Raw genomic sequence first — 53,363 nt, 5'->3', positions numbered from 1 at the left:
TACCATCGAGTGTCAGGGTTTCCTGCCCGGCAATCTTTTTGGAATAGCCTTCGGTATTCACGTTCGAAATGTTCGAAGACGTGATGGCAATGCGTGCCTGGGCCGTGTTGAGGCCGGAAATCGCAGTATTGAGTGCCTGGGTCAGTGACATGATACGCGCCTTTACACTTAGAGCGTTTCATTGACGCTGTATGCGCCGCCGGATTTGTTTAACGTACGCCCGTAACCGCCAAGCGATGCCTTACTGGTTTTCGCCGACCGGTTATAGGTGGTGCAGTCTTCCTTGGCCTTGTCATTTACAGCGCGGACAATGGCCTGAACGACACGTTCATTGGTCGCCTTGGCTGCCTGGAGTGCCGTCATGTTGCGACGGGCGGCTTCCTGGAACTCGGCCTGGAGTTCACGCAGTTCAGCGCGGTCTTCTTCGGGCATGGCACGAAGTTCTTCACCGCGGCCGCGCAATTTCACGACCAGCTGCTCATACTGCATCGACAGGGCAGATTTTTCCGACAGGAACTGCTCATATTCGCCGCGTGACAGCGTCCGCAGCCCCGTGGTTTCACGTTCCAGCAGGGACATGAGGTCATAAGTGACGCTTTTCAGTTCTGTAACCAACTCTTGAGTGGTCATTTTTTACCCCTCCTGGATTTTGAGGATCTCGCGTGTGACAGCATCTGCAATTCCGATGCCACCTGCGCGGGTCATTTCTTTGGCATATTCGTCAACCAGCATGGAGCGCATCATCGTTTCGCCGTGACCACCACCAAACATTTCGTTGGTTTCGATCCCGGAAAACATGTGGCTCAGCATCTGGCCGAGGAACATGGATTCAAATTCTTCGCCGGCTTTGCGGGCTTCGGCTTCGGTCTTGATGTGACCATCCGTAAGCGAATTCATCCGCGCGGCCATATTGTTCTGGGTGCCGTATTGTGCGCTGGCCTGGGCCTGCGCCATCAGGGCAGTTGCGCCGTCGGTCATCATCACATCACCTCGATTTCGGCCTGAAGGGCACCCGACGTCTTGATCGCCTGCAAGATGGTGATCATGTCGCGCGGCCCGACGCCAAGGCTGTTAAGGCCATTGACCAGTTCCTGAAGGCTGACACCGCCATCCATGATGCCAAGCTGATTGTCTTCGCCTTCGTCAACCGCAACATTGGTGCGATCAACCGTCTGGGTGGTGCCGGTCTGCGAGAAGGGCGACGGCTGGGAAACCTGCTGGGTTTCGGTGACCCGGATGGTCAGATTGCCCTGGGCAATGGCAACGCGGTTTATCCGGACATTTTCGCCCATGACAATGGTGCCGGTATTTTCGTCAATCACCACCCGGGCAATCTGGTCAGGTTCAACACGCAGCTGTTCGATATCGGTCAGCAGCGAAACCACATTCTGATTATAGCGTTCCGGGATGCTCAGTCGCACGGTGCCCGGATCGCTCGGGCGGGCGGCGACTTCGCCCAGATAGGCATTAATTGCATCCGATACGCGGCGCGCAGTGGTAAAATCAGGGTTGCGCAAGACAACAGACATGTCCTGCATGGAATTCAGGTTGAAATCGATTTCGCGTTCAACAATACCGCCATTGGCAATGCGGGCCGAGGTCGGAACACCTTTGACAACCGTTTCGGCATTGCCGCCGGCCGAAAAGCCGCCAACCGCCAGATTGCCCTGGGCAACGGCGTAAACTTCGCCGTCTGCGCCAACCATCGGTGTCACAAGAAGTGTACCGCCCTGAAGGCTTTCAGCCGTACCGATTGCGCTGATATTGACGTCGATGCGCGAACCCTGACGGGAAAATGGCGGCAGGGTCGAGGTCACCATAACAGCTGCGATATTGTCTGAATCAAGGTCGTCGATCTGATCGCGCACATTGATGCCAAGACGTTCAAGCATGGCCACAAGGCTCTGACGGGTGAAGTCGGCATCGCCAAGATCATCACCGGTGCCGTTCAGGCCAACCACAAGACCGTAACCAACCAGCATGTTATCACGTACGCCTTCGAAATCGGCGATATCCTTGATACGTGACTGGGCCTGCGCCGGTGCAGTGCCAAGCTGCAAGACGGCGAACAAGCCAAGTGCGACGACCATTGTCGCTTTGCGTGCTGTTTTGCCAAGACCTGTGATCATATTCTCAATTCCGCTTTGACGTGGGATGCAACTGCATCCGGCAAATGGTGCGATTGAAGATGTGAACCGCGTTTGTCAGCTGTTTTGCGAAAATCATGCCAAGTGAGGCTTTCCGCGCGCTATCGGACGAAGCCCGCAGAAAATGGCGGCAAAACATGTCCATATGCAGATATGGGCCTGCGCCGGGGCGATTGTTTCGTCCAACCCGGCATTTTTTTCCCGTTGCGCGCTTCCCGCGATTGAGGGAGACTCCACTTTTCCAGTGAACTGAACGGTAAACGGTTATGTTCAGTCTGGCGAACAGGGCGGGCAATGCCGACACGGCAGAAACCGGGTGCCTGTTTGCGATAATGAATATGATCTTACCACAACGAGACGGATACGGGTCATGAAGGTTAGCGGATCCAAAGCAACCGGGACGAGCGGAACATCACGCAAAAAGGCATCAGGGTCATCTGGCGGCAGCGGTTTTGCCGATACCATGCGTTCGCTTGACTCGTCGGGCGATGCCGGTGGTTCTGTCGGTGTCCACAGTACGGGCAGTGTCAGTGCCCTTGATGCCCTGCTTGCGCTTCAGCAAAGCGGGGATGCATTGGACTCCCCGCGCAAGGCCGCTGTGCTGCGTGCCAAAAGTCTGCTGGAGCAGCTTGAAGCTGTTCGGGACGGTTTGCTAAGCGGGGCGCTTTCTGGTCCGCGTCTCAAGCAACTTGTCGGTCTGATGGATCAACAGCGCGAAATGATTGATGATCCTGAACTTTCCGCGGTTCTCGACGAGATTGACCTGCGGGCACGGGTCGAACTTGCAAAACTTGAGGTTTCAGGCCTGATCTGACTGTTTAATTTACAGTATTTTTCAGCTGAAAATCGCAGTTTTCTGCCCGTTTGGTGGCAATTTACGATTTATTTGTTCAATCGGCTTGCACCACCCGCTGGCTCCCTCTATATTGCCGCGCGATCGATGAGTCCTGTATAGAGGGCATACATGACTATCACACTACCACCTGACTATCGTCCTGCTGAGGACGAAGAGTTCATGAACCCGCGCCAGCGGGAATATTTCCGGCAGAAACTTCTGACCTGGCGGGCAGAACTTCTGCACGAATCTTCGGAAACATTAGCGAACCTGCAAGATGGCGGGCTGCAAGAACCTGACCTGACCGACCGTGCGTCGGCTGAAACGGACAGGGCGCTTGAGCTTCGCACTCGTGACAGGGCGCGCAAGCTTATTTCAAAAATTGATGCTGCTTTGCGTCGAATTGAAGACGGGTCATATGGTTACTGCGAAGAAACCGACGAGCCGATCAGCTTGAAAAGACTTGAAGCTCGTCCAATTGCAACCCTGAGCATTGAAGCCCAGGAACGCCACGAACGGATGGAGCGCACGCGTCGCGACGACTGATCGCGCCGGGTGACCAAAAGATCAGGAGCCGCAAAGTCGGCCCTTACCATGTAACATCATGGTCTTGTGGGAGATTACTGGTTAGGGATAACCAAATTCAAAAGCCCGGCCCTTTGGCCGGGCTTTTCCCGTTTTTGGACCGGACGCAAAAAAAAAGACCGCCGGCAAAGGGCGGTCTTTTCGGATGTCGTGGTCGTCTTATATATCCTGCCTGACAGGAACCCGGGAATGCGGATCAGACAGGGATCATAGACGCTGCCTTAGAACGGCAGAATGATATCAAGCACTTCGCTGCCATAGCGCGGCTGCTGGACATCGGAAATGGTGCCGCGTCCGCCGTATGAAATGCGGGCTTCGGCGATCTTGTCATAATTGACTTCGTTGGCCGAACTGATATCGGCAGCGCGGATGACCCCGGCAATCTGGACTTCACGGACTTCGCTGTTTACCCGGATTTCCTGACGCCCGTGGATGACATAGTTTCCGTTGGGCAGGATCTGGATCACGATGGCCGCAACGCGAAGATCGATGGCTTCGGTTCGGTCAAGCGATCCGGTACCACGGTTGGACGTGTTGCTATCCATATTGAACATGTTGCTCGGATCGATCGTCTCGGGCAGAACTTTGGTGAATTCGGACTCAAGCCCGAACAGGTTCGGCACTGCCAGGTCTTCGCTGTTGGTGCGCGACCGGGTTGTGGTGTTGGCCAGTGCCGCACTGTCAGACATGTCGACAACAACGGTCAGGATGTCGCCAACCTGATTGGCGCGCTGATCCTTGAAGAATGACCGTGCCCCGGCCCGCCATAGCGAGTTCGGGTTGCTTTCGGCAAGTTGCGGTGCTGGCATCGGCAGGCTGACCGGACGATAGCTTTCCGACTGGGTCGGATTGTCGATCGAGGACAGTTTCGGCGGTTCGCCGACTTCCGAAAGACGTTTCATCGCATTGCAGCCCGAAAGCAGCGCTGTTGCGCCGATCAGGCCGGTGACAAGCGCAAGGCGCCGCCAAGAATTCTGTGTGGTTTTACTAGGCATGAGGTCCTCCTGGGTTCCTGCGCCTATTTACGCAAGGATCATGCCAGTTCGCATGCCCTGATCTGGGAAAAGCTTGCCGGGTGGTGCAGGGACAACGGGGCAGGAGACGACGGTACGGGGAGTGCGGAGCAGGTGCGCCCTATTGCGACATGGCGGGCAGGGCGCGGACTTCGTTTTCGGCAACAACTTCAACCTGGATGGTTTTGTTGCTTGATTGATTGACCACGCGGATCACGTCCCCTTTTGACCCGTTTTCAAGCGCCTTGCCGCGGGCGGTCAGTGACATGTTTGCCGTGACCAGCCGGATGGTGACCAATGCACCGCGACGCACCAGGATCGGATTGGTCAGATCGCGGAACAAAAGCGGCTCGTTGGGTGTGCCGGCCCGCACAACTTCCTTGCCGATCACATCATTGATATCGCGGATCGCCCCGGACGGAACGCGTTCGGATCGGAAATCACGATATTCGACCTGGTCAGGGCGAATGATCTGGCCGCGTGACACCGGTTCGACCAGAACCGGCACGGATGACAGCGGGTAATATTTGCCGCTGATGCGATATGTGCGTTGCTGTGCGGTTTGTGCGGCCGCCGTGACGCTGGCAACAAAACGCTGGGTGCGCGAATTGACCTCAAGTGCGGTCACATCAACATTGTTCAGCGCATCAACCGGCAGATGGATCTGGAAATTCTCGCTCGACAGGTCAACCGTGAACGGGCGCTGGATGCCATGGTCAACCAGGGCGATTTCAACCGCATCGCGGATTTCATCAATGGTGATGATCTGGCTTGCGCGTGTTACCAGAACCTGATCGGCGGTGGTGCGCGGACGCCAGTTGATATTGTGGCGCTGGGCGATGCCATAAAGCCAGCGGTAATCAAGAACAACCTGCTTGCCCGGTTGCGGCGCATGGGCAACGGCGATATCGGCCTGTTGCGGATCAATGCCGGTAAACAAATCCCCCAGCGTCACATACTGTCCTTCGACCAGCGCATCTGGTTTCAGAAGGATGTTGGCTTCGAGTTGCTGGCTGTTATTGCGCGAATTGCCACCGTTCGAGGATTGCGCAAAGGCCGTCCCGACCGGAACAATAAGCGACATAATCGCGAGCGAGAGGATTATTTTCTTTATTTTCATGCGCCTAGGGTCAGGGCCTGTTTGTTTTCGTGTGACAGTCAATCAGGTTTGCGCTGACTTAAAAAGCAAAACCGCAAAAAAGATATGATCTTTCGGGATCTTGCGACCAGTCAACCCGTACCGATCCGACCGGCTTTGCAGACAGCCATTATGTTTGAAAACCCGGTTTTGTGCCGTATTCGGGGCGTTGCCGGGCAACGTACCCGGGGCTTGCAAACATAACGGTTGCCATTGCATCGGATGGCATCGGATCGGGCCACTATAGCATGGAACAGTATACGTGGCGTAAATACAGTTTGCGCAAGTACGCGATGGATCAGACCGCGACTTGCGCACACAAACTGCATTACCGATATCGCGAAATTAACGCAGGTTACTGACTGCGCTCATCATTTCGTCGGTAGTGGAGATGGATTTGGAATTCATTTCATAGGCACGCTGTGCCTTGATCAGGTTGGTGATTTCCTGAACCACATTGACGTTCGATGATTCAAGATATCCCTGCTGGACCGTGCCATAACCGACATCACCCGGTGCGCCGGTATTGGCCTGACCCGATGCCTCGGTTTCAAGGAAAAGGTTGTCACCCAGCGCATCAAGACCGGCCGGGTTGATAAAGGTTGCAAGCTGGATCTGGCCCAGATTGGAAAGCGCGACCTGACCATCGATCTCGGCATAGACTTCGCCGTTGGTGTTGATGGTCACGGATGTTGCGTTGCTGGGCACGGTAATGCCGGGCTGAACCGCATAGCCATCCTTGGTGACCAGCGCGCCATTGGCATCAAGTTTCAGCGTACCGTCACGGGTATAGGCGGTTTCACCACTTGGCAGGTCGATCTGAAGATATCCGCGGCCCTGAATGGCGATATCAAGTTCGTTTTCCGTCAGGGTCAAAGTACCCTGACCCATATAACGGCCGATTGCCGCGGTCTTGACACCCAGACCGACCTGGACGCCGGTGGGCACAATGGTGCCGGTATCAGATGACGGCGAACCGGCACGGCGCAGGTCCTGATACAGCAAGTCCTGGAATTCGGCGCGCTGGCGTTTATAGCCGGTGGTGGTCATGTTGGCGATGTTGTGCGATGTGACGTCCACGTTGGTGGACTGGGCCTGCATCCCCAAAGCACCGATATCAAGTGACCGCATCTGTCTTCTCCTTGGCTTGCGCTGTTTGTGCGCTTAATTTCCGTAAAAGGGGTTCTGCGACCGGATCAGGCGCGAACATCCCCGAGTTTGCTGATCATGTTACGCATGCGCTCGTTCTCGCTTTCAAGAGAGCGGGTAACAGACTGATAGGTCCGCAAAACGTCGATCATCTGCGTCATGGCGCTGATCGGATTGACGTTTGATTTTTCAAGTGCGCCCTGAACAATGCCGGCATTGTCGACCTGTTCGATGGTGACTTCCTGGTCATCGCCAGCCTGCAGGCTGGGGGCGCGATAAAGGGTGTTTCCGGTAACCACCATGCGCTGGACATTATCAACCGATACGACCTGCAATTTGCCGATCTGGCCGATATCGGTCGAAACGGTGCCATCGCCCTTGATTTCAATCTGGCCATCCGCCTGATTGAAGAAAAGCGGCTGACCGGCATCGCTCAGAACAGGATAGCCGTCATTGGTGATCAGCTGCCCGCCCGGATCCAGCGTGAAATTGCCGTTGCGCGTGTATTGAACGCCCGACGGGGTTTCGACGGCAAAGAACATGTCCGGCTGGCTGAGTGCGACGTCAAGCGGGCGGTTGGTATGTTCAATATTGCCGACCGTTGTATTGCGATATTGGGAAATGTCCTGAACAAGGGAAATTTCACGTTCGCCGCGGAACGGAGCGTCTTTGTTTTTCGCAATCCAGTCGGTGAACATCATGCGCTCTTCTTTGTACCCGGTCGTGTTCATGTTCGCCAGGTTCTGCGAGATGTTGTTCATCATGCTGCGAAGTGTCTTCTGACGAGACAGCGCGATATATGAAACGTTTTCCATAGTCAGTATCCCATTTGGGGGCAGTGATTTGCCCAACATAAATGCGAAAGCCGTGCCAGAGTTATTAAGTATATGAAAATAAACAATTAAATTTGAATTCGGCATTTGTTGCCGGGGTGGATTTCACCATGTCTGGCAGAAACTGCCGTGATCAGGACGACAAGCAGGGACAAAGTTTTCCGGGTGGCCGCGCGGCAGTTCTTTCCTGTTAACCGACACTTATTCTTAGAGTGAGGCGGGATAAGGTGGGATGATACGGGACCAAGTGGGACAAGGCACGGTTTGCGGGGCCTTCGGGCCAAAACTGCGCTTCGGTGGTGTAAGTGCGCTTGGTTTTGGAGTTGGCTGGTGAATGGTCGTGTTCGCCATTTGATGTTGGAGGTGATGACGTTCAGTTCAGTCAGCTCTCAGTTTAGTCTCGAACCTCTCTTAGCCAGCTCTTAATTCTGGTCAATCGAGGCTGTGACGATCTTGCAGTCCTCTTGAGTGATCACTGCGCTGGCCGAGCCAATCGTCATGCCGCCAAAGCCGTTGCGGGCTCGAAATTGCATTGAGACATTGTGAGTTCCGATGTCAGACACTGGTGAAATCAAGGTTTCGATATGCTCGTAGCTGTCTGGATCAACTAGGCGATCTTCTACGTAACGTTCCAGATCAGGGTAAGAACCGTCCCATGCGCTTAGGCAATGGAAGCCTTTGCGTTTGTCTTCTTCGCGCTCCGCTTTGGCCTGTGCAATGTCAGCATTGCTCTCAGAAGAATCCGAGAGTGCGACCGCTCCAAGCCCGAGTGCTGCGCCAATTACTAGGTATATGAGGCCGGTTTTGCGGGTCAATTTTTTTGGGGGTTTGATCACAACAACTAAGCCAGCAAACAGAAAAAGAGCGCCAACGAATATAAGAAAATCAAGCATAGTTCCTCCTGTGATCTAGCCGCAACTGACAGGCGATGACTCTTCTTATCGCTGCGCCAATGAAGCTGCAAACTGTCGCAGGCGTCTGCAGGTTTATACATAGGTTTCTGACAATTGCTGATTTTTTTATTTTGTCAGAGGCAGCTGAGATCATGGCCTGGAGCAAAAGCACGATAGTACGATACAGAGAGTTTTTTTCGAAATTCGAGCAGCTTTGTGCGAAGTTTACTTTTAGGAAAGTACACTTTTCACAGTTTTTTTTTGATCCAGGCAGAGCAATTGAGAGCTCAAGGTTTTCAATATTTATGGTACCGCCATAAATATTGATTCCAGTTGCTTCGGTCGAGGTGTTGTTATCATTCTCACCGAGCGATTCTCTCATGGCGTTCTGGAAAGATAGTCGCGCCTTGTCGATCTGGGTGCGTTTGTCCATGAAACCTCTAAGATGCTGCTTGCATCAGGTAGCGCATCATTTCTGGCCCTACCTGGTTACCTTTTTCACGTTCTGCGAGCATCATAGCGTAACCTAATGTAATTAGGCGAGATTTTTGTTTGTTGTCCCACTTGAGGTTATGCTGAGAGCGAAAATTCTCCAGCTCCTCAATGATCATCATCAGCAGATCCTGATCTAGAGGGGCTGGTGGTCCCTGGTCCTTAAAGTTCATCGCGTCCAGAGTGTTTTGGTCCGGGGAACCTTGTGACTGCCGAATATCCTTTGGTCCTTCGCCGGTTACGAGCCAGTGAAGTGAAACATTGGCGGTGTCAGCAATTTTCAACAATGTAAAGGCACGAGGTTCTGATTCCCCGGTGGCTATCTTATTGAATGTGCTCTGTGGGATGTCCGCCCGCTGCGCAAATGAGCGAGCTGTTTCCCCATTCAGAACATCCCTTAATCGGCTAATGAGGCCTTTACGGTATTCTGAGCTAACCGAAAACGGAGGTTTACTGTTCATTTCGGACTTTTCACTTCCGCAAAACATCAATAATTACAAAATGTTAGCAATAAATCATTCGAAAGAAGTTGCTTGTTGAACCGTAAACGAATTTTATCGCTTGACTGTTAGTCGAAAAAGGCTCAGATTTTCCTCGTTCACGGAATTTTACATTCCAAATCTACCGGCCTGGCAGGGCCGGGAAGTTCGAGGAGATGCCAATGGTGCGCAGGCACGACAGAAGCCCTCAGGAGATCCGGTTCGATTTGAACCAGAAAGGGCTCACCTTTGCTGATGTAGACCGTGCTTCCGGTTTTCGCGTCGGTACGACACGCGATGCAACTCGTCATCCCCATGCAGAGGGTGAGCAAGCGATCGCAGAAGCACTTGGTCTACGGGCAAAGGATATCTGGCCGTCGCGCTACGACGCCAAAGGAAATCGCCTCAAACCTCAACCTTCCCAGAACTATACGGATCGGCCACGGCTTCGTCACTGTCTAAAAGAGGAAGCCGCGTGAACAATTCCCCGGATACGAACTCCCGGTATTCTCTGTTGATCGGTTTGTTTGGTCGCTTTCGATCACAGGGAACCATGGCGGCGGCGTGAAACCCTCTCTCAACCCCCGCGCCGCCGCCACCTTCTCAATTCATCTCTTATGGTTCTTATGAGGCTCTGAATGGCTGAAATGGTTGATATCGAGTTGATCGCGATTGGTGAACGTCTCCGTGCTGTTGACCAGGACCATGTTGCAGTGATTGCTGACAGCATTCGTCAATGTGGACGTGTTCTGCAGCCAATTACGATCTCTCGGACATTTGCCACAAGTGACGCGCTGCGCCCAGAGTTGACCCTTGTTGCTGGTGCACATCGGTTGGCCGCTGCGAAACTAGCAGGTCTTGATGTGATCCCTGCTGAAATTGTCGACGATATCAAACCACTTCAAGCCAAACTAATTGAGATTGATGAGAACCTTCTGAGACATGAATTAAACCCGCTGGATAGGGCGGTGTTTCTTGCAGAGCGCAAACGCATTTATGAAGAGTTGCACCCGGAGACGAAGCACGGAGCACAAGGCCACAATAAGGGCAAGAACGAAAACGACACGATGTCGTTTTCCAAAGATGCAGCAAATCGCCTGGGCTTTAACCCACGCACGATCGAGCGATCAGTAAAGATCGCCACCAGCTTGTCACCGGAAGTTCGCAAGAACCTTGTCGGCACGGAACTTTCCAAAAATCAGAGTGAGTTGTTGCTGCTGGCCAAACAGGAGCCGGACGCGCAGATCAAGATTGTTGAACTGATCCTTGATCAGAAGCACGGGGTTAAATCGGTCAAAGCCGCGCTTGAGCGAACCAGTGGCAAGCCGAAGGTGGTTGCGGATACTACTCAAGCCGAAATCAAAAAACTGATGGATGCTTGGCGCCATTCAGGCCTTACCGCGCGACGAACGTTCGTCCGAGAGCTGTCAGCCGGGGATCGTCTTCTTCTCCAAGATTTGCTCGATATGGCAACTCCTGACGCCGAGGAGGCTGCTTGATGGTCCGGCAACGTTCAGATCGCAAGACACTGGACCTGCTGAGCTGGCATCCCTCCAGCCCGAAGGTCGAAAGGTTCGAAGAGCAGATGGTTCGAGCAGCGACCATCAGCGGCAAGATCGCACTGGCGGTGTCTCGCATTCTTGCAGATGTGAAGGTCCGCGAAAAGGAACCGCTGGAACGCGAGGACGTAGCACGCCGCATGGGAGAATTTCTTGGTGAAGAAGTCTCCAAAAACATGCTCGACGCCTATGCTAGCCAATCCCGAGAAGATCACAAAATCAGCGTGCCGCGTGCTGTTGCTCTCATGCACGCGACAGATGATTACAGGCTTTTGACCCTGCTGGCCGAGGAGCTTGGCCTGACCGTAATTCCACGGAAATACGAAGGCACGGTTCGCGAAGCAATCCTTGCTGAAAAAATCGAAGAGCTTAACGGGGAGCTTCATTCGCTCCGGCGCGGGAGGAAGTCGTAATGCAAGAGTGGTTTTCACCCGCTGAAATCGCCGAATTGAGGCTGCCAGGTACACCGGGCACCAAGATGGGTGTCAATGCGCTGGCAGATCGCAACAACTGGCGCGATGCATCCACCCATAACAATGACCCGCTTGCAAGGAAACGCAAAGGGCGCGGCGGCGGTTGGGAATATCATTGGTCATTGCTGCCAATACCGGCCCAAACAGAGCTGCAGAAGCGGGAAATCGCCCGCAAGAAAGCCGAAGCACCGCAATCAAATGGACGGGGTTCGACTGCTGCCCGCGTAGACTGGGAGTGGTTTGAGGCTCTGCCCGAAGCGCGGAAGAAAAAGGCGCATGACCGGTTTGCTGTTCTTGATGCGATTTGCACTCTGCAACGTGGTGCACTTTCCAAGGATCAAGCCGTATGCAGCGTTTCTGCGCAACAGAACATCGGTGCATCCACGATCTACAACTGGTTCAAGCTGGTTGAAGGTTTGGATCGCAAAGACTGGTTGCCTGCACTGTGCCCGCGTCATGCAGGCCGCACGAAGAAAGTGCCTTGTGATCCTCTCGCCTGGGAATGTCTGAAGGCTGATTTCCTGCGCCTTGAAAAGCCGCCATTTGCCGCCTGTTATCTTCGACTTGAGACAGCGGCGCAGGAGAATGGTTGGACGATACCAGCTGCACGCACACTTGAGCGGCGGTTGGAAAGCGAAATACCGGCTCCGGTTCGTGTCTTGCTGCGCGAAGGCAGTGAAAAACTCAAGATGATGTATCCGCCCCAGGTGCGCGACAGATCAGAATTCCACGCAATGGAAGCGGTCAACGTTGACGGTCACAAATGGGACGTATGGGTTGAGTTCCCGGATGGCGAGATTTGCCGCCCGATCATGATTGCGATTCAGGATCTGTATTCCAACAAATGTGTCGCCTGGCGCGTAGATAAATCCGAGAACTCTGACCTTGTTCGACTGGCCTTTGGTGATTTGTTCCGTGAATACGGTATCCCGGACCATGCATGGCTTGATAACGGTCGCGGATTTGCCGCCAAGTGCATTTCGGGCGGCACCCCCAACCGTTTCCGGTTCAAGGTGAAGCCTGAAGAACCAAGCGGCATCCTCACCGCACTGGGTATCAACATCCACTGGACCACACCGTATTCCGGGCAATCAAAGCCAATCGAACGCATGTTCCGGGATTTCTGCAACCACATCGCGAAACATCCGAAATTCGCCGGTGCCTACACCGGCAACAAGCCGGATGCCAAGCCGGAAAACTACCGCAGTAAAGCGATCCCGCTTGATGAATTTTTGAAGGTCGTTGGCGAGGGCATTCGCGTCCACAACGCACGTCCGAAGCGCAATACGCGGGTGTGCGGTCGGGTTCGGTCCTTTGACCAGGCATTCGATGCCAGCTACGCAGATTCCGTCATCCGCAAAGCTGCCCCCGAGCAATTGCGCATGTGCTTGCTAGCCGCCGAACAGATCCGCACGGATCAGCGCAGTGGCCGGATCGAGCTTATGGGGAACTTCTATTGGGATGAATGCCTGCATGATCACATGGGCAAGTCGATCATGGTGCGGTTTGACCCGGACTTCCTCCATGACAGCGTTTACGCCTATCGCCTTGATGGCAGTTTCATCGGCGAAGTTGGCCTTTGGGAGGCCAGTGGGTTCGCTGATCGCAACGCGGCGCGCGAACATGGCCGCAAGCGTCGGGCATTCATCAACCTGACCAAGAAAGCCGCCGAGATCGAGCGCACACTTTCACTTGAAGAATACATGGATCTGCTTCCGGACAGCGATGACGCCGACGCGGCACCGCAGCCCGCTGCTGTTCGCCTGGTTACAGGCAACCTTGCACGCCAAGCCGAGGCATTACCAACACCTGATGACGAAGAAGATTTTTCACGGAATTTCCGGGCTGGTCTGCAGATCCTGCAGGGCGGACGGGATGAGTGAGGGCGCGCCGCCGCCAAGCATTGCGCACCCTCTTTGATCAAGACGACCAATAAAGGATTTTAGCATGAACAATATCGTTGCGACAGACAGCACTTTTACAGACGAAGAGATTCAGGAAATCCGCAGCCGTGTCCAAGAGGTCATGGACGCAGAGGGCTACAGCCAAGCCGATGTGGCAAAGCTGACCGGTGTAAAATACGGCACGTTCACTGGCTGGTTCAAAGGCACTTATGCCGGCAACAATTCCCGCGTGGCGGGCGAGGTTCAAATCTGGCTGTCAGGTTTGGGCGAGAAAAAGCAGACGGCAAAGCGGGTGCCGCGCATCCCTGACTATGTTGAAACCCCGTCAACGATCGAGTTCATGAGCGCGTTGCAATATGCCCACGTGCTGCCGGAAATCGCCATTATCGCCGGTGGTGCCGGTATCAGTAAGACGACAGCGTGCGAACAATATGCCCGTACCAATCGCAATGTCTGGGTGGCGACCATGGAGCCGAGCACCAAGGGCACGCACGGCATGTTGCTTGAATTGGCAGAAGTGCTTGGCATTACCGAGAAGTCACCAACCAAGCTGTCAAAGGCAATCGTAAACCGCGTTGATGGCACCAACGGCTTGATCATCATCGACGAAGCCCAGCATTTGACAACTGAGGCGCTTGATCAGGCGCGGTCCATTTATGACAAGGCACGCGGAACTGTCGGGCTGGTGTTTGTTGGGAATGAAACGGTTTACGCCCGACTGGAAGGCAACGGACGCAAACCCGGTTTTGCGCAGCTTTTTTCACGGGTTGGCGTGCGCTGTACACAAAACCAACCGAAAGCAGCCGACATGTGTGCGTTGATCGCTGCCTGGGATGTCACTGAAAAAGAAGAAATCCGATACCTCAAGGCGATTGCGCGCAAGCCAGGCGCACTGCGCGGGATGACCAAATGCTTGCAGTTGGCAACCCTTCTGGCGAATGGCGCAGGTGTTCCTCGCACAATCGAACACATCAAGATGGCGTGGGAAAAACATTCCTCGTCAGCAGTGTGAGGAGGTTTGTGATGATCAGCCAAAAACTGTCCAACATCACAGCGGCGTTGCGGAAAATGGCCAACCACAGTTCCGGAAGCCTGAAACTCGATCATGCAACCACAGACATCTTGCTGACCAACCTGCAGGAGCTTTCCGACAGTCTTGGCTCATACGAGCATAGCGCCGGACCGATCCCTGTTGGTGAGACCAGCCTGCACGCGATCGAGCGCGCCGTTGCCCGAGGTCAGGTCATCAATCTGGCAGACCGACGCACGGCAGAAATACTGCGCCGCGATCTGCCACCGGACGGCGGGGGATCAGTCGCATGAAACGTTCCCGCATTCCCTTCATTCGCTTTTGGCTTCAACAGATCCGCTACTGGCGGACCCTTCAAAGGAAACCGCTATGACGACGATGGCAGAGATCGAACAACTGGCACAGGGCTTTGCTGCCGCCCGGATCGAGCTGCAGGAAGGTGTGACTGCCCTGCACGAGGATCTGGAAAAGATCAAGGCCCGATACATGGGCATGATCCGCAAACAGGTCGAAACCGTGCGTGAGCATGAGACAGCACTCAAGAACGCGATTGAGGGTGCACCTGATCTGTTCACCAAACCGAAGTCTCGCACATTTGCAGGGATAAAGGTCGGGTTTGGAAAGCAGCCAGGACGGCTTGAATGTCCCGAAGATGTCCTTCTGGTCGCGCGCATTCGCAACATGCTTCCTGACCAGTTTTCAACCCTTGTGAAGGTTACTGAAAAGCCGGTGAAAACGGCTCTTTCCAACCTTCCGGGCAAAGACCTTAAGCGTCTTGGTATCTCGGTTGTTGACGCTACCGACGCTGTCATTGTCAAGCCGCAGGACAGTGACATCGACAAGCTGGTTGCGGCGCTGATCGAGGAGGAATGAGCAATGTCATTCGTAACAATCGAGCCGCCCGTCAAGAATGTCAAACCGGCTATCAAGCCTGACGAAGTTCTGCTGACCACGCGCAAGGTTCATAAGTGCAACATGGTCGTTTTGCGATTTGGTGATGAGGCCGTCAAACGGCTCAAGCTCAGTGTAGGCAAGCAGTACATGGTGCGCTGGGGTGTTGACGAGCATGCCGGAAAACTCCGGCTGAGTGAGGTTTCCAAAGGCTGGGAGCTCAAAGTGCCGAAGCGCGGCAATACAGCCCAGATCACGCTCTCGCGCCTTCCGGAACAGTATCTGGGGCGGGCATTTCAGGCCAAGAAGATCACTGGCGAACATATCGACGGTGTACTGGGCCGCAGTGACCCGTTCGTCCAGCTCATCCTTCCATCTGACTTCTTTGCCGAGCCGGAGGACAGCGATGAGCAAGCGTAAGCCAACTGTCCTGTACTCGGTGCTGCTGACAGATCGCCGCAACGTCTATGTTCTGGCACGTCACGCCAAGGGAGCATTGAGCGTTGCCATATCGCATGGCTACACACCGGATCGTAGTCCCGGTGTCAGGCCGCGCCGTGTCGATGATGTGCTCAAGGATCGGGCAATCAACTTCAAATCCGCTGAGGGGGAGGCAGCCTGATGTTTGCTTATTGCTACGAGGGTGGAGACATCCAGTTCGGCGAGCAGTTGCCTGTGAATGCGATCAAGCTCGCGAGCGGTCCTGAAGCCATTCTTCGTCGCCGTATCGGTTCAAACCGTCGCGTGCCAGGCATCCCGGCCGAGGACGCAATTGGTGACCGGCAGGCAATCGAACAATACAGACGATTTCTGATGGCACCACGCAGACGTGTGCGTGGTGGCTGATGAGCCGACCGGGGCCGACCCGAACCTGTTGCAAGTGCTTTTGGTTCGGTCCCGGTACCGCTTCAGCAACGAGCAGTCCACGGACTGCTGATTGGTGCAGCGGTGTGGAAGCCAGGGGCGGCTATCTGCCTCAGAGACACACTCAGGATAACCGAGGCTGCAAGGTCCGCCTGATGATGAAGGTGCCTCATATCATCGAATTAACCGGGGTAGCGTCCGGTCTGCACCATTATTTTTTTGTCAAAAACACCTGTTTCGAGGGGCTAAACCAATGACAACTGTTCGCTGCAAGTTCACCTGTGATTCAAAATCCGAGACCGTAGATGGGATTACAGTCTGTTTTACCCCGGTTACCTCCGGTAGCTCTGAAAATAAAGAGTTCTTCAAATACACCCCTTGGGGCGAGCTGAAGATAGGAACTTTGAATAAAGATGCTGCTGCACGTTTTGAGGTCGGGAAAGAGTATTTTCTCGATCTGTTGCCAGCAACCGCCTGATCAGAGTTGAGAGCGGCAACAAGCAATGACCTTGCCAAACGCACATAACCCGGATGCACGCGCTGCGCTTGCCGATTTGGCAACCGTTGCTGCCGGGTTTGTGCGTGCGGGTCGTCCACGCGGGCCAAAAGCTCGGACTTACCTGTTGCAAGCTATCCACAATGCAAACGAAGCGTTGAGGGCCGGTGTGCCGGTTGCAGATCATTCTGTGACGATTACTGACCCTGAACAGTTGGTTCGCGCTTACATCGAGGCCGGTGGTAACTGGCAGGCCCTGGTCGCGGCCGTCAGCCGTCATTCACTTGAGGGGGCAACGCGGCGTCATGATTAAGAAGTTCGCCAAAGAATTCATGGAAGTTCGCCCGGCTGGTGGTTTTCGCGTCATACTGGCTGACGCGGCATGGCCGTTTGCCAATTACTCACCCAAGGGCGAAGGCAAAGGACCATCGGCTCACTATGACTGCATGTCAGTGGATGAGATTGCAGCCATGCCGGTTGAGCTTCTGGCAGCGGATGACTGCGCATTATTCATGTGGGTCACTTGGCCGCTGATGCCCGAATGGAACCGTGTTCTGAAAGCATGGGGTTTCGAGTTCAAAGGGCTTGCCTGGGAGTGGCGCAAATTCAATCCGGACACTGGAAAATATGCGTTCGGTACCGGCTACGGCACACGAAAGAACCTTGAGCCGTGCCTGTTGGCGACACGCGGAAATCCGCCGCTTAGATCCGAGCTGCCTGATGATCTGTTTGGTGTCGGGAGCGTGCCTCAAGGGGTGCGTTCTGTCCGCGACTGGATGGAGTGGTGGCCTGATGACGAGATCCTTGCCAAAGCGCGTGGGCACTCCCGGAAACCTGACGAACAATATGACCGGATCGAAACGATGTTTGACGGTCCATATATCGAGCTGTTTGCGCGTCAGTGCCGAAAAGGCTGGTCGGTATGGGGCAACCAGGTCGACAAGTTTGGAGACGCGGCATGAACCATATCGCGTCAAACAGCACCAAGCCAGCCGGATCAATCTTTGCCAGAACGCCGCGCAAGAAAAAGTGTGACCAACGCACGATCAGGATTGATCAGCTCAAAACGCGGTCCTTTGACTCGTTGCGCCTGCTTTACACCGGCGGGTGGATTCTTGCCGGGCCAAAGGATGTGGTTGCTGTCTCCTCAAGCGTAGCGGTTTTGCTGTTGGCCATATCGGGGCATCGGCTTGCGACAGATGAAATCCTGATGGAAGCGCTTTGGCCGCATCCGGATGACATGCCCGACTATTGGGCGGATCAAATCCGTGTTCGGGTTTGCAAGCTCAGAAGGCTCATCAAACGTGTCGGCGGAACTGAGCAGATCGTGGTCGAGCATGGTCGCGGTTACTGGCTTAGGAGGCATGCGAAATGAATGCGTCCTGGTACGAAACCGCTCGCAAGATCATAGCCGAGTTGGACCGAGGTTTGCCCGCTGACCTGTCGCTGAAAGAACGGCGGAAGGCTGTTCGCGAGGCTTACCCGTGGGGTGAGCGCAGCATGTGGCCATACAGGGCATGGTGCAAGGCGCAGCGCGAATATCTTTCCCGGTTCGAGACACCAGAAGAGAGGCTGCGCAGCCTTCCCCTTACACCGCTTGAGCGTCTGGTTGCCAAGTCAAAACGCGGAGATCAATCATGAGTGCTGTTCGCAAACCCAAAAAGCAGATCGATCCGTTCCGTCGCAGCCTTTATGCAAAGATCGAAATCGCCAAGAAAGAACTCGGCCTCGATGACGACGCTTATCGCGATATCATCGCGCAGCGTTTTGACGGCAAAACAAGCCGGACCCAGCTTGGCACAGCGCAACTGGGCGAGCTGATTGATCATTTCAAAACACTTGGCTTCAAGCCAAAGCGGAAAGCACCCAAACGTGCTGGCAGGGCGAGGCTTGCGGACAGTGACACTGCGCGCAAAATCCGTGCGCTATGGATCTCTTTGTATCATCTCGGAGTTATCTCAGACCCTTCTGAGAGCGCCTTGGGGGCATTCATCAAACGGCAAGCCAAGGTCGATGACGCTGCTTTTTTGGTGCCGGAACAAGCCTACAAAGTGATTGAAGCTCTCAAGAGCTGGGCTGAGCGCGGAGCCAAGGTCAACTGGTCGCCCTATCCGATCGGGTTCCGCGACAAAATCGAACGACCGCGTTGCCGCATTCTCGAAGCGCAATGGAAGATCCTGCATCCCGGAAAGTTTGACATCCTCGATCTCTGCCGGTGGGTTGAGCGGTTTGTGAAGAGCCCGCGCCAGATTTCGCATGTTCACCTGACGGATGATCAGGCCGACCAGGCAATAGAGGCCCTTGGTGCGCGTGTACGTGCGCTGAAAGGCGGTGCCAAGTGAACCTTGATGCACTGATCGCGCACCGCACTCATTGTTTTCTGCGCGTGCTGAAACGGGCGCGCGCCAGACACATCGATCTTTCACCCGCAGCAATCGAGAGCCTGCAGGATGCGATTGAACGCCTTGAGCGTGCCTTTGTTCGCGATGGTCAGGCCAGATATCGTCTGACGGTTCGTCATGCTGGCCAGTGGCTGGTTGTGACCTATGACGCTCGTTTGCACTGCCTGGTCACTGTCTGGCCTGACAAGAAAAGGGTGCGGTGATGGCTGATAGCGAATGCCGGGCATGTGAAGGCACGGGGTGGCTTTGGATTTGGCCTTGCACCGAATGCACCAAGAGCAATGGTCAGAAAGAAGGGACCAAGGATTATGAACGTAGACCTGAAGAAAATTCGGGAGAAGATCAGAAACCTGCGGAATAAAACCGTAGCAAACGGTTGTACGGAAGCAGAAGCCAACTCTGCAATGGCTATGGCATTTCGCTTGATGTCTGAATACGGGCTGGACGACGGTGATTTGGAATTTGAGCAGCTTCGCGCCGATAGCTATGGGGCACGCAGAACTGTCGTCGATGGTCTATGGGCTGTCGTTGGCAAAGTTTGTGCGTGCCACGTCTATTATGAAAAGTCTGACCGGACGCGCATTGTCTATACCGGGCGACCAGTTGATGTGGCTGTTGCTGAATACCTTCATGATCTTCTCAGCAGTGCGGTCAAATTTGCGACGGGTGAGTTTCGCAAGCATCCAGAATACACCAAGCGACGCAAGGCCAAGACGCGCAACGCAGCGGTAAAGGCGTTTCAACTGGCCCTTGTTGCGCGTTTGGCAAAGCGCCTTGGAGATCTTTGGTGGATCCGTGCAGAGGCAACGGGAGATGCGGAAAAGTTCTATCTTGATCACACATCGCATATCGAACGCATTTCAGCCGATATTGCACGACGCGGGGTCGAGTTTGTCAATCGTCCAAGCCTGAAGCTACCGGATCGTCGCTTTGATGGTGCGCGCGTCGTTGGATATCGTGCAGGTGACAAGGTAACGATTGATCCGGGTGTGAACGGCGCATCGCGTGACCCACTGCTTTTGCAAGGTGGTGGTAATGGTTGAAGACATCCGCTCTTGGCCTGTCGGGTTGCGCAGGTTGGCCGAAGTCATCGGTCCGGCCGCAGCCGTGCGTCTTGCAGAAGCATTTGGTGGAACCGAGGACATTTATATTCCGATCACGGCTAACCCTTCTCACTCATTCACCGATATCATCGGGCTTGACCGGCTTGAGGCTTTGTGTGCTGAATTCGGCGGACGCAAGATCGAAATTCCGCGCGGCACCTTCCGCGACCTCAAGAAAACCCGCATTATGGACGCTGATGGGACCAATCGAACCGTTGCCTTGACGCTTGGTTGTTCACAGCGATATGTCCGCAAAGTCCGCTCTGAAGTGCGTCAACAGACCCAGCCGGACCTTTTTTCCGAAAAAGAGTGATAGCCGGAACAGTTCCGGCCACGCGCGATAAGATCAAGATCGCGCATCTTGCTACCAACACAGTTGGAGCAAGTCATGTTTCCCCCGAAGCTATTTCTCGGCACCGTCATTCGACCGGTGCTTTCAAGCCTCAGTTCAGTTGACCCACGTCTGAATAGTGTGGCAGCCGAGCAATTGCTGCTGGGCACCGCCTTGGCGGAAAGCGGGCTTGCGGCTGTTTCTCAACGCGGCGGCGGTCCCGCACGTGGATTTTTCCAGATCGAACCGGCAACGGCAAATGACGTTTTCGAACGCTGGCTTAAGGTCCAGCGCAAACGCGCCCTGGAAGATATTGTTCATCGCCTTCGCGTCCTGCCGGGGCGGGAAAAGGCAATTGATGAGCTGTATGGCAACCCGTTCTTTGGCTGCGCTTTGGCACGGCTCAAATACTGGATGTCTCCCGATCCGCTGCCATCCGCAGGTGATTGGCCCGATATCGCCGCCTATTGGAAACAGCATTACAACACGCCTGCAGGTGCAGGAACGCATCAGCATTTCCTGCGCGCGATCGAGGATGTGCGGGGTCTTTGGGACATGAACGAGGAGACGGAAAATGTCGACGCCTGAAATCGCCACCAAACAATGGTGGCAGTCCAAAACCATTATCGGTGCTCTCGTATCGTTGATCTCGACGCTTTGCGCGAGCCTCGGCGTCACAATCGCACCTGAAATGCAGACTGAAATCGTCACGGCCCTGGTTGCCTTTGGCGGTGTGGTCGGTACCGGTCTTTCGATCTATGGCCGGATCAAGGCCAGCCATACCATCGGCAAGGTGGATAAGAATGCCATCCGGTCGATTGCCATTGCGCTGCTTATCTTTGGTGGCATCGGGCTTGGCGGGCCGGTGGCTTGTGCCTCCTACACCGCCTATCAGACCGAGGACGCGACACCCGCACAGACGGTTTTCGCCCTTCAGTCTGATTACAACACAGCCTTGGTCGCGGCGACCGAGTTTGTCCGAAGTCCGCAGACCGATCCCGCAACGGCCGATATCGTCAAGCGGCTGGAAATTGCTGCACATGACGCCTTGAAGGAGGCGCAGGGAGCCGTTCGGGCCGGGGATAGTCCAGCCATTCCGGTGGCGATCTCGGCAGCGCGATCAGCCCTGGCCGAATTCGGGGCATATCTTTCGAAGAAAGGAGCCCTACCGTGAGCATCGCACAACTGATCCTGCTTGGTATCCAGATCGGCAATGCCGTTTCGGCCGGTGTGCCGATGGCCATCAAGGCAAAGGAAGCGATTGACAGGATGATCGCCGAAAACCGAGATCCAACCGACGCAGAATGGGCCGAGCTTAATGCCCTGACCGATGCTTTGCGCAACGAGCTGCATCAAGGCGGCATAGATGCCTGATATGATCGACGCCGCACAGGCGAACGAGGAAATGTGGCGGGACCAGGCAAAGGCCAAGTCCCGCCGCAACCAAAAAGGGGCCGGGCGCGCCGAATGTATCGATTGCAGCGAACCGATCAAGGAAGCGCGACGGAAAGCAAATCCACATGCAGTTCGCTGCGTGCGTTGCCAGAGCGATTTTGAGCGGGGGAAATAGGTCGTGACGCTTGAACTATTGACAAAATACGGTTGGCTCATCGCCTTGGTTCTTCAGGGCTTCATTGCTTGGATTGGCTGGTCGATCAAGGAACGCTTTGTCACTCGCAAAGACTATGAGGAAGACAAAAAGCAACTCGATGGGTTGGTGAGCCGGGTCAAAAGGGTTGAGGAGATGCTCGAGGATCTGCCCGACCAGTCCGAGATCCACGACCTGAGCATGGCGCTTGAGAAGCTGTCCGGAAAAATGGGCGGGCTGATGGAACGTGTCGAGGCTGCGTACCGAAATCAGGACCGATACGAACGTGTTCTTAATCGCATCGAAGATTTCCTGCTGACCAACAAAGGGGCATAACCGTGAGCTATCCTGATTTTGTCGCGGAAAAACGCCGTTTGACCATTCTGCGATATCTGAAAGAGGAAAACGGATACTCGGCTAACGACAGCGTGATGCATTCGGTTGTCGATCATTTCGGGTTCAGTTGTTCGCGCGATATGGTGCGGGGCGACTATGCCTGGTTGCGCGATATGGGCTTGGTAACGGTCGAGGAACTTTCGGCCTCCGTCCACACTGCAACCATCACCCAGCGCGGTATTGACGTGGCTTCTGGCAATGTACGTGTTGCCGGTGTTGCTCGCCCCGGACCGGGGGCCTGAAATGGCGACGAAACCCAAGATCGAAACAGAACTCTCCGAAGAGGATCTGAAAGCTTTCCGGCACCTGATGGCGACGGGACGTTGCTCTATTGATGATCTTGTTGGTTGGCTTGGAAAGCGGGGTTACGAAATCTCCCGCTCGTCCGTCGGTCGATATAGCCAGAACTTTGAGCGTGTGGCGGCGCGTCTTAGGGAATCCCGGCAGATCACGGAAGCAATCACCACCGAACTTGGTGATGCGGCTGTGCAAGGTAAGCAGGGCCGTCTTTTGGTCGAGATGACCAGGACGCTTGTATTCGACATGCTGATGAAGTTTCAGGAAGAGGATGCTGAGCTCGATACCAAAGATGTGATGATGTTGGGCAAGGGGCTGGCTGAGTTGGGTAAAGCGCTGCGTCTCGATCAAGACTTTGAAACCAAGCTCAGAGAACAGATCCGGGATGCTGTCGATCGCAAGCTTGAAACAGTCGAGAGCGAACTGGGTGACACAGAAACATCCGATCCGAAAGCTGTACTGAAGCGCATCCGTGAAGAAGTTTACGGGATCATCGTCGAATGACCAAAACCCAGCCTGCCGTTCCATTGTTCAAATATCAGCGTGACTGGTTTCTTGACCGGTCGCGTTTCAAAATCGGCATGTTCGCCCGCCAAACAGGCAAGACGTTTACGACGGGCCTTGAGATCGTTGATGATTGTTTCGATGCGTGGGTCAACGGCAAACGCGCCCGGTGGGTCATTCTCTCCCGTGGCGAACGGCAAGCCAAAGAAGCAATGGATGAAGGCATCAAGCTTCATGCCAAAGCCTATCAGATGGGCTTCGAAGAGTTGGAGTATGAGGTCTCCGGTGCAGATGACAGCCGTTACAAAGCGCTCGAGGTCGTTCTTCCGGGGGGATCGCGCATCACTGCATTGCCGGCCAACCCTGATACAGCTCGCGGCTTCTCTGCCAATGTTTTCCTTGATGAATTCGCTTTCCATCGGGACTCTCGCGAAATTTGGAAAGCCCTGTTCCCGGTGATCAGTGCTGGTCACAAACTTCGCGTAACAAGCACGCCAAACGGCAAGGGTAACAAATTCTATGAGCTGATGACGGCCGGGGATAGCACCTGGTCGCGTCACGAGGTTGATATCTATCGTGCGGTGAGCGATGGGCTGCCCCGAAGCATTGAAGAACTGAAACAGGGCATCGCAGATCAGGATGCCTGGGAACAGGAATATGAGCTCAAATGGGCCGATGAGGCAACAGCCTGGCTAACCTACGAACTGATCATGCCGTGTGAAGCAGAGGATTCTGGTGATCCGTCAAAGTTCACAGGTGGCAAAACCTTTATCGGCAACGACATTGCACGACGTAACAACCTCTGGGTTGCTTGGGTTTTGGAAGAGGTCGGGGACGTTCTGGTCACGAGGGAAATCCGTGCCGAGAAAAATATCTCTTTCTCCCGGCAGGACGAAATCATGGACGAGTTGTTTTACCGCTACAACCCGGTGCGCATCGCAATGGACCAAGGCGGTATGGGCGAGAAGCCCGTTGAAGATGCCAAGAAGCGCTATGGCGAGTTGAGGGTGGATGGCGTTTTGCTTCAAGGGGCAACGCGCCTGAATATCGCGACGATGGGAAAGCAGAAATTCGAGGATCGAAAAATCCGCATTCCTGCCGGCGATCCTGCATTGCGCGCCGACCTTCACAAGGTTCGCAAGGTTACGGGTGTCACCGGGGGTATTCGGCTGGTTGCTGATGATGACGCAGAGGGACACGCTGACCGGTTCTGGGCGGGAATGCTGGCTATTGCGGCGGCCAGCGAGGCCGCGCTGCCGGCTGCGGGTGCAACCGTAGACCACGATCCAGAAATCTATGACGTTCGGAGCATGCCGGGCCGGGATGCTAACCGTCTTTTGCAACGGCCGGTATCGCCTTTTGACGGGAGAAAACGCACATGGGCTTGAAACATTTTCTGTCGTTTGGCGGTTTGTTTTCGAAGGAGGAGACGACTGTAAGAGAAGCGGCCGGAAAGACGATCGATAATGACGAGGAAGGTTGGCGTCGACTGACTGGCGATGCACGCCGGGATCTGTCATCGATCACACAGACCCGCATGCAGGAACTTGGCGTCTATATGTGGCGGACCAATCCGCTGGCCAATCGTCTTATCGAGCTCCCGGTGGCGTTTCTGCTGGCCGAAGGTGTCACGCTTCAGGTCAAGGATGAAGAGGCCCAGAAATGGCTTCGCAAATTCTGGAATGACCCGATCAACAATATGGATATCAAGCTGCCTAAGAAGGTCCGTGAACTGGCCCTTTATGGGGAGCAATGCTATCCGGCCTTCGTCAACGAAATGAACGGCCATGTCCGTTTGGGCTATCTCGATCCTGGACTGATCGAAACGGTTGTCACCGATCCGGACAATATCGAACAGCCGATCGGGGTGGTGACCAAGAAAGACCGCAAAGGTATTGCGCGGCGCTATCGCATCATCGTGAATGGTCCTGAAGATGCATTTTCAAAACGGACACGCGATATCCGTGAAACTTTCACCGATGGCGATTGCTTCTATTTCACGGTCAACGATCTGTCGAACGCGACCCGTGGACACTCCGACCTGTTGCCCCAGATCGACTGGCTGGATGGTTACGACCATTCACTGTTTGGCGAACTCGAGCGCTGGGACTTTCTGCGCGCATTTGTTTGGGATGTGACCCTGAAGGGGGCAACGCCCGAGGAAGTCAACCAGCGTGCCCGCGAGATTGCACCGCCGCGACCGGGCAGCGTGCGCGTCCATAACGACAGCGAAACATGGAACGCCGTCGTTCCGGAACTTAACGGAGCCGATAACAATGAAACGGCGCGTTTGTTCCGCAACCATATTCTTGGTGGCCGTTCGATCCCCGAGCACTGGTTTGGTGGCGGCGGCGATGTCAACCGCGCAACAGCGGGCGAGATGGGCGAGCCGACCTTCAAGGATCTGTCCATGCGTCAGCGCTATATCAAGCATATGCTTGAAGAGATCGGCACCTTTGTTATTCGTCAAAAGACTTTGGTCCTTTATGGCTCGGAACCCGATCAGAGCAATGAGCCGGAGGACTACGAGGTCTCAGCCGTGTTCGCAGAAATGATTGCAAGCGACACCTCGAAATACGCTACCGCCCTGGTCAGTGTTGTGACGGCGGTTGCAGCCGCTGTTGATCGTCATTTGTTGAGCCAGACATCTGCGGTCGCTCTTATTGCCCTGGTTGCCGGTCGCATGGGCCTTGAAGTCGATCCTGACGCAGAACTCGAGCAGGCTTTGAAAGATAAGGGCAAGCAGCAGGAAGAAGACAGTTTTCCGGGCTTCGAAGAGGATGAGGCCGCATGACCACCGACCCGCGGGATAAAGCCTTTCGGAAAGAGCGCAAACGCCAAGTGAAGCTTTACACTGAAGAAATGCACACCGCCCTCAGAGACGTTGTCCAGATCCTCAAGGTCGGTCGGCAACGCATTGCTGCCGAACTGGTGATGGGCGCGAGTGAGTTTCAGGCATGGCAATTGCCCAACATCCAGCAATCGATCGACAAGGTTCTTAAAGAGATCGGCGAAGAGATGGCCAGTTCGGGTAGTGAACATCTGGCCGCAGCGCATTCGCTTGGCATTGATCTTATCGAGAAGCCTTTGGCCGCTGGTGGGGTGCGAATTGCCGGACTACTGCCTGATGTGGATCGCCGCCAACTGATGGCGATCCGGTCATTCCTTACCGATCGCCTGAAGAATGTCAGCGCCGACGTTGCCAGCAAGGTGAAGGGCCAGATCGGCCTTGTCATGATCGGTGGTCAGACACCGGCCGATGCAGCCACGTCTGTTTCCATGCTGATCGAGAGCGAAAGAAGCCGGGCTCTTACGATTGTTCGTACCGAGATGGGGCGTGCTTTTTCCGTCGCGTCGCAGGAACGTCAGAAACAGGCGGCCGAAATGTTGCCTGGTCTGCAAAAACAGTGGCGGCGATCAGGAAAGGTTCACAGCCGTACAAGTCACGACCTGGCCGATGGACAGATTGTTGAAGTCGACAAGCCGTTCATTGTTGGGGGCGTAGAGTTGATGTATCCGCGAGATCCAAATGCACCGGCACAGGAGACGATAAATTGCGGCTGCGTTTCCCTTCCTCACATGGAGCACTGGGAGGTCAAGAATGCCGAACGTATGCCGTTCAGCGACGATGAAATTTATCGCAATCCACGCAAACGAGATCTGGCGCGCGAGTTGAATTGAAGGATTGGAACCGGCAAAATCGTTCATTCGATTTATTTTGCCATACAAGCGCAGTTGGCTCTATAGATGGGGCGTTGCTGCTCCCAATGGCCTCTTAGGCCTCTCACAGCCTCTTAAAGCCTCTTAAAACCGAATGTTTCAGTGTTTGGGGAGCCGGATTGCACATCAGTCCGGAGGAGAAGCTGTGGACCGGAACTGTTCCGGACACGTCATTAAGCAATCACACCGATAGATTGGCACCAAAGCGGCCTGACGATCAAGGCCGTTTGTGTTTCATCCGACAAGGTGTGAGAGCAATGTCCAGTTCGAAAGCTGCAGAACCTTCGACCGCTTCCACGGAAATTAATTCCGAAGCCGACAAGGACAAGGATGCAACGGCCGGTGCAAACCAGCCGTCAACCGAGCCTGCCAAAAAGGCGGCACCCGCGAAAAAGGCGGCGACTTCCAAAAAGGCAGATGATGCAGAACCTGATCTCGATGCCGAGGCTGTTGCAAAGCAGCTCGACGTTAAGGTTCTTGTCGTCAAATCGGTCGACAAGAAGCGCGGGCCGGTCACCGACGAAGTGCCCGTCAAGGCCGAACACATACTGTCATGGGTTGTCCGTGACAAAGCTCTGACGGCTGTCACGATTGATGGCCAGAAGCACCAGGCGGAGCTGAAGTAATGGCCCGTAGCAAACTGTTTCTCGCATCAGCGGGCATTGCCGCACTGGTCGCTTCGGCAACATCCGCAAAAGTATTCATTACCGATTTCCGGGAAGCACAGGGAATTCCGGCATTGGGGTTGATCGGTCCTGATGCGGTCCGCGAAGCTTTTGAGGGCGATCTTCGCCAGTTGCAGGATCTTCTGCAGGGGGCAATCAAGAAAGCGCTTGAACTTTCCGGCGAAGAAGATTGGTGGCCCTATATCCACGGCCTGTTCGACGACTTCATTGTTGTCGAGAACAAGGATGGCAAGTTGCTCCGGTATCCCTACGAAGTCGACGGGACAAAGGTGTCTCTTGGAAATCCGCAGGAAGTCATCAAGACTTTCGAACCTGTCACTGACGGCGGTATGCGCGAGGCTGTCGGGCCTTTCATCGAAGCGGATAGCAAAGCCACACAGTATCGCATTCGCGTAATTCGCCAAGGCGTTTCAGGAAACCGGAACTTTTACCCAGCAGATGTTCTCCGCGAGGCCGTGCCACTGTTCGATGGCGTGCGTGTCTTCGTTAAGTCTGACGAGGAACACCTTAAAGGCCAGGGCAAGGATGTCCGCAACCTGATCGGTGTTCTGCGCAATCCTGCCTTTGTCGAGGCCGAAGGTGAAATTCACGCCGATCTCCTGCTGATCGAGCCTGAAGGCGATATCGCAGTCAAAATTCGGGAAGCATGGAAGCAGCAGTTAACTGACCTGTTTGGCTTCTCGATTGATGCACGGGCCAAAGCCCGTGTGATCAACAAGGATGGTCAGCGCGTCCGCGAGGCTGTCTCTTTTCTCAAAGTAAGTTCCGTCGATCTGATCGTAGAGCCAGGCGCAGGCGGCGGCATTATCAACCTTCTTGAAGCACAAGGAACCGCAGTCATGGGACGCGACGAAATCATCGCTCTGCTTGAAGCCAAAGGGCTTCTCAAAGACAAGGATACAGAACAGCTGTCTGATGATCAGCTGATCGCCATGCTGACCGAAGCCGTAAATCCCGAAACCGATGAAGGTGCGGACGATCTTCGCGAAGCTGAAGATGAAAACTCCCCGGTCACGCGGGCAGAACTTCGTATGGTCGAAGCGCGTGCAAGTGCTCGCGTTTTGATCGATGCCAGCCAACTGCCGGATAAGGCAAAGCTGCGCCTGAAGGCGAAGTTTGATGCGATGGACAGTTTCACTGATGCAAATGTTCGTGAAGCCATTTCCGACGAAGCAGACTACATCGCGACCTTCACTGAAAGTGGTTCTGTCCGTGGGCTGGGTACCGTCGGGTCGCGTATTCAGATTGGTGAAGACCGGTTCGAAAAAACCTCGCAGATGTTCGAAGCGTTCTTTGATCCGGACCACAAGGATCATCGCCACGCGCGCTCTTTCAAGGAATGCTATGTGCAGGTAACTGGCGACAAGTATGTCACTGGTTCCATTCGCAACTGCGACCAGTCGCTGATGCGTGAAGCTCTGGCATCAGGAACCTTTGGCGACGTGCTGGGTGATTCCATTACCCGCCGTATGATCGCCGACTACAACGTGCCGACCCGCTATGACGTCTGGCGTCAGTTGGCCAACATCGTGAATGTTGCCGACTTCCGTTCGCAGGAACGCACCCGCTTTGGCGGTTATGGCGATCTTCCGGCTGTCGCCCAGGGTGCAGACTATGCAGCTCTTGCTTCGCCGACGGACGAAAAGGCGACCTATGCTGTCGCGAAAAAAGGCGGTACCGAAAGCATCACGCTTGAAATGATCAAGAACGATGATGTTGGTGTCATTCGTCAGATCCCGATCAAGATGTCTCGTTCTGCCAAGCGTACCCTCGGCAAGTTCGTTCTCGACTTTATCAAGGACAACCCGGTCATTTACGACGGCGTAACCCTGTTCCATGCCACGCACGGTAACCTGGGTGCTGCGGCGCTCGACAAAGCCTCTTTCGCTGCCGGCCGTCTTGCGATGCTTGAGCAGACCGAAAAGGACAGTGGCGAGAAGATGGGTATTCCGCCGACCTTCCTGTGGGTTCCCGATACCCTCGAAGAAACGGCAGTCGATCTCTTCCGTCGTAATACCGAAAACGACAAGAACTTTATCCAGGCACAGAACGTCCAGGTGGTCCCTGTCTGGTATTGGACCGATGCAAACGACTGGGCGTTGTCGGCCGACAAAAACGACATTCCGAGCATCGAGATCGGCTTCCTCGATGGCAATGAAGAGCCGGAATTGTTTGTCCAGGACAACCCGACAAATGGCTCGATGTTCGCCAGCGACAAGCTGACCTACAAGATCCGTCACATTTATGGCGGCACCCCGGTCGACTTCCGTGGCCTCTACAAAGGCGTGGTTGCCTAGTACGGCGCTTTGAACCTTGGCTGAGAGGTCTGTCAAAGGCCTCTCAGCGACATACCCGATTTAGGGGTGACTGCCGGGAAAGATCGGCTTTCCTGTTTATTGGTGAGAGCAATGGCGTTCGTAGATTTTCAGACACTGGTTGATGGACTGGTTCGCGACGAAAGCGGCGCGGTATCGGAAAATGAACGTGACCAGGCTATCAATCTGGCCGTCGTCCGCTATTCGACCGATCGGCCTCGATCGGCAATCGAAGCCATTATCGGTACCGGTAACCTTCTCGACCTTCCGGAAGACTGGGCACTGAACTTCAGTTCTCTTCAGGCGATTTGGCTTCCCAGCGACAGTGGGCGCGTTCCACTTGAAGGGAGACTTGAAAACACATTGGCGGGGCTGCGAATTCGGCTCGCTGAGAATCTCGCAGCCGGGACAGAAGTGCATGTTGAGTATTCCATTCTGCACGAGGTAGCAGACCTCGTGGATACAGTCCCGATGCGAGATCGTGAGGCCGTCGCAAGCTGGGCAGCACAGTTGCTGCTTGAACAGCTATCCAGTCTTTATTCCGGTCATCGCGAGCCCACTATTCAGGGCGACACAACCGATTGGCAATCCAAAGGCCGGGACTATGCGGCACGCGCCAAACGCTTGCGCGAGAACTATCTCAATCACCTTGGAATCGATCCGAAACGCACGGTGCCATGTGGAGCTATTGTGAATTTCGATCTGCGTGATCAGCTCGGTGGCGATCGTATCGTTCATAAGCAGCGGAGACGTTGAGCAATGGCTTTCGACGTCCGCATTGATATCCGTGAAGCCGCAGCTCTGGCTGATGCCTTCGACAAGTCACCGAAGATCGTCACGGAAGAGCTTACTGCCGCGACGTGGGAAGCGAGCCTTTTGCTGGAGCGTGAGGTCAAGGAAAACACGCCGACCGGTGTTGGAGGTGGTGGCGGTCTCAAAGGGTCGATCAGCGCGCGGGAGCCTCAAGTCCTGTCTGACAACGTGATCGGCATGGTGGGGACGCCGCTTGCACATGCGGTTCCGGTCGAACTTGGAACCCGCCCGCACTTTCCTCCAGTGCAGCCGCTTGCGGACTGGGCCGAGCACAAACTTGGACTTTCGCCCGCCGAAGCGCAGGGGGCTGCATTTGCGATTGCCCGCAAGATCAGCCGCACCGGTACCAAGGGAGCGCATATGTTCGAGCGGGCCTTTGAGGACAACGATCTTCAGGTGCAGCGGATCTTCGACCGAGCACATGCCCGGATTGCCGATCGCATGGGAGGCCGGGCATGAGCCTTACTGAGATCAGAAACGCAATCGCTGCAAAAATCGCGACGGTGCCGGGGGCTGGGAAAGTCCATCGCTACGAGCGTTATGCCGTGGCTCAGAAGGATTTTCGCAACCTTTATGTATCGGAAAACAAGGTGTGCGGATGGTTCGTGCGCCGGGTGCGGACGGTCGAGCAGGAAGACTCAACGAATGCGAACCGCGAAATCCATTCCTGGCGCATAGAAGGGGTTATGAGCTTCGATGATGCCAATCAGAGCGAGATCGTATTCGACGATCTGATTGAGCAAATTCGAGCAGCTTTCCGCCATGACGAGACAATCGGTGGTGTTGTCGAGACGACGCTGGTTGACGGCCTTGCCGGTGTCCAGCTCGAAGACAGCGGGCCTGTCATGTTTGCCGGAACTCTCTGCCATCGTGCGCGCCTTTCCCTTCAAACGCGGGGCTTTGTCGACGTCGGGGAAATCGCGATCGACAGTTTCAATACTGGTGTCCCCGAGTGGGATCTCGCGGCACCTGACGGCACGACGGATGCCAAAGACACGATCACACTGGAGCAAGACCAATGACCAACAAAGTCAATGTTGTGCCTGGAAAGGATGGCTTGAAGGTGCGTACCGAAAATGGTGCCCGCCATATCCGCCCTAAAGGCGAGAGCGTTTCGCTCACTTCCTATTACCGCCGTCGGATCGCTGCAGGTGATCTCAAACAGGTTAAAGATTTGCCTGAAGAGACACATGAGCCCGACACACCAGTGGTCGCAGAGGAGGTCACTCTCGGCTCGCTTCTCAAGGCGCTTGATTATAGCGACCAGGCGCAGGCGACCGAAGATGGGAAACCGTCTCTCACCTATCTCTCAGACATTCTTAATCGCCGTGTGACGCGCAAGGAAGTTGACGCGGCCCTGAAGGAAATGGAGGCCTGAAATGTCGATCAGCTTCGATAGTATTCCGACGAACTTGCGAGTTCCGTTCGTCTATGCCGAGTTCGACAACACGAACGCGGTATCCGGTCCGGCATTGATGCCTTATCGCAATCTGGTCATTGGCCAGCGCATTGCGAGTGGTCAGCCCGTTGCTGCTCTGACACCGATCCGGGTCACCAGCCCTGCTCAGGCAAAGAACTATTTCGGTGCTGGTTCGATGCTTGCCCAGATGCTTGAACGCCAGCTGCAGAACAATAGCGTTACCGAGACCTGGGCAATTGCACTTGATGATGATGCTGCCGCACAGGCCGCAACCGGCGCTTTGACAGTGGGCGGGACGGTTTCGGCCGGCGTCATCTATCTTTACATCGGTGGTCGTCGTGTAAAGGTTGGTGTGTCTGGCGATGATGCGCTGAGCGATATCGCCAGCAACATTGTTGATGCGATAACGGCCAACACAGATCTGTCGGTCTCTGCTGCTGTTGACGGCGTTACGGCCGAGAAGGTCAACCTGACGGCACGTAACAAGGGCGTTGCGGGGAACGATCTGGATATCCGCGTCAACTACTACGATGGCGAGAGCCTGCCTGAAGGCTTGACGCTGACGATTACAGCCATGTCTGGTGGGCAGGCAAACCCGGATATCGAAGACGTGTGGGCTGCAATCGGTGATGAACACTACAACGTCATCACCAACCCCTACACCGATGCTGCTAACCTCACAGCGCTCGAGACCGAACTGGTCGATCGTTGGGGACCGCTGCGCATGATTGAGGCGATGGCCTTCAGCGCAGCCACGGGAACACATTCTGCATTGGGCACACTTGGCGACAGCCGCAACAGCCCGCATGTCTCTATCATGAACGGTGCAGGCAGCCCGTCTCCTACCTGGGAAATTGCGGCCGCTGTTGCAGGCAAGGTTTCGTACTACGCCAACATTGATCCGGCCCGTCCGTTCCAGACGCTGACGCTGGATGGCATCCTGCCACCGAAGACGCAGGATCGGTTCACGCTGCAGGAAAACAACCTGCTGCTGTTCGATGGCATTTCGACCTTCATGGTTGATGACGGTGGGTTGGTTCGTATTCAGCGTCTCATCACAACCTACAAGACCAATCCGCAGGGTGCGGAAGACATCAGCTATCTCGATGTCAATACGCCGCTGACCCTTGGCTATCTGCGCTACGATTTCCGCAATTACATCCTGCGCAAATATCCCCGCCATAAACTTGGCAATGACAGCACGAACTACGGTGCCGGTCAGGCAATCATGACGCCTAAGCTCGGCAAGGCCGAGGCGATTGCACGTTTCCGCGTATGGGAAGAACAGGGTCTGGTCGAGAACATCGATCAGTTCAAAAACGATCTGATTTGCGAGCGCAATGAAAGCGATCCGAACCGGCTCGACTGGTATCTGCCACCGGATCTTATGAACCAGTTCCGTGTTGGCGGGGCCAAGATCGGCTTCATTCTCTAACCGCTTTCCGTGAGGAGACAAGGATATGTCTAATAACCCAAATCGCCGCGCCGGGCGGATCTACTTCAAGGTCGATGGCACTCAATACGATGCCAAGGGCAGCTTCAGTTACAACCTGGGCGCAGATAAGCGCGACGGCATTGTCGGGGCGGACGGTGTGCACGGTTACAAAGCCATGCCGCAGGTTCCGTTCATCGAAGGTGCTGTGACAGATCGTCCGGACATGGACCTAAAGTCCGTCCTGGAACTTGACGGTGTGACAGTCACCCTTGAGCTGGCCAACAGCAAAACCATCGTCCTTCGCAACGCCTGGTGGGCCGGTGAAGGAACCGGCAGCTCAGAAGAGGCCGAAATTCCGGTCCGTTTCGAAGGTATTAGCGCCGAGGAGATGAAGTAATGAAGCCGATCAAAGCACCGCTTAAAACGCCGATCGAAGCACATGGCGAGAAAGTCAGCGAGCTCACGCTCAACGAACCGGACCTCGGTGGCCTTGATGGCGTCGATCTCACGGTCAGCATGGAAGGTACGGTCAAGATCAATCTTGGTGACCTTCACAAGATCATCGCGTCGATGGCCGGTATCCCGCCGTCAGCCGCCAAGCAGATCAAGATCTCGGACCTGAAGAACATTGCGCCAGCGGTGATGGATTTTTTGGGAGAGTTCCTCCCAACTGGCGCGAGCTGATGGAGGAAGTGGCTTACACCTTTCATTTCCAGCCATCCGAGCTGGAGCGCATGAAGGTGAGCCAACTTCTCAAATGGCACAACGGTGCCCGCAATATTCACAAGAAATTGCATGGATAGCGACCCGAGATGGCAAACCGCGAACTCACATTGAAGATGATCGTCCAGGCGATAGACCGGGTAACAAAACCGGCACGCCAGATGGGCAACGCGATGGGCGATATGGCCCGTCGCGCCCGTCTCGATCATCTGCAAGCCAAATTGCTGGCAGCGCGTGAGCGTTTGTCATCGATGGGCACTGCTGCGCGGGATTTGGGTAAGCGGTTTCAGGATTTTGGTACTGGCGCTCTTACGAAGGTGACAGCGCCACTGGCATTGGCAGGCGGGTTTGCTTTTAACGCTTATGGCAAGATCGAGCAACTGACCACATCCTTCAAGTCGATGCTTGGCGGCGGAGAAGCCGCACGCCAGATGATGGAAAAGCTGACAACATTCGCGGCCAGCACGCCTTTCCAGCTCGAAGGTATTGGTCAGGCTACAAAGCAGTTGCTGTCCTTTGGCGTTTTGCCGGCAAAGATCATCGAAAATTTGCGGATGCTGGGCGATATTGGTGCCGGCGCCAACGTGCCGCTTAATGAAATGGCGGCAATCTTCGGGAAGGTCAAAGCCAAGGGCAAGGCAATGACCGAAGAACTGTTGCAGCTTTCCGATCGCGGCATTCCGATCATTGATGTTCTGGCCAAGGGACTTGGCAAGTCCAAGGATCAGATTTTCGAATTGGCATCTCAGGGGCGGATCAGCTTCGATATTCTGAAACGTGCAATGCAAGCCATGACAGCCGAGGGCGGTATCTTCTTCAAGCAGATGGAAGAGCAGTCCAAAACGCTGTTTGGCAAGCTTTCAACGTTGAAAGATAACTTGTTCCTGCTATTCGCGGATCTTGGCGAGAAGCTTGATGAGATGTTTGGTGTTAAAGATGGCATCGACTTCTTGATCGGAAAGGTACAGGTTCTTCGCACAACATTTGCTGCATTTGCTGAAACTAATCCTCAGCTTGCCAAAGCAGTTGCATTCATCGGAATTTTGGCGGCCGCAGTTGGGCCGCTGGCGATTGGTGTCGGCTTGGCCGCTTCGGCATTTGGCGTGCTGGCTACTGGATTAGGTTTGATTTTTTCCCCGATCGGTCTGGTTGTTGCCGCCTTTGCCGGCGCAGCATTTCTCATCATCAAACACTGGGATGAAGTTGAAGCGTTCCTCGCAAAGACCGCGATTGCAATAGTGCGCGCCTGGGCTCCTATCGGAAATTTCTTCTCCGGCCTATGGGCAGAAATCAAATCAGCCTTTGACCAGGGCTTCATCCAAGGCGTGCTGAAGGTTCTTGAAGTCTTCAACCCGACGATCTGGATCGCCAAGGGTGTCAATGCACTCATCGAGTACCTGTTTGGCATCGATCTGGCCAAGGTTGGCAGAGAGTGGATTGGCGGCCTTTGGGACGGGATGCAAGCCAAGTGGGCGGAGCTGGTCGACTGGTTGAGTTCCGCCGTGACGTCACTGATGGACTGGATGCCAGACTGGGTTAAAGAACGCCTCGGACTGGATGCAGGTGGCCTTGGCCAGATGCCTGGGGGCGCGGCCGGCAATGTCGCATCGGCAGTTGCGCCTGCAATCGGTCCGCAGAATGGCCAAGGACAGGGTCGCTTTGCCGGTGAGGTCAAGGTTTCCTTTGATAACGCGCCGTCAAACATGCGGGTCAAGGAAGTCAAGTCCGACAATCCCGATTTCGTGCCGTCGGTCTATGCCGGCTACGCGATGGGAGGGTCCTGATGTCCTGGAAAGAGAAGCTGCGTCCAGCCAGCTACAAGGGTGCGCGGTTCCATATCGAAGGTCACGATTCCGATGTGGCTGGTCGTGAAGTCCAGGTGCACGAGTATCCCGGCCGCGATGTGCCGTATCCCGAAGACATGCGCCGCAAAACCAAGAATTTCAGCTTTGCCGCGTATGTGATCGGCGATGACTACATGACGGCCCGCGATCAACTGATCAGCGCATGCGACAGCGAAGGTCCGGGCACGCTGATACATCCGTATCTGGGGTCGATCACCGCCATTTGTACTGGCTGCAAGCTGTCAGAGCGGGCCGATGAAGGACGCATGGCGCGCCTTCAGCTCACTTTCGTTGAAGGTGGCACAAACCAGTTTCCAACATCGAGCAAGGATCAATCCTTTGCACTGACGCAGGCCGTCGAAGCCGCCCACGCATCAAACCGTGAGAGCTTTGCCAATGACTTTTCGGTCGCAGGCAAACCGGCGTTTCTGGCCTATGAGTCGGTTGATGTGATTTCGGAGGCAACCAGCGAGATCGATGGCGCTGTCAGTGATCAGGGCGACGGTACCTTTGCCCGTGCGCTTAGCAAGATCGGAAAGGAAGCGCTGACCTTTGTCCAGAACCCGTCGGGGCTCGCCAATCAGTTGGGCGATCTGGTTGTTCAGGCTGGCGAAGCTGCCGGTGCAGGTCCGGAGACCATGCAGGCGCTTCGTCCTATTGCTCAGTTTGGCACGCAGCTGGCTGCGGTACCGCTGACCACAGCAACCCGAAAAGTCCAGGCGCTCAATCAGAATGCTGTCGTTTCGCTTGTGACCAACTCCGCTGTGATCGAGATGGCCAGGAACGTCATAAACACCGAGTTCACGACAACTGATGATGCCTTTGCAACGCGCGACGAAATTGGCGGATATCTCGATACAGCGATGGATCGCGCCAGTGAAGCTGAGGACGATCAGTTGTTCGAGACGCTTCGCGTTCTTCGGACGGCGACCACCGACTACATCAATGCACAGTCACCCCGCACTGCACAGGTCATCAACACGGTGGCTCCGCTGACAGAACCGGCTTTGGTTACCGCTTATCGCTTGTACCAGGATGCCAGCCGCGCTGATGAAATCGCCACGCGCAACGGTGTGGCGCATCCGGGTTTTGTGCCTGGCGGGGAAACGATCGAGGTGCTGAGCAATGTCTGATGTCACGCTTAGCCTCAGCGGCACCAATTATGGCGGCTGGAAGCGCGTGCGTATCACGCGCTCGATCGAGCATATGGCAGGTACCTTTGATCTGCAGCTCAGTGACCGCTATCCGGCCGAGGGGAGCATTCCAGTCATTTCGCGCGGATCTGCCTGCAGGGTGGCCATCGATGGCGAAACTGTTATCACTGGTTTTGTCTATGACGATAATCCGGGTTTTGATGCAAAGTCGCGCGAGATCCGCGCAGCCGGTCGCGATGTGACAGGTGACCTTGTCGACTGCTCGGCAATCAATCGGCCGGGTGAGTGGTTGAATGCCAGCCTTGAGAAGGTTGCGACCGATATCGCGCGGCTGTTTGCCATTCCAGTGCGGGTCGAGACTACCACGGGCGCACGGTTCACCAAGTTCCGGATCGAGGAAGGCGAGACCGCCTTTGAAGCCATCGATCGGGCTTGCCGTATGCGGTCGGTTCTGGCGATCAGTGATGGCAAGGGAAGTCTGGTTATTACCAAGCCCGGTGTTGCGCGGGCTTCTGTGAGGTTGGAAGAAGGTGTGAACCTTCTGTCCGGATCTGCTGGCTATTCGGATAATGAACGTTTCTCGCGCTATATCGTTAAGGCACAACAGCCGGGATCGGACGACTTGTCTGTCGATCAGGTTGCCCAGGTTGTTGCCGAACAAACCGATGCAGGCGTTTCGCGCTATCGTCCGATGGTGATCCTGGCAGAGGATTCCGCCGATCGGAACTCCGCGCGCAAGCGTGCGCAGTTTGAGGCCAATGTCCGTGCTGCTCGCAGTCAGCAGATCACTGTGCGCGTGCAGGGATGGCGGGAAACTGAGAACGGGACGCTTTGGCAGCCCAACCGCCTGGTGCAAATCAAATCAGCAACACTCAAGGTCGATCAGGATCTTCTGATCTCCCAGGTCATCAATACCAAGGATCAGTCCGGAACCGTGACAGAGCTCACGCTGTTGCCGCCGGCCGCGTTTGATATCGAACCACCCAAAGAGAAGAAACTCAAAGATCAGGGGGCGCTCAAATGGATCGAATAAGCCTGATCTTTAATCGTCTGATCCAGCCGTTGCGTCGACGCGTGATGCTGATGGTGTCCCGTGCGGTGATCAAGGTCGTGAATGACGCCGGGGGCATCCAGAAGCTTCAGATCGTCGGCTATGACGGTGAACTTCTCGAAGGTGTCGAGCGTTTCCAGGAATACGGTCTGACATCCTTACCACTGGGCAATGCCGAGGCTGTTGCAACGGCCGTCGGCGGCAATCGATCTCATACTATCGTGATCGCCGTTGATGATCGCCGTTTTCGCCTCAAGAACCTCGCTCCTGGTGAAGTTGCCCTTTATGACGATCTTGGCCAGAAGGTGCACTTGAAGCGCGATGGCATTCTGATTGAGACAGGCCAACCATCTGGTGTGACGGTCAATGCGCCTGCTGCGACGGTGAATTCGGATACGGTTACAACCAACGCGACCGAAGTCACGGTGAACGCGGAGAAGGCTGTTATCAACAGTGATGAAATTCATCTCGGCGCTGAAGGTGGACAACCGATCGCCCGTGTTGGGGATCTGGTCGATGTTGCTTCGGGCAGCTCTGCAGGCCAGTGGCCGATTGTTTCTGGCTCTGACAAAGTGAGGGCCGGTTGATGGACGTCCTGATCGCATTTGATGACAAGCTTCTGATCGGTGACATCAAAACTGTTGCCGGCGACCTTGAAACGGACCCTTCGATCCGCACTGCAGTTGTCATCAGCATCTTTACCGACGCACTGGCCAACCCGGACGATGAATTGCCAGCCGGCGAAACGGATCGACGTGGCTGGTGGGGAGATTTGTTGCCCGAAGTCGAAGGCGACAAGATCGGATCACGCCGCTGGCTTTATGTCCGTGAGAAGCAATCACCAGAAACCGCTGAGAAGATCCGGGAAGCCGATCAGGAAGCCCTGCAGTGGCTGATCGATGACGGGATCGCAGCGTCCGTGTCTGTTACGACCGAATGGATCGAACGCGGTGTTCTGGCCGAAGAGATCAAAATCACCAAACCCGATGGCGACCAGGTGAATTGGCGTTTTAATCAGCTGTGGGAGAACCTGTAATGCCATTCTCGCGTCCGACATTGGCGGATCTGGTGAACCAGATCTCAAGCGATATCAAGAGCAACCTGACCGATGCGAATGCCTGGCTGCGTCGTACCGTTCTGGGTGTTCTGTCGCGCGCATTCGCCGGTGCGTTGCATGGGCTTTACGGCTTTATTTCCTATGTTGCCAAGCAGGTCTTTCCCGATACGGCCGAGAAGGCATTTTTGCGTCGCTGGGCTTCGATATGGGGTGTAAAGCCAAAGCCGGCACAGGCGGCGTCGGGAAATGTGACCTTCACTGGATTGATCGGATCAAACATCCCGGTCGATACGGTCCTTCAGCGCTCAGACGGTGTCGAATACGTCACGCTGGCTGCTTTGGACCTTGTTGCTGAAACGGGAACTGTCGCGATCGAAGCAATTGAGGGCGGTGCCACCGGCAATCTGGATGCTGGCGCTACTCTGGCACTTGTTGAGCCGATCGTCGGCGTTCAGACCAATGTGACGGTCGCGGCCGGTGGTCTGTCGCAGGGTAGCGACGCCGAGGATGATGAATCACTTTTGGCACGGTTGCTCAATCGCATCCAACGTCCGCCACATGGGGGCAATAAGGACGACTATGTTACCTGGGCGAAAGATCAAGAAGCACATGGCATCGATGTGACGCGGGCTTGGTCAAACCCGCTCGAGCTTGGCTTGGGTACGGTTGTCGTGCGCTTCATGATGGACGACACATACGGCGATGGCATTCCGCTGGCCGCTGATGTTGCGACTGTCGCAAGCTACATTGCTGAAGTCCATCCAGTCACCGCCGACGTAACGGTGGTACCGCCGGTGGCGGTTGCTGTGGCGTTCCAGATCTCCGGTTTGACACCTGGTAATGCCGCAGTCCGTTCTGCGATCGAGGCCGAGCTGCGCGATCTGATCCGCCGTGAAGCAGAGCCGGGCAGCACGCTGTTGATCAGTCACATTCGCGAGGCGATCTCGATCGCGGCCGGCGAGACCGATCATGTCCTGGTTGCGCCAAATGCAAACCTGGTCGCCGACACGCATGAAATTTTCACCTTTGGCAACATTACCTGGAGCTGAGGGACATGCGGGCAACGATTGATCAATATCTCAACAATCTTCGATCCCTGATGCCAAAGGGTAAAGCCTGGGCGCGTGAGAATGAGGCGGGTCTGACACGGTTGTTACGTGCATTTGCAACGCCTCTTATGCGCGTCCACAACCGGGCAGTTGATCTGATCGATGAGGTCGATCCAAGAACGTCGGTTGAACTCCTTCCCGATTGGGAACGTGTTTGCGGGTTACCTGATCCTTGCAGTGGCCAGCCCGAAAGTTTGGCTGAACGTCGCGACCAGGTTGTTGCCAAACTTGCAGCACGCGGCGGTCAGTCAATCCCGTTCTTTATCGAGCTGGCCAGTAATCTTGGCTACGTGGTCACGATCACGGAATTTCGCCCTTTCAGATGCATCTCGAAATGCAATGACCCGCTGACACAAGGCGATTGGCGGTTTGTCTGGCAGGTCAACGCACCGGCCGAGACCATTCGCACCATGACGGTGAATTCCGGCTGTTCGGAGCCATTGAGGACTTGGGGCAACGCACCGCTTGAATGCAACTTCAACCGCCTGAAGCCAGCGCATACCAAAGTCATTTTTACCTACGGAGCCTGATATGAAACGCATCGATACAGCAACAAAGGCAACCGATAAATTCGGCCCAGGCAAGCACGGCTTCACTGATGGCGATCCGACCATACCGATCCCGGCAACCGAGCTTCAGGGGAGTTGGTTTGACCACGTCCAGGAAGAGATCGCCAATTTCATCGAAGAACAGGGCATTGCCCTTGACGAAAACAACCGGACACAGTTGGCAGCCGCGATTACGGCCAAGCTGGCCAACGGAAACTATTTGCGTGCCAATGTCGCTGCGACACTGACCGCTGGTTTCAATACACAGTTTGCCGACCTGACAGTTGCAGCTGGCGTTGCGACGTTCGATCCGACCGCTCGCAGCCGGTTCAAGCATGTTCTGGATGACGCTATCCTGATCGACAACCCGGCTGTAATTCCGAACGCTGGACCGGCGATGATCAAGCTCACACAGGATGGCACCGGCAACCATGCCGTTGACTGGGGCAGTAAATACAAAGTTGTCGGCGAGGTGAATTACACCGCCAATTCGGTCAGCTTGTGCCAGCTTCAGTATGACGCTGCTGACGACGTTATTGACGTTGTGATCACGCAGCGCGCAGGAGCCTGATCATGTCGCTTTTGATGGAAAACAGTGTTGCCAAGATTGGCTGCGGTGATCCGGGTGATCCGATTGAGGCTGCAGTTCTGTTCGCAGGCGTAAGCCCAAGAATTACTTTTCCGTCCTCGGGTGGAACGGGAAAAGTCTGGGCATACTCCGAATGGTTGAAGCTCCCAGCAATCGGGAATGTCATCATTTCGCTTCAAAGCTATGTCGATGATCCCAACAACACGTCTTTGTATTGGCGTGGTGATTTGAAGGGGCAATTTCAAATTCAAAACCAGATTAGCAACTCGATCACAACTGATAACTTGCTATCTGGTTCTTTTCTCGCGGGTGGCTTTTGGCTCCATAGATATACCATTTATGACAGTACGCAGGCAGACGAAACCCTTCGGTATCGTGTTTATGTTGGCGGCGTCCTGCAGCCGCACAACGATGACTATCCTGCTCTCAATGAGGCGAGCTTTATCGGCGCTAGTGGCCAGCACCGAATTCAAGGTAATCACTACCGTGCGGAAACCGCTCTGTTTGTTGGCACCTACCCAGATGTCTCATCTTTCGGTCGGTTCAATGCGCAAGATGTTTGGGTTCATAAAGAGTTCGACGGTAAAGGCGGCGGCGCGGCGATATATGGCGCTGCAGGCGCACATTTTGATTTTCTAGAAGGAGCCGATCTGACCAAAGACGTATCTGGAAATGGCAATCATGCGACAATAGTAGCGGGCTCGCTTTACCAGGTTTCTGATACCCCGACCAACAGCGCCAATATTCATGAGGCCATAGACAATACGAACCAGACCTGGACCTTTTCCGATGGAAACACGGTTGTCGAGAACGATAACTTCGGCGGCACGTCTTACATGATCCGTTCATCCATGCCTGTCGCCATCGGTCAATTCTGGGCAGTTATGGAAGTCGAGACCATCGGTTCGGGAACCGGTTTTCCGGTGTTCGGCGTTTCCGATGCATCGCGGTATTTCGGAGGAAGTGTCACCAAGAGACCTGATATCGCGTATCATCGGGACGGAACCATCCGTGACATTGACAACAATGTTCTTCAATCCGGGTTGCCGACCTATGGTGTCGGCGATTTCGTTGGTATAGCGCTGGATGGCACAAATCAATCGGTTCAATTTTACCTAAATACTGGAGCCGGAAAGAACCCGGTCGGTTCGCCTGAAGCCTACAGTTTCACGCTCGCCACTTTCGCGTTGTGGTCCTATTACGATGCCAGAGCACGGTTGTATTACACCGATTTCCCGGCAAATATGCTTGCTGAATCTGGTTTCTCAGGTTTGACATCAGAGAACTATCCTTGTCCGCTCATCCAAAACCCTGATGACTACGTGACTGTTCGCCTGCGTTCTGGTGGTGATGGTGTAGATGATCTGAACTGGAACCCACTGCTTGAAAAGACATTGGTTGTCTCAAAGCGGCGTGATGCGGCTGGCTCGTTCTGGATTACTGATACGGTTCGGGGCGCTGGCTTGGCGTGGCGTTCAAACGTTGCTGATGAGGAAAAATCTAAACCTGACGGTCTCTATCAGTTTGTTGCGAACGGCTATCTTATCGGTGCTGGCACGGATTATCAGGGAAACAGGGCCGACATCATCTTTCGAGCAAGTCCTTTGGCTGGTTTCGACATCGTCGAAATCGAGCACGTGGCTGGGACGCCTTCCACCGAAGCGCACAACGTAGGTGGGGCAATTCAATACGCTTGGGTGGTTCCGCTCGATGGGGGTGACCGTCGAGTATTTCATCATCTCCTGCCTGCAGGGCAGTATTACAAGTTGAACCAAACTGAAGTGCAGACGATTACGGCTGACCCCGACTGGCTTTTGTCAACGGCAAATACAGTGACGCTTAGCGCATCAATGCTCTCGGGTCGCTATATCCTTTATGTTTGGCGAGGTGTGCCTCAATTCTCTGCGTTTGGGCTGCATGGTGGCAATGGTTCGGTCAATGGACCGTTTGACGCGATGGATTTCAAAGCGCGGCTATATCTCATTACAGAACACAACCCCACGGATGATGTAAATCTGAGCGTTGCAGACATAAATCCAAGCAACCCGGTGCAGAAATATCTGATGCTCAACCGGGATCAGCAAGAAGTGACACTAACCGACCGAGATCGGGACTTGATGCCAAATGGTGTCAAGGCGCGAGCTTCTGCAAGCGGCGCAGAAATCAACAACGCAAGCGGTGTCTTTCCTTGGGCGGCTTGGGCGTCTGTACCCATCAAATTCGCAACTGCGCACTAGGAGGATACTGTTGTGCGAACCCCGATTTATGCGATCTTCAATGAAGACTGGTCACTGAACCGCTTCGAGAGTGGTTCCAGCTTCACTGCTGTCACTGGTCGCCCATTTACTGATGCGACCAAGCATCCGGTCGAAACCCTGCTTGAGCACTACGTCAAGCCGATCATCCAGACCTCGAAACCGTCAAGTGAATGGCACGATGTATCCAGCCAGCCGGATGTTTTGATTGAAGGCGAAGGTGCAGCGCAGACGGCAAAACTGTATTGGCCAACTACACCAATCAGTCTTGAGTTGGCAAAGGCGAAGCTGCGGGCGAAGGTCAAGCAATGCAAGTTTGCGCGGATGGATGCAGGGATCGAGTTTTCGGTTGGTGAAACGACCTATCTTGTTCAGACCGATGCTGACAGTCGTAGCCTTATCGACAGCACCTTTGCACTGGCTGTGAATGGGTATCTGCCCGACGGGCGTGGCTGGCGTATGGGGGATAATTCCTACCCGACCCTGACGCAGCAGCAGTTGATTGATATGGCCTTGGCGGTCGGGGCGATGGTTGGGGATTGCTATGATGTCCAATCGGAGCTTGAAACGGCAATTGATGCCATCGCCGATATCGAGGCCTGCATGGCGTTTGACTGTTCGTCAGCTTTCCCGGCTGCGCCAGACCCGGTGGCTCCGTAATTACTGCGTGACGCTGAACAGCAAGAACAGCGCAAATATTACCGCGACGACAAGAACTATGAGCGAGAAGGCATCCAGCACAACAGGCAGGAATGACCAGCCTCTCCCAGGCTGAAAACCCGGCTTGTTTTGGTAAACCGGCATAGCAAGGCTATGAAAACGTTCAAGGGCCCCGAAACCCTCGATAATCATTCGGAAACCTTGAATGGCTAAGCCCAAAATAAATAACGCTGTAAGGATGGCAACATTGGTCTTCAGGGGGCCGGTAAAGAGCTGAGAGCCGACAAAGGTAAGGGATGCGAGCAAGCCGCCGCAAAGTCCTCTCAGGATGAAGCTTTGGAAGGTCTTCCACTTCAATCTGACTTCCTGATCGTACTCGTCGATCGACTTATAGATCGCTTTCAGTTCTTCGGTGTGGTTTCCGATTTTCCGGGCGTTTGCATGGTCTCTTCGGAAATCCATCGCATTTCGAAACCACCCCCTGCGGACGCCAGATTTTTGCTTCTCGTTCTTGGTCATCATTTCCCTGTCATGAAACTAGGCGGGGGTCAGGGTGCGCCAACACCCTGAACCGGGAGGGACTAGCTCCCACGATAAATCGCCCCGCCACCGTTGCAACGGCGGGTACAGATTAGAAAGACTTGTTTAGCTATGTCGACTCAAACAGTTACGCCTGTTCGTCCAGTCGCCCCCTATCTTGGGGGCAAACGCAATCTGGCCAAGCGATTGGTGGCCATCATCGATCAGATTGATCACACCACCTATGCGGAGCCTTTTGTCGGTATGGGCGGCGTTTTTCTGCGCCGAATCCGTCAGCCCAAGGCCGAGGTCATCAACGATATCAACAAGGAACTAGCGACCTTCTATCGTATCCTGCAGCGCCACTATGTGCCCTTTATGGATATGATGAAGTTTCAGATTACGACCAGGGCAGAGTTCGAACGCCTGGTCAGAACAGATCCGACGACGCTCACCGATCTCGAGCGCGCTGCGCGGTTCCTCTATCTTCAGAGAACGGCTTTTGGCGGCAAGGTTTCCGGCCGCAATTTCGGGGTGTCGGTGGAGCGCGGTGGCCGGTTCGATATCACCAAACTGGGGCCGATGCTTGATGATCTGCACACCAGGCTTTCAGGTGTGGTGATTGAATGCCTGCCATATGGTGACTTCATCAAACGCTATGACCGGCCGGAGACACTGTTCTATCTCGATCCACCGTATTATGGCGGCGAGAATGACTATGGGAAAAACATCTTCGAGTGCGCTGATTTTGAGAAGCTCTCAGAGCATCTCAGAGGCCTCTCAGGGCGCTTTATCTTGTCTCTGAACGATACGCCAGAAGTGCGCCAGATATTCGACGGGTTCTCAATGGATACGGCCGAGGTCAACTATTCGATCGGAAAGCAGAGTGAAAGCCGTCGTGCCTATGGCGAGTTGATCATTTCAAACATCTGATGGTGCGGGCGGCTTGAAAGGGTCGCCCAACCCTCTTAAATTCGCGATCGGGACAGGTGATGACCATAGTTGAGAGGCCATATGGACATTGCCAAGGACGGAATACCACTGAGCGACACGGTTAGACACGATCTCGAAGCCGTTCATTTTCATTGCCGCACCTGCCATCGATCAATCTCAAAGACCCCGCAACAGCTGCTGACGCTTGCGTCGCCTGAAACTGGCCTTTGGGCGCTCACCCGTCGCCTGCGCTGCACTTCATGCGGAGAGAGGGATTTCACGGTCCGGCTCGGCTACCCAAGAAATTGCGCCGGAATCGGCAAAGCAATACCGGACCACCCAGCCTAGGATGATCCGGTATGACGAAAAGTGCTATGCTCCAACTTTAATTGGCGAGCACTCCAAAACCAAATGTCGCGCTACATTTCCGATGTCGCTCGGATGTCGCCCGGAAAGGGGCGGGAACGGGATCGGGAACGGGATTTGTTTATCCGGGCCTGCTCAAATCAGCAGGACCGCGTGCCCATATTGATGGTAGCGGCCAGATGGTGTGGCCAAATGGCGCGACCAGATGGCGTGGTTCGATGGGCCGGGTGTCGCGTTGGGCGACCGAACGCGTGTGTGATTATGGCATCGTTCCTTGCGGCATCGTGGTCGATTGGTGGTCCTGTGGTCGTCATCAGGTCATCGGGCTCCCGACGCGGGATGGCATGGAATTGTTGGTCGGTGTGCGTGACCTTTGGGTGATGGCAGTGACCGATCGGCAAATTTCACCTGATGACGGCTTTAACAGGCGAAATGACAAAGCCGAACCATGGGGCCAAACCATGGTGCCAAACCGTGATGCAACTCATGGTCTAAGCTATGGGAAACGAAACGGATTTTTAACGTGATAGCGTTATGGCTGGTATTCCGGCACAGTGTTTGCTGGATATAACGGCATAACTTCAAGCGCAGGAATTTGCGAAGCTATGGGCGACGACGTCGACGAAATCGATATGGATGAAGGTGGCGGTGGCCGCAGCAAGAAGATGCTTGTTGTGGTGATCCTTCTTGTGTTGCTGCTTCTTGGTGGTGCGGCGGCGGCCTATTTTACCGGGCTGCTTCAGCCGGTGATTGATATGCTGACCGGCGGTGACGGCGCGCAGACCGAAGAGGTGATTTCCGAAGATTCCATCGAAGAAGCACCGGGCGTTCCCGAGAATGTCGGCTTTGTGGATTTGCCGGAAATTCTGGTCAACCTCAATACTGGCGCAGGCAAGCAAAGCTATCTGAAAATTCGTGTCAGCCTTGAAGTTGCCGATCAGGCAATGCTGCCGCAGGTCGAACAGATGATGCCGCGCATTGTTGACAATTTTCAGGTCTATCTTCGGGAATTGCGGCCCGAAGATCTTTCGGGCTCCGAAGGCATGTTCCGGTTGCGTGAAGAATTGCTGATCCGGGTCAGTGCGGCGGCAAAGCCTGCAAAAATTAACGACGTTCTGTTTAAGGAAATGCTGGTACAATAAGCCTGTACCGGCGCGAATGCCAAAATCAGGAAGCAATCGCTGATGGCTGATGAAGAAGATGATGATGCACTCGCCGCTGAATGGGAAGCCATGGCGGGTGGAGATGACGAGGGTGGAGACGACGGCGGCGAGGATATGGCCGCCGAATGGGAATCCATGCTCGGCGATGACGATGAAGACGACGGTGGCGGCGATGACATGGCCGCCGAAATGGGCGGCGGTTCTGCGCGTGTTCTGAACCAGGACGAAATCGACAGCCTGCTTGGCTTTGACGATGGTTCTGGTGCGGGTGACCAGTCGGGCATTCAGGCGATCATCAACTCGTCGATGGTGGCCTATGAACGTCTGCCAATGCTCGAAGTCGTCTTTGACCGCCTTGTGCGTATGATGTCGACATCGCTTCGTAACTTCACATCCGACAACGTCGAAGTGTCACTTGATAACATCCTGTCGCTGCGTTTCGGTGATTATCTGAACTCGATCCCGCTGCCTGCGATGCTTGGCGTGTTCAAGGCGGAAGAATGGGATAACTACGGGCTTCTGACGGTTGACTCGGCCCTGATCTATTCGATCGTGGACGTGCTGCTGGGCGGGCGTCGCGGTACGGCGGCAATGCGTATTGAAGGCCGCCCCTATACCACGATTGAACGCAACCTTGTCGAACGGATGATCCATGTGGTCCTTGGGGACCTTTCGGCTGCGTTCGATCCGCTAAGCCCGGTGACCTTCCGGTTTGAACGACTTGAAACCAACCCGCGTTTTGCCACCATTGCCCGTCATGCCAACGCCGCCATCGTGGCCAAGTTGCGCATCGACATGGAAGACCGTGGCGGGCGGCTTGAACTGCTGATCCCGTATGCAACGCTCGAACCGGTTCGTGAACTTCTGCTTCAGATGTTCATGGGTGAAAAGTTCGGCCGTGACTCAATTTGGGAAAACCACCTCGCAAACGAACTGTGGCAAACCCATGTTAACCTGTTAGCAGTGCTGGACGAACAGGTGATGTCACTTGGGGATGTACTCAATCTTGAAGTTGGCAACCGTCTGGTTCTTAATACCAGTCCGACCTCGCCGGTTGAGGTTCGGTGTGGCGATGTCCCGCTGTTCAAGGGCATGATGGGACGTAAAGGTGATCGTATCGCCATTCAGGTGCGTGATCGTGCGCGCATAACCGAGGAAGACAAGTGATGGACTTCGCGTTCTACCTGGATCTTTTGATGATCGTCCTGCTGGTGGTGACGATCGTCTATGCGATCATTTTGAACCGCAAGCTCGCGGCATTTCGCCGCAGCCGTGAAGACATGCAGAATTTCCTGACCGCCTTTAACGCGGCCAATGAACGGGCTGAAAGCTCGATCACTGCCCTTAAGGACATGGCGGAACAGTCTGGCGAAAAACTGCGCGAAAATATCGAAAAGGCCAGCGGTCTGAACGAAGATCTGAGCTTCATGGTCGATCGCGGCGAAAGCATTGCCAACCGCCTTGAAAAGGCTGCCAGTGACGCCAACGCGGTTCGCCGGTCCGGTGTTTCGGGGGCGGCGGCTTCTGCCGGTGCGGGGGCTGGTGCATCTGATGGGGCACGTGCCGGCAAGTCTGGCGGTGCCGGGCTTGGGGGCATGATCGGCGGTGGTGCGGATCGTCCTGATGTGATTGATGATCGTGATCGTGTCGGTGTTGAAACGCGCGCCGAGGAACTGGCTGCGCGCATGGTTGGCGAATTTGAACGCAGCGGCAATGCCATGGCCGATCGTGATGACGGATCGCGTCCGGCATCGGGTGGCAATGGTTCGGGAAGTTATGGCGACGGCAATGGCGGGTCTGATCTGTATGATCAGGACGAGGATGCCGGTCGTTCAGAGGCCGAGCGCGAGCTTCTCGCAGCATTGCGCTCGGTTCGATAAGAGACGGAATTTGGCCGGGATTGCGGTTCCGGTCTTGAGATCATGACATTTCTTTATATCTAAAGAGTGATCGGTCATTCTGACAGAATAAAGATAGTTCGAGCGTGAAGGAGCATGGGCACAAGGTGCCGCATTGCTTAGGTGAATAGATGTCTGGTGTGCGTATCTTGCCATTGGTTGTCCTGGTTGGGCTGATGGTGTTGTCAATGCGGGTGGTAAACCTGTTTTCCGGCGGCGGGGAAGTTGCGACAACTTCTGAGTCCCAGCCTGCTGGTGTCAGCATGGTCCAGATGGCACAGGCCCAGGCACCGGCGCCGACCCCGGGCGCAACCCCGGAAGGCCAGGGGGCAGATGTGTCTGCTGCTGGTCCGGGGCTGGATGATCCGGCCGGACTGACGATGGAAGGAACCCCGCTTGAAGGTGAAGGCGGCCCGAACGATATCGCGCCGACCCTTGGCGGTGACCCGACCCTGTTCACCCAGGAAGAGATTGATCTGCTTCAGAATCTGTCGGTGCGTCGTGGCGAGCTTGACCGCAAGGAACAGCGTCTTGATGAACGCGAAAGCCTGATTGCCGCCGCCGAAGCCCGGATCGATGCCAAGATCGAAGAAATGAAATCCTTGAAAACGGCCATCGAAGGACTGGTCGAAACCAAGGAAGCCCAGGAAGATGATCGGATCAAGAAACTGATCAGCGTCTATGAAAAGATGAAACCCAAAGACGCGGCCAGGATCTGGAACGATCTGGATATGGATATCCTGTTGCAGGTGGCACTTGGTATGCGCGAAGCCAATACTGCGGCGGTTTTGTCGCAGATGACGCCGGAACGCGCGCGGGCGTTGACAGCCGAACTGGCATATAAGCAAGATATCAATATGCTGCCATTGCAATAGGGCAAACGAGAAGACGTTGGGGTGGATCTTCGCCTGTTTCAAGTGAAGAACCAGCCAAAATTTCGAGAATAGTCAATGTGATGAGATGATTTGATCTCTGGTTAAAAACCTTGATTAACCAATATTAAATATGTACATCACGATTATTAGGGGCCTTGTCTGTATTCGTAGGAATATGCGGCAAGGGTGGGAGATCAGATAGCTGATGGAGTTGTGAATGGCCGTCGATCCGAATATGCCGATCCTGATTGTGGATGATTACAAAACGATGTTGCGTATCATCCGTAACCTTCTGCGGCAGCTCAACTTTACGAATATTGAAGAAGCGACCGATGGTAGCATGGCGCTTCGTAAGCTGCGTGAAGCTCCGTTCAGTCTTGTGATTTCCGACTGGAACATGGAGCCGATGACTGGCCTTCAGCTGTTGAAGGAAGTCCGTGCCGATGCCAAGTTGAAGGATATGCCCTTCATCATGATTACCGCCGAAGCCAAGACCGAAAACGTCGTTATGGCGAAAAAGGCCGGTGTCTCCAATTACATCGTGAAGCCGTTCAACGCTGAAACGTTGAAAGGCAAAATGAAAACGGTTATTGGCGATTTCTGATCAGGAGCGCGGGGCCTGTGTCCCGCGATACCGCTATGTCCAAAGCGTCCAAGGACGAACTCCGGAAGTTGCTTAACGATCTTCGTGCGCGCCTTGATGGTGACGATCTGAAGGTCGAGCAACTGTCTGATTTGATGGATCAGCTGTCCCGCTTTATGGGGGATGCGCCGTCCGACGATCAGAAACGTCTGTTTGGTGAACTTGATGAATTGTCGGGCATCATCCGCAAGATGAAGTCCGAAATCGCATCGCTTCGTCCCGATGACATCAAGGCCGAATATATCCCGAACGCCACCGATGAGCTTGATGCCATCGTGGATGCGACGGCCGGCGCCACGCATGAAATCCTTGACGCCATGGATGCGCTGGAAGAATTCGCCACGACCTTGCCGCCCGAACAGGCCAAAGTCGTTACCGATGCGACAATGCGTGTCTATGAAGCCTGTAACTTCCAGGACATCACAGGTCAGCGCACGACCAAGGTGATCAAGGCGCTGAAATCCATCGAAGAACGGGTTGAGGGTCTGGTGACCGCATTTGGCGACGAAATTGCCAAATATGCCGCCGCCAATCCAAAGCAGAAAAAAGAACCGGAAGGCGAAGAAGCATTGCTCAACGGGCCGCAGCTTGAGGGCAAAGGCGTTTCGCAGGCTGACATCGACGCGATGTTCAATTAAGTGGCGTTGACATGGCGGAGATAGAGGACGACGGACCAACACCACCATCCCCCCCTGCGAACGGGGCGGTGGCGCTGTTTCTGGCTCTCTATCTTTTGCTGCTTGCCTTCTTCATTCTGCTCAATACCATTTCGACCTTTGAAGAGGTCAAAACCCGCGAGGTACAGGAAAGCCTTTCCTCTGCCTTTGCGGCCATCCTGCCACCAACCACCAGCCTGCAAACCGTGACTTCGATCGAAGGTCCGGTTGTTGCCGCCGAGGATGTGCAGGAAAAGCTTGGTCAATTGTTTGAGACCGCCATCAAGGTTGTCCGGGTTGAAGTCATTCAGCCCGGCAAACTGATGGAAATCATCATGCATGTCGATCAGCTGTTTGATCCCAATTCCATTCTGATCCGCGAACGTCAGGCAAGCTTTATGAAACAGCTTGCCGCGGTTCTGGCCGATGATGAAGGCTATGCCTCCTACGAGATGGAAATGGTGATGGGCAGCCAGATCGAATCAAAGGGCGTGATCGAAATCGACAACAATCTTCAGATCGCGCGGGCCGGATCGTTTGCCCGCGAACTGATTGATGTCGGCGCGCCCGAAGATCATCTTTATGTCGGCATTGATCCCGGGGCGGACCCGTTCATTGTCACATTCCGTTTCTTCTGGAATTTCGGCCCGAAAGAGCCGCCAACCCCGATTGAACGCACCAATGCCAATGGCTCGGACCTGCCTGCCGGGTCGGGCAACGGCAACGGTTCGTCAAACGGTGCAGGCAACGGTGTGCCAAGCGGTACACCGGGCCAGATGATGATCCCGCCGAAAATGGCCATTCCGCTGCCGGGTAACAATCAGCCCGCCGTGAACCAGCCTATTCCGCTTGGACCGCAGGCCGGAGGAGGTGGCTGATGAGCGATGAAGTCAAAAAGGATACCGGACCCAACGGGCCACCGGTCTGGATGCTCAGCCTTGCGGATCTGATTTCGCTGCTGCTGACATTCTTTGTGATGCTGTTTGCCATGTCCAAGGTCAAGATCGACCGCTGGGACGAGGTTGTTGATGCGCTGTCGCAAAGCATCAAACCCGCCCCCAAGGAAGAAAATGACGAGCCGATGGCAAGTCTGAACATCCCGCGTGTTTATCGCAAACCGGCGATGAACCTTGATTATCTCAGTGCGGTGATTGACGACGCGATTGATGACAACCCGGTACTTGGCGATGCGCGCATGTCGCGCGATGCCGACAAACTGGTCATTTCCCTTCCTGGGGATATTCTTTTTGTTTCGGGCAGTTCGGATATGACCCCCAAGGCAAAACAGGCCTTGTTCGTGCTTGGCGGTGTTTTGCGTAATATCGGCAACCGCATTGGTGTGCAGGGCCATACCGATCCGCGACCGCTAAGCGGGCGGGGGCAATATGCCTCGAACTGGGAACTGTCACTGGCCCGTGCCGGGGCAGTCGCCAACGAGTTGAAAAGATCGGGCTACACAGATTACATAAATATTTACGGATTTGCGGCATCAAGGTACGACCAGCTTCCGAAGCTGCTTGATGAAGAGG

At 54.8% G+C, this 53,363-nt stretch carries 73 protein-coding genes (2 of these 73 cut by a window edge); 61 read left to right on the top strand and 12 right to left on the bottom strand.

Translation table 11 applies throughout. The features are described 5' to 3' along the window. The 4 genes in view from flgK to WA429_RS06630 are tightly spaced (at most 17 nt apart) and all read right to left on the bottom strand, a layout consistent with a single transcriptional unit that may run on beyond the window. Positions 1-151: the start of a flagellar hook-associated protein FlgK gene (gene flgK / locus WA429_RS06645; RefSeq protein ID WP_101247572.1), read on the bottom strand. The gene continues 2,258 nt to the left of window position 1, outside the view; 151 of the gene's 2,409 nt are visible here — the first part of the coding sequence; it begins with the start codon at positions 149-151; its stop codon lies beyond the left edge, outside the window. A gap of 17 nt (positions 152-168) precedes the next feature. Next, positions 169-630, bottom strand: a complete 462-nt coding sequence (locus tag WA429_RS06640; protein ID WP_156480807.1) for a hypothetical protein — start codon at positions 628-630, stop codon at positions 169-171. 3 nt (positions 631-633) lie between these two features. Next, on the bottom strand, positions 634-978 hold the full coding sequence (locus tag WA429_RS06635) for a rod-binding protein (RefSeq protein WP_231856664.1): 345 nt from the start codon (positions 976-978) through the stop codon (positions 634-636). Positions 979-980: 2 nt separating this feature from the next. Beyond that, positions 981-2,129 carry a flagellar basal body P-ring protein FlgI gene (locus tag WA429_RS06630; protein WP_101247570.1) on the bottom strand — a complete coding sequence of 383 codons (1,149 nt, stop codon included), beginning with the start codon at positions 2,127-2,129 and terminating at the stop codon, positions 981-983. A 388-nt stretch (positions 2,130-2,517) separates the two neighbouring features. Between WA429_RS06630 and WA429_RS06625 the strand changes: the two genes are divergently transcribed. Both WA429_RS06625 and dksA read left to right on the top strand, forming a co-directional pair. After that, positions 2,518-2,961: a flagellar assembly protein FliX gene (locus WA429_RS06625; protein ID WP_068517445.1), complete on the top strand. Its 444-nt coding sequence runs from the start codon at positions 2,518-2,520 to the stop codon at positions 2,959-2,961. Between the two features lie 150 nt (positions 2,962-3,111). Next, positions 3,112-3,528 (top strand): RNA polymerase-binding protein DksA, encoded by a 417-nt coding sequence (gene dksA, locus WA429_RS06620; protein ID WP_008890403.1) that lies wholly within the window; start codon positions 3,112-3,114, stop codon positions 3,526-3,528. 260 nt (positions 3,529-3,788) lie between these two features. Here dksA and flgH read toward each other — a convergent pair whose 3' ends face one another. The 7 genes from flgH to WA429_RS06585 form a co-directional block, all read right to left on the bottom strand. Continuing rightward, positions 3,789-4,562, bottom strand: a complete 774-nt coding sequence (flgH, locus tag WA429_RS06615; protein WP_068517446.1) for a flagellar basal body L-ring protein FlgH — start codon at positions 4,560-4,562, stop codon at positions 3,789-3,791. A gap of 139 nt (positions 4,563-4,701) precedes the next feature. Further along, the gene (gene flgA, locus WA429_RS06610; protein WP_068517447.1) at positions 4,702-5,664 is read right to left on the bottom strand and encodes a flagellar basal body P-ring formation chaperone FlgA; all 963 of its coding nucleotides are present in this window, start codon (positions 5,662-5,664) and stop codon (positions 4,702-4,704) included. Between the two features lie 399 nt (positions 5,665-6,063). Then, on the bottom strand, positions 6,064-6,849 hold the full coding sequence (gene flgG, locus WA429_RS06605; protein ID WP_068517449.1) for a flagellar basal-body rod protein FlgG: 786 nt from the start codon (positions 6,847-6,849) through the stop codon (positions 6,064-6,066). Between the two features lie 65 nt (positions 6,850-6,914). Beyond that, positions 6,915-7,682 carry a flagellar basal-body rod protein FlgF gene (flgF, locus tag WA429_RS06600; RefSeq protein WP_101247569.1) on the bottom strand — a complete coding sequence of 256 codons (768 nt, stop codon included), beginning with the start codon at positions 7,680-7,682 and terminating at the stop codon, positions 6,915-6,917. A 440-nt stretch (positions 7,683-8,122) separates the two neighbouring features. Beyond that, positions 8,123-8,593, bottom strand: a complete 471-nt coding sequence (locus WA429_RS06595; RefSeq protein ID WP_287465533.1) for a hypothetical protein — start codon at positions 8,591-8,593, stop codon at positions 8,123-8,125. Continuing rightward, a complete protein-coding gene (locus WA429_RS06590; RefSeq protein ID WP_287465534.1) occupies positions 8,586-9,026 on the bottom strand; it encodes a hypothetical protein in 441 nt (146 codons plus the stop codon). The genes WA429_RS06595 and WA429_RS06590 overlap by 8 nt, the downstream gene beginning before the upstream one ends. 7 nt (positions 9,027-9,033) lie before the next feature. After that, a complete protein-coding gene (locus WA429_RS06585) occupies positions 9,034-9,546 on the bottom strand; it encodes a helix-turn-helix domain-containing protein (protein ID WP_287465535.1) in 513 nt (170 codons plus the stop codon). 194 nt (positions 9,547-9,740) lie between these two features. On the opposite strand from WA429_RS06585, the gene WA429_RS21430 reads away from it, so the two are divergent. From WA429_RS21430 to WA429_RS06350, 49 genes are all read left to right on the top strand, one after another. After that, positions 9,741-10,043: a helix-turn-helix domain-containing protein gene (locus tag WA429_RS21430; RefSeq protein ID WP_443082676.1), complete on the top strand. Its 303-nt coding sequence runs from the start codon at positions 9,741-9,743 to the stop codon at positions 10,041-10,043. Between the two features lie 159 nt (positions 10,044-10,202). Further along, positions 10,203-11,063: a ParB/RepB/Spo0J family partition protein gene (locus WA429_RS06580; RefSeq protein ID WP_287465536.1), complete on the top strand. Its 861-nt coding sequence runs from the start codon at positions 10,203-10,205 to the stop codon at positions 11,061-11,063. Beyond that, on the top strand, positions 11,063-11,536 hold the full coding sequence (locus tag WA429_RS06575) for a phage regulatory CII family protein (protein ID WP_287465537.1): 474 nt from the start codon (positions 11,063-11,065) through the stop codon (positions 11,534-11,536). Before WA429_RS06580 ends, WA429_RS06575 begins: the two co-directional genes overlap by 1 nt. Beyond that, positions 11,536-13,479, top strand: coding sequence for a transposase domain-containing protein (locus WA429_RS06570; protein ID WP_287465538.1), 1,944 nt, complete (start codon positions 11,536-11,538; stop codon positions 13,477-13,479). Before WA429_RS06575 ends, WA429_RS06570 begins: the two co-directional genes overlap by 1 nt. Before the next feature lie 64 nt (positions 13,480-13,543). After that, entirely contained in the window at positions 13,544-14,512 is a 969-nt protein-coding gene (locus WA429_RS06565; protein ID WP_287465539.1) for an AAA family ATPase, read from the top strand. An 11-nt stretch (positions 14,513-14,523) separates the two neighbouring features. Further along, on the top strand, positions 14,524-14,823 hold the full coding sequence (locus tag WA429_RS06560; protein ID WP_287465540.1) for a hypothetical protein: 300 nt from the start codon (positions 14,524-14,526) through the stop codon (positions 14,821-14,823). A gap of 76 nt (positions 14,824-14,899) precedes the next feature. Then, positions 14,900-15,403 carry a host-nuclease inhibitor Gam family protein gene (locus WA429_RS06555; RefSeq protein ID WP_287465541.1) on the top strand — a complete coding sequence of 168 codons (504 nt, stop codon included), beginning with the start codon at positions 14,900-14,902 and terminating at the stop codon, positions 15,401-15,403. 3 nt (positions 15,404-15,406) lie between these two features. Then, positions 15,407-15,841 carry a hypothetical protein gene (locus WA429_RS06550; RefSeq protein WP_287465542.1) on the top strand — a complete coding sequence of 145 codons (435 nt, stop codon included), beginning with the start codon at positions 15,407-15,409 and terminating at the stop codon, positions 15,839-15,841. Then, a complete protein-coding gene (locus tag WA429_RS06545; protein ID WP_287465544.1) occupies positions 15,828-16,043 on the top strand; it encodes a hypothetical protein in 216 nt (71 codons plus the stop codon). Before WA429_RS06550 ends, WA429_RS06545 begins: the two co-directional genes overlap by 14 nt. Further along, positions 16,043-16,267 carry a hypothetical protein gene (locus WA429_RS06540; protein WP_287465545.1) on the top strand — a complete coding sequence of 75 codons (225 nt, stop codon included), beginning with the start codon at positions 16,043-16,045 and terminating at the stop codon, positions 16,265-16,267. The genes WA429_RS06545 and WA429_RS06540 overlap by 1 nt, the downstream gene beginning before the upstream one ends. Positions 16,268-16,538: 271 nt before the next feature. After that, on the top strand, positions 16,539-16,763 hold the full coding sequence (locus WA429_RS06535) for a hypothetical protein (RefSeq protein ID WP_287465546.1): 225 nt from the start codon (positions 16,539-16,541) through the stop codon (positions 16,761-16,763). A gap of 25 nt (positions 16,764-16,788) precedes the next feature. Beyond that, positions 16,789-17,094: a hypothetical protein gene (locus WA429_RS06530; RefSeq protein ID WP_287465547.1), complete on the top strand. Its 306-nt coding sequence runs from the start codon at positions 16,789-16,791 to the stop codon at positions 17,092-17,094. Further along, positions 17,087-17,743 carry an MT-A70 family methyltransferase gene (locus tag WA429_RS06525; protein ID WP_287465548.1) on the top strand — a complete coding sequence of 219 codons (657 nt, stop codon included), beginning with the start codon at positions 17,087-17,089 and terminating at the stop codon, positions 17,741-17,743. The genes WA429_RS06530 and WA429_RS06525 overlap by 8 nt, the downstream gene beginning before the upstream one ends. After that, a complete protein-coding gene (locus WA429_RS06520) occupies positions 17,740-18,156 on the top strand; it encodes a helix-turn-helix domain-containing protein (RefSeq protein ID WP_287465549.1) in 417 nt (138 codons plus the stop codon). Before WA429_RS06525 ends, WA429_RS06520 begins: the two co-directional genes overlap by 4 nt. Continuing rightward, a complete protein-coding gene (locus WA429_RS06515) occupies positions 18,153-18,422 on the top strand; it encodes a hypothetical protein (protein WP_287465550.1) in 270 nt (89 codons plus the stop codon). Before WA429_RS06520 ends, WA429_RS06515 begins: the two co-directional genes overlap by 4 nt. After that, a complete protein-coding gene (locus WA429_RS06510) occupies positions 18,419-19,123 on the top strand; it encodes a gp16 family protein (protein ID WP_287465551.1) in 705 nt (234 codons plus the stop codon). Before WA429_RS06515 ends, WA429_RS06510 begins: the two co-directional genes overlap by 4 nt. After that, entirely contained in the window at positions 19,120-19,386 is a 267-nt protein-coding gene (locus WA429_RS06505; RefSeq protein ID WP_287465553.1) for a hypothetical protein, read from the top strand. The genes WA429_RS06510 and WA429_RS06505 overlap by 4 nt, the downstream gene beginning before the upstream one ends. Positions 19,387-19,491: 105 nt before the next feature. Further along, on the top strand, positions 19,492-20,226 hold the full coding sequence (locus tag WA429_RS06500) for a DUF2786 domain-containing protein (RefSeq protein ID WP_287465554.1): 735 nt from the start codon (positions 19,492-19,494) through the stop codon (positions 20,224-20,226). After that, positions 20,219-20,599, top strand: a complete 381-nt coding sequence (locus WA429_RS06495; RefSeq protein ID WP_287465555.1) for a hypothetical protein — start codon at positions 20,219-20,221, stop codon at positions 20,597-20,599. Before WA429_RS06500 ends, WA429_RS06495 begins: the two co-directional genes overlap by 8 nt. A 75-nt stretch (positions 20,600-20,674) precedes the next feature. Beyond that, the gene (locus WA429_RS06490; protein WP_287465556.1) at positions 20,675-21,205 is read left to right on the top strand and encodes a hypothetical protein; all 531 of its coding nucleotides are present in this window, start codon (positions 20,675-20,677) and stop codon (positions 21,203-21,205) included. Further along, positions 21,192-21,791: a hypothetical protein gene (locus WA429_RS06485; protein ID WP_287465557.1), complete on the top strand. Its 600-nt coding sequence runs from the start codon at positions 21,192-21,194 to the stop codon at positions 21,789-21,791. The genes WA429_RS06490 and WA429_RS06485 overlap by 14 nt, the downstream gene beginning before the upstream one ends. Continuing rightward, the gene (locus WA429_RS06480) at positions 21,788-21,991 is read left to right on the top strand and encodes a hypothetical protein (RefSeq protein WP_287465558.1); all 204 of its coding nucleotides are present in this window, start codon (positions 21,788-21,790) and stop codon (positions 21,989-21,991) included. The genes WA429_RS06485 and WA429_RS06480 overlap by 4 nt, the downstream gene beginning before the upstream one ends. Beyond that, entirely contained in the window at positions 21,984-22,187 is a 204-nt protein-coding gene (locus WA429_RS06475; protein WP_287465559.1) for a TraR/DksA C4-type zinc finger protein, read from the top strand. Before WA429_RS06480 ends, WA429_RS06475 begins: the two co-directional genes overlap by 8 nt. Positions 22,188-22,190: 3 nt before the next feature. Next, positions 22,191-22,541: a DUF2730 family protein gene (locus WA429_RS06470; protein ID WP_287465560.1), complete on the top strand. Its 351-nt coding sequence runs from the start codon at positions 22,191-22,193 to the stop codon at positions 22,539-22,541. A 2-nt stretch (positions 22,542-22,543) separates the two neighbouring features. Then, complete coding sequence (locus WA429_RS06465) at positions 22,544-22,843, top strand: VpaChn25_0724 family phage protein (RefSeq protein WP_287465561.1); 300 nt, start codon at positions 22,544-22,546, stop codon at positions 22,841-22,843. Position 22,844: 1 nt separating this feature from the next. After that, positions 22,845-23,402, top strand: a complete 558-nt coding sequence (locus tag WA429_RS06460) for a DUF3486 family protein (protein WP_287465563.1) — start codon at positions 22,845-22,847, stop codon at positions 23,400-23,402. Continuing rightward, positions 23,399-24,790 carry a terminase large subunit domain-containing protein gene (locus WA429_RS06455; RefSeq protein WP_287465564.1) on the top strand — a complete coding sequence of 464 codons (1,392 nt, stop codon included), beginning with the start codon at positions 23,399-23,401 and terminating at the stop codon, positions 24,788-24,790. The genes WA429_RS06460 and WA429_RS06455 overlap by 4 nt, the downstream gene beginning before the upstream one ends. Beyond that, positions 24,781-26,196, top strand: a complete 1,416-nt coding sequence (locus tag WA429_RS06450; protein WP_287465566.1) for a hypothetical protein — start codon at positions 24,781-24,783, stop codon at positions 26,194-26,196. Before WA429_RS06455 ends, WA429_RS06450 begins: the two co-directional genes overlap by 10 nt. Further along, the gene (locus WA429_RS06445; RefSeq protein ID WP_287465567.1) at positions 26,193-27,083 is read left to right on the top strand and encodes a phage minor head protein; all 891 of its coding nucleotides are present in this window, start codon (positions 26,193-26,195) and stop codon (positions 27,081-27,083) included. Before WA429_RS06450 ends, WA429_RS06445 begins: the two co-directional genes overlap by 4 nt. 296 nt (positions 27,084-27,379) lie before the next feature. Further along, positions 27,380-27,748, top strand: coding sequence for a hypothetical protein (locus WA429_RS06440; RefSeq protein ID WP_287465569.1), 369 nt, complete (start codon positions 27,380-27,382; stop codon positions 27,746-27,748). Beyond that, the gene (locus WA429_RS06435) at positions 27,748-30,105 is read left to right on the top strand and encodes a phage major capsid protein (protein ID WP_287465571.1); all 2,358 of its coding nucleotides are present in this window, start codon (positions 27,748-27,750) and stop codon (positions 30,103-30,105) included. The genes WA429_RS06440 and WA429_RS06435 overlap by 1 nt, the downstream gene beginning before the upstream one ends. Positions 30,106-30,216: 111 nt before the next feature. Next, positions 30,217-30,879: a hypothetical protein gene (locus WA429_RS06430; RefSeq protein ID WP_287465573.1), complete on the top strand. Its 663-nt coding sequence runs from the start codon at positions 30,217-30,219 to the stop codon at positions 30,877-30,879. Between the two features lie 3 nt (positions 30,880-30,882). Further along, entirely contained in the window at positions 30,883-31,395 is a 513-nt protein-coding gene (locus WA429_RS06425) for a hypothetical protein (protein WP_287465574.1), read from the top strand. After that, positions 31,392-31,958 carry a hypothetical protein gene (locus tag WA429_RS06420; protein ID WP_287465575.1) on the top strand — a complete coding sequence of 189 codons (567 nt, stop codon included), beginning with the start codon at positions 31,392-31,394 and terminating at the stop codon, positions 31,956-31,958. The genes WA429_RS06425 and WA429_RS06420 overlap by 4 nt, the downstream gene beginning before the upstream one ends. Further along, on the top strand, positions 31,955-32,314 hold the full coding sequence (locus tag WA429_RS06415) for a DUF2635 domain-containing protein (protein ID WP_336107211.1): 360 nt from the start codon (positions 31,955-31,957) through the stop codon (positions 32,312-32,314). Before WA429_RS06420 ends, WA429_RS06415 begins: the two co-directional genes overlap by 4 nt. 1 nt (position 32,315) lies before the next feature. Then, positions 32,316-33,791: a phage tail sheath subtilisin-like domain-containing protein gene (locus WA429_RS06410; RefSeq protein ID WP_287465579.1), complete on the top strand. Its 1,476-nt coding sequence runs from the start codon at positions 32,316-32,318 to the stop codon at positions 33,789-33,791. Positions 33,792-33,816: 25 nt separating this feature from the next. Beyond that, positions 33,817-34,188 (top strand): phage tail tube protein, encoded by a 372-nt coding sequence (locus WA429_RS06405; RefSeq protein ID WP_287465581.1) that lies wholly within the window; start codon positions 33,817-33,819, stop codon positions 34,186-34,188. After that, entirely contained in the window at positions 34,188-34,475 is a 288-nt protein-coding gene (locus WA429_RS06400) for a phage tail assembly protein (RefSeq protein ID WP_287465583.1), read from the top strand. Before WA429_RS06405 ends, WA429_RS06400 begins: the two co-directional genes overlap by 1 nt. Beyond that, positions 34,475-34,594: a GpE family phage tail protein gene (locus WA429_RS21425; RefSeq protein ID WP_353799161.1), complete on the top strand. Its 120-nt coding sequence runs from the start codon at positions 34,475-34,477 to the stop codon at positions 34,592-34,594. The genes WA429_RS06400 and WA429_RS21425 overlap by 1 nt, the downstream gene beginning before the upstream one ends. A 9-nt stretch (positions 34,595-34,603) precedes the next feature. Then, on the top strand, positions 34,604-36,298 hold the full coding sequence (locus WA429_RS06395) for a tape measure protein (protein WP_287465584.1): 1,695 nt from the start codon (positions 34,604-34,606) through the stop codon (positions 36,296-36,298). Beyond that, positions 36,298-37,491: a DNA circularization protein gene (locus tag WA429_RS06390; protein WP_287465586.1), complete on the top strand. Its 1,194-nt coding sequence runs from the start codon at positions 36,298-36,300 to the stop codon at positions 37,489-37,491. The genes WA429_RS06395 and WA429_RS06390 overlap by 1 nt, the downstream gene beginning before the upstream one ends. Then, the gene (locus tag WA429_RS06385; protein WP_287465588.1) at positions 37,484-38,545 is read left to right on the top strand and encodes a phage baseplate assembly protein; all 1,062 of its coding nucleotides are present in this window, start codon (positions 37,484-37,486) and stop codon (positions 38,543-38,545) included. The genes WA429_RS06390 and WA429_RS06385 overlap by 8 nt, the downstream gene beginning before the upstream one ends. Further along, positions 38,533-39,150 carry a phage baseplate assembly protein V gene (locus WA429_RS06380; RefSeq protein WP_287465590.1) on the top strand — a complete coding sequence of 206 codons (618 nt, stop codon included), beginning with the start codon at positions 38,533-38,535 and terminating at the stop codon, positions 39,148-39,150. The genes WA429_RS06385 and WA429_RS06380 overlap by 13 nt, the downstream gene beginning before the upstream one ends. Further along, positions 39,150-39,599, top strand: coding sequence for a phage GP46 family protein (locus tag WA429_RS06375; RefSeq protein WP_287465591.1), 450 nt, complete (start codon positions 39,150-39,152; stop codon positions 39,597-39,599). Before WA429_RS06380 ends, WA429_RS06375 begins: the two co-directional genes overlap by 1 nt. Continuing rightward, a complete protein-coding gene (locus WA429_RS06370; protein WP_287465593.1) occupies positions 39,599-40,669 on the top strand; it encodes a baseplate J/gp47 family protein in 1,071 nt (356 codons plus the stop codon). The genes WA429_RS06375 and WA429_RS06370 overlap by 1 nt, the downstream gene beginning before the upstream one ends. A 5-nt stretch (positions 40,670-40,674) precedes the next feature. Continuing rightward, on the top strand, positions 40,675-41,259 hold the full coding sequence (locus tag WA429_RS06365) for a YmfQ family protein (RefSeq protein ID WP_287465594.1): 585 nt from the start codon (positions 40,675-40,677) through the stop codon (positions 41,257-41,259). Between the two features lies 1 nt (position 41,260). Then, the gene (locus WA429_RS06360; protein ID WP_287465596.1) at positions 41,261-41,848 is read left to right on the top strand and encodes a hypothetical protein; all 588 of its coding nucleotides are present in this window, start codon (positions 41,261-41,263) and stop codon (positions 41,846-41,848) included. A 2-nt stretch (positions 41,849-41,850) separates the two neighbouring features. Then, positions 41,851-44,103: a DUF7483 domain-containing protein gene (locus WA429_RS06355; protein WP_287465597.1), complete on the top strand. Its 2,253-nt coding sequence runs from the start codon at positions 41,851-41,853 to the stop codon at positions 44,101-44,103. A 12-nt stretch (positions 44,104-44,115) separates the two neighbouring features. After that, positions 44,116-44,781, top strand: coding sequence for a DUF4376 domain-containing protein (locus WA429_RS06350; protein ID WP_287465599.1), 666 nt, complete (start codon positions 44,116-44,118; stop codon positions 44,779-44,781). Here WA429_RS06350 and WA429_RS06345 read toward each other — a convergent pair whose 3' ends face one another. Beyond that, positions 44,782-45,303 (bottom strand): hypothetical protein, encoded by a 522-nt coding sequence (locus tag WA429_RS06345; protein WP_287465600.1) that lies wholly within the window; start codon positions 45,301-45,303, stop codon positions 44,782-44,784. 129 nt (positions 45,304-45,432) lie between these two features. On the opposite strand from WA429_RS06345, the gene WA429_RS06340 reads away from it, so the two are divergent. From WA429_RS06340 to WA429_RS06295, 10 genes are all read left to right on the top strand, one after another. Further along, positions 45,433-46,233, top strand: a complete 801-nt coding sequence (locus WA429_RS06340; protein ID WP_287465601.1) for a DNA adenine methylase — start codon at positions 45,433-45,435, stop codon at positions 46,231-46,233. Positions 46,234-46,778: 545 nt separating this feature from the next. Then, a complete protein-coding gene (locus WA429_RS06335) occupies positions 46,779-47,126 on the top strand; it encodes a hypothetical protein (protein WP_287465603.1) in 348 nt (115 codons plus the stop codon). A 78-nt stretch (positions 47,127-47,204) separates the two neighbouring features. After that, entirely contained in the window at positions 47,205-47,741 is a 537-nt protein-coding gene (locus WA429_RS06330; protein ID WP_068517452.1) for a flagellar basal body-associated FliL family protein, read from the top strand. Between the two features lie 42 nt (positions 47,742-47,783). Continuing rightward, positions 47,784-48,929 (top strand): flagellar motor switch protein FliM, encoded by a 1,146-nt coding sequence (gene fliM, locus WA429_RS06325; protein ID WP_068517453.1) that lies wholly within the window; start codon positions 47,784-47,786, stop codon positions 48,927-48,929. Continuing rightward, on the top strand, positions 48,929-49,642 hold the full coding sequence (locus tag WA429_RS06320) for a DUF6468 domain-containing protein (protein ID WP_287465604.1): 714 nt from the start codon (positions 48,929-48,931) through the stop codon (positions 49,640-49,642). The genes fliM and WA429_RS06320 overlap by 1 nt, the downstream gene beginning before the upstream one ends. 149 nt (positions 49,643-49,791) lie before the next feature. Further along, complete coding sequence (locus WA429_RS06315; protein WP_068517455.1) at positions 49,792-50,535, top strand: MotE family protein; 744 nt, start codon at positions 49,792-49,794, stop codon at positions 50,533-50,535. A 217-nt stretch (positions 50,536-50,752) separates the two neighbouring features. Continuing rightward, a complete protein-coding gene (locus tag WA429_RS06310) occupies positions 50,753-51,139 on the top strand; it encodes a response regulator (protein WP_008890394.1) in 387 nt (128 codons plus the stop codon). A gap of 35 nt (positions 51,140-51,174) precedes the next feature. Beyond that, positions 51,175-51,816 (top strand): protein phosphatase CheZ, encoded by a 642-nt coding sequence (locus WA429_RS06305; protein ID WP_068517456.1) that lies wholly within the window; start codon positions 51,175-51,177, stop codon positions 51,814-51,816. An 11-nt stretch (positions 51,817-51,827) separates the two neighbouring features. Continuing rightward, a complete protein-coding gene (locus tag WA429_RS06300) occupies positions 51,828-52,712 on the top strand; it encodes a flagellar motor protein MotB (RefSeq protein WP_082817696.1) in 885 nt (294 codons plus the stop codon). Continuing rightward, positions 52,712-53,363 carry the 5' portion of an OmpA/MotB family protein gene (locus WA429_RS06295; RefSeq protein ID WP_068517457.1) on the top strand. Its footprint extends 74 nt past the window's final position, so 652 of the gene's 726 nt are visible here — the first part of the coding sequence; it begins with the start codon at positions 52,712-52,714; the stop codon falls past the right edge of the window. Before WA429_RS06300 ends, WA429_RS06295 begins: the two co-directional genes overlap by 1 nt.

The organism is Thalassospira sp. CH_XMU1420-2 (genome assembly GCF_037029325.1).
In the GTDB taxonomy this organism is placed as follows: Bacteria; Pseudomonadota; Alphaproteobacteria; order Rhodospirillales; family Thalassospiraceae; genus Thalassospira; species Thalassospira povalilytica.
Note: the sequence above shows the minus strand (reverse complement) of the source record. Positions and strands in the feature narration are given on the sequence as shown.

Excerpts from the sequence above, each read along its gene's own strand:
- WA429_RS06640 (WP_156480807.1), bottom strand. The coding sequence starts at position 630 with ATGACCACTCAAGAGTTGGTTACAGAACTGAAAAGCGTCACTTATGAC.
- WA429_RS06475 (WP_287465559.1), top strand. The coding sequence starts at position 21,984 with ATGCCTGATATGATCGACGCCGCACAGGCGAACGAGGAAATGTGGCGG.
- WA429_RS06515 (WP_287465550.1), top strand. The coding sequence starts at position 18,153 with ATGAATGCGTCCTGGTACGAAACCGCTCGCAAGATCATAGCCGAGTTG.
- WA429_RS06345 (WP_287465600.1), bottom strand. The coding sequence starts at position 45,303 with ATGATGACCAAGAACGAGAAGCAAAAATCTGGCGTCCGCAGGGGGTGG.
- WA429_RS06395 (WP_287465584.1), top strand. The coding sequence starts at position 34,604 with ATGGCAAACCGCGAACTCACATTGAAGATGATCGTCCAGGCGATAGAC.
- WA429_RS06440 (WP_287465569.1), top strand. The coding sequence starts at position 27,380 with ATGTCCAGTTCGAAAGCTGCAGAACCTTCGACCGCTTCCACGGAAATT.
- WA429_RS06630 (WP_101247570.1), bottom strand. The coding sequence starts at position 2,129 with ATGATCACAGGTCTTGGCAAAACAGCACGCAAAGCGACAATGGTCGTC.
- WA429_RS06410 (WP_287465579.1), top strand. The coding sequence starts at position 32,316 with ATGTCGATCAGCTTCGATAGTATTCCGACGAACTTGCGAGTTCCGTTC.
- flgF (WP_101247569.1), bottom strand. The coding sequence starts at position 7,682 with ATGGAAAACGTTTCATATATCGCGCTGTCTCGTCAGAAGACACTTCGC.
- WA429_RS06430 (WP_287465573.1), top strand. The coding sequence starts at position 30,217 with ATGGCGTTCGTAGATTTTCAGACACTGGTTGATGGACTGGTTCGCGAC.
- WA429_RS06385 (WP_287465588.1), top strand. The coding sequence starts at position 37,484 with ATGTCTGATGTCACGCTTAGCCTCAGCGGCACCAATTATGGCGGCTGG.
- WA429_RS06580 (WP_287465536.1), top strand. The coding sequence starts at position 10,203 with ATGGCTGAAATGGTTGATATCGAGTTGATCGCGATTGGTGAACGTCTC.
- WA429_RS21425 (WP_353799161.1), top strand. The coding sequence starts at position 34,475 with ATGGAGGAAGTGGCTTACACCTTTCATTTCCAGCCATCCGAGCTGGAG.
- WA429_RS06365 (WP_287465594.1), top strand. The coding sequence starts at position 40,675 with ATGCGGGCAACGATTGATCAATATCTCAACAATCTTCGATCCCTGATG.
- WA429_RS06460 (WP_287465563.1), top strand. The coding sequence starts at position 22,845 with ATGGCGACGAAACCCAAGATCGAAACAGAACTCTCCGAAGAGGATCTG.
- WA429_RS06495 (WP_287465555.1), top strand. The coding sequence starts at position 20,219 with ATGGTTGAAGACATCCGCTCTTGGCCTGTCGGGTTGCGCAGGTTGGCC.
- WA429_RS06380 (WP_287465590.1), top strand. The coding sequence starts at position 38,533 with ATGGATCGAATAAGCCTGATCTTTAATCGTCTGATCCAGCCGTTGCGT.
- WA429_RS06300 (WP_082817696.1), top strand. The coding sequence starts at position 51,828 with ATGGCGGAGATAGAGGACGACGGACCAACACCACCATCCCCCCCTGCG.
- WA429_RS06405 (WP_287465581.1), top strand. The coding sequence starts at position 33,817 with ATGTCTAATAACCCAAATCGCCGCGCCGGGCGGATCTACTTCAAGGTC.
- fliM (WP_068517453.1), top strand. The coding sequence starts at position 47,784 with ATGGCTGATGAAGAAGATGATGATGCACTCGCCGCTGAATGGGAAGCC.
- WA429_RS06425 (WP_287465574.1), top strand. The coding sequence starts at position 30,883 with ATGGCTTTCGACGTCCGCATTGATATCCGTGAAGCCGCAGCTCTGGCT.
- WA429_RS06550 (WP_287465542.1), top strand. The coding sequence starts at position 15,407 with ATGTCATTCGTAACAATCGAGCCGCCCGTCAAGAATGTCAAACCGGCT.
- WA429_RS06545 (WP_287465544.1), top strand. The coding sequence starts at position 15,828 with ATGAGCAAGCGTAAGCCAACTGTCCTGTACTCGGTGCTGCTGACAGAT.
- WA429_RS06485 (WP_287465557.1), top strand. The coding sequence starts at position 21,192 with ATGTCGACGCCTGAAATCGCCACCAAACAATGGTGGCAGTCCAAAACC.
- WA429_RS06335 (WP_287465603.1), top strand. The coding sequence starts at position 46,779 with ATGGTGTGGCCAAATGGCGCGACCAGATGGCGTGGTTCGATGGGCCGG.
- WA429_RS06435 (WP_287465571.1), top strand. The coding sequence starts at position 27,748 with ATGGCCCGTAGCAAACTGTTTCTCGCATCAGCGGGCATTGCCGCACTG.
- WA429_RS06595 (WP_287465533.1), bottom strand. The coding sequence starts at position 8,593 with ATGCTTGATTTTCTTATATTCGTTGGCGCTCTTTTTCTGTTTGCTGGC.
- WA429_RS06490 (WP_287465556.1), top strand. The coding sequence starts at position 20,675 with ATGTTTCCCCCGAAGCTATTTCTCGGCACCGTCATTCGACCGGTGCTT.
- WA429_RS06570 (WP_287465538.1), top strand. The coding sequence starts at position 11,536 with ATGCAAGAGTGGTTTTCACCCGCTGAAATCGCCGAATTGAGGCTGCCA.
- WA429_RS21430 (WP_443082676.1), top strand. The coding sequence starts at position 9,741 with ATGCCAATGGTGCGCAGGCACGACAGAAGCCCTCAGGAGATCCGGTTC.
- WA429_RS06590 (WP_287465534.1), bottom strand. The coding sequence starts at position 9,026 with ATGGACAAACGCACCCAGATCGACAAGGCGCGACTATCTTTCCAGAAC.
- WA429_RS06450 (WP_287465566.1), top strand. The coding sequence starts at position 24,781 with ATGGGCTTGAAACATTTTCTGTCGTTTGGCGGTTTGTTTTCGAAGGAG.
- WA429_RS06305 (WP_068517456.1), top strand. The coding sequence starts at position 51,175 with ATGTCCAAAGCGTCCAAGGACGAACTCCGGAAGTTGCTTAACGATCTT.
- WA429_RS06455 (WP_287465564.1), top strand. The coding sequence starts at position 23,399 with ATGACCAAAACCCAGCCTGCCGTTCCATTGTTCAAATATCAGCGTGAC.
- WA429_RS06555 (WP_287465541.1), top strand. The coding sequence starts at position 14,900 with ATGACGACGATGGCAGAGATCGAACAACTGGCACAGGGCTTTGCTGCC.
- flgA (WP_068517447.1), bottom strand. The coding sequence starts at position 5,664 with ATGTCGCTTATTGTTCCGGTCGGGACGGCCTTTGCGCAATCCTCGAAC.
- WA429_RS06565 (WP_287465539.1), top strand. The coding sequence starts at position 13,544 with ATGAACAATATCGTTGCGACAGACAGCACTTTTACAGACGAAGAGATT.
- WA429_RS06420 (WP_287465575.1), top strand. The coding sequence starts at position 31,392 with ATGAGCCTTACTGAGATCAGAAACGCAATCGCTGCAAAAATCGCGACG.
- WA429_RS06510 (WP_287465551.1), top strand. The coding sequence starts at position 18,419 with ATGAGTGCTGTTCGCAAACCCAAAAAGCAGATCGATCCGTTCCGTCGC.
- WA429_RS06575 (WP_287465537.1), top strand. The coding sequence starts at position 11,063 with ATGGTCCGGCAACGTTCAGATCGCAAGACACTGGACCTGCTGAGCTGG.
- WA429_RS06585 (WP_287465535.1), bottom strand. The coding sequence starts at position 9,546 with ATGAACAGTAAACCTCCGTTTTCGGTTAGCTCAGAATACCGTAAAGGC.
- WA429_RS06320 (WP_287465604.1), top strand. The coding sequence starts at position 48,929 with ATGGACTTCGCGTTCTACCTGGATCTTTTGATGATCGTCCTGCTGGTG.
- WA429_RS06310 (WP_008890394.1), top strand. The coding sequence starts at position 50,753 with ATGGCCGTCGATCCGAATATGCCGATCCTGATTGTGGATGATTACAAA.
- WA429_RS06375 (WP_287465591.1), top strand. The coding sequence starts at position 39,150 with ATGGACGTCCTGATCGCATTTGATGACAAGCTTCTGATCGGTGACATC.
- WA429_RS06530 (WP_287465547.1), top strand. The coding sequence starts at position 16,789 with ATGACCTTGCCAAACGCACATAACCCGGATGCACGCGCTGCGCTTGCC.
- WA429_RS06330 (WP_068517452.1), top strand. The coding sequence starts at position 47,205 with ATGGGCGACGACGTCGACGAAATCGATATGGATGAAGGTGGCGGTGGC.
- WA429_RS06625 (WP_068517445.1), top strand. The coding sequence starts at position 2,518 with ATGAAGGTTAGCGGATCCAAAGCAACCGGGACGAGCGGAACATCACGC.
- WA429_RS06535 (WP_287465546.1), top strand. The coding sequence starts at position 16,539 with ATGACAACTGTTCGCTGCAAGTTCACCTGTGATTCAAAATCCGAGACC.
- dksA (WP_008890403.1), top strand. The coding sequence starts at position 3,112 with ATGACTATCACACTACCACCTGACTATCGTCCTGCTGAGGACGAAGAG.
- WA429_RS06635 (WP_231856664.1), bottom strand. The coding sequence starts at position 978 with ATGACCGACGGCGCAACTGCCCTGATGGCGCAGGCCCAGGCCAGCGCA.
- WA429_RS06400 (WP_287465583.1), top strand. The coding sequence starts at position 34,188 with ATGAAGCCGATCAAAGCACCGCTTAAAACGCCGATCGAAGCACATGGC.
- WA429_RS06445 (WP_287465567.1), top strand. The coding sequence starts at position 26,193 with ATGACCACCGACCCGCGGGATAAAGCCTTTCGGAAAGAGCGCAAACGC.
- WA429_RS06415 (WP_336107211.1), top strand. The coding sequence starts at position 31,955 with ATGACCAACAAAGTCAATGTTGTGCCTGGAAAGGATGGCTTGAAGGTG.
- WA429_RS06355 (WP_287465597.1), top strand. The coding sequence starts at position 41,851 with ATGTCGCTTTTGATGGAAAACAGTGTTGCCAAGATTGGCTGCGGTGAT.
- WA429_RS06315 (WP_068517455.1), top strand. The coding sequence starts at position 49,792 with ATGTCTGGTGTGCGTATCTTGCCATTGGTTGTCCTGGTTGGGCTGATG.
- WA429_RS06540 (WP_287465545.1), top strand. The coding sequence starts at position 16,043 with ATGTTTGCTTATTGCTACGAGGGTGGAGACATCCAGTTCGGCGAGCAG.
- flgG (WP_068517449.1), bottom strand. The coding sequence starts at position 6,849 with ATGCGGTCACTTGATATCGGTGCTTTGGGGATGCAGGCCCAGTCCACC.
- WA429_RS06340 (WP_287465601.1), top strand. The coding sequence starts at position 45,433 with ATGTCGACTCAAACAGTTACGCCTGTTCGTCCAGTCGCCCCCTATCTT.
- WA429_RS06520 (WP_287465549.1), top strand. The coding sequence starts at position 17,740 with ATGAACCATATCGCGTCAAACAGCACCAAGCCAGCCGGATCAATCTTT.
- WA429_RS06560 (WP_287465540.1), top strand. The coding sequence starts at position 14,524 with ATGATCAGCCAAAAACTGTCCAACATCACAGCGGCGTTGCGGAAAATG.
- WA429_RS06360 (WP_287465596.1), top strand. The coding sequence starts at position 41,261 with ATGAAACGCATCGATACAGCAACAAAGGCAACCGATAAATTCGGCCCA.
- WA429_RS06525 (WP_287465548.1), top strand. The coding sequence starts at position 17,087 with ATGATTAAGAAGTTCGCCAAAGAATTCATGGAAGTTCGCCCGGCTGGT.
- WA429_RS06390 (WP_287465586.1), top strand. The coding sequence starts at position 36,298 with ATGTCCTGGAAAGAGAAGCTGCGTCCAGCCAGCTACAAGGGTGCGCGG.
- WA429_RS06370 (WP_287465593.1), top strand. The coding sequence starts at position 39,599 with ATGCCATTCTCGCGTCCGACATTGGCGGATCTGGTGAACCAGATCTCA.
- WA429_RS06500 (WP_287465554.1), top strand. The coding sequence starts at position 19,492 with ATGAACGTAGACCTGAAGAAAATTCGGGAGAAGATCAGAAACCTGCGG.
- flgH (WP_068517446.1), bottom strand. The coding sequence starts at position 4,562 with ATGCCTAGTAAAACCACACAGAATTCTTGGCGGCGCCTTGCGCTTGTC.